We start from the raw sequence: 57,671 nt of genomic DNA on the forward strand, positions 1-57,671 counted from the left end.
AGAGATGGTTCTTTGCGTTCGTATGTGTGGCTGAGCAATCGGCGTGATGCCGGCAATATAACAGGCAGCCGATAAAGCTGCTTCTATTTTTTGTAAATCAACGACGTCCTGTTTTCCAGTAGGAACGTGATAGGCAATTCTAATCACTGCATTTTCAATCGCATGTTGCCTGATATTGTTGATGATCTGTTCCGTTTGACAGGATAGCGGATCAAGCTTCGTTTCAATATAAATAAAAGGCCGTGTTGGAACTTTGACAAATTCAAATGAACTGTGTTTATTGCGATCAATACTCACAATGCAAAAGCCCTTTTCTTCTTTTCGTTCGCCAAAATCTATTCGTTCAATTGATCCGGGATAGATGATCGGAACAGCTCCATTTTCATTCAGATTCTGGTGACGATGCAGATGTCCAAGTGCTACGTAGTCAAATGGTTTTAGTGCAAGTTGTGATGGCATAAAAATCGGATCGGTACCATAAATCGCTTTTTTTTCAGAGCCTGAAAAGATCCCTGAGCTGACGGTCAGATGTGCAGCCAATACTGCGGGTATAGCTTGGTTCAGCTCTGATGCCATCTTCTGAATAATTATACTTACTGCTTCTGAAATGTACTGTGTGATATCCGTTGCCATTTTCAGATTGTGTTTGTGGTGCAGAGCAACCGTATTTCGTGTTGGCCAGGGAATGCCTACAATCTGAATGGGGCCGTGTTTTGTATTGAGTAGCAGGCTGGTTGGCTTTTCAATGACATGAAAACCGTCCAGCGGAAGCTGTGAAAACAGGTTGAGCGCATGTGCTTTTCCAAAACTCAATGGATGATCATGGTTTCCAACAATGATGACGACGGGAATGTTATTCGCGTAAAGTCGCAAAAGGCAATCAAACAGAAGCTTCTGTTGCGTTTGACTGGGATTGTGGGTTTTGTACGCATCTCCGCAAAACAGAAAGAAATCTACTTTCTGCTCTATTGCATGATCGATACAAAAGTGAAGCGCATGAGCAAAATCAAGTAGACGTGAATGAATGCCTGTTGCTGGATCTATTTTTCCGTAGTTTTCCATTCCAAAATGGATATCTGCCGTGTGCACAAACCTGATCATACTGAGGTCTGTTCTTTTACGATCTTATATGTTTCGTATTCACTTTTTAATACAGTTTCTTCCTGGCTGTTTTCTGTTGTCTGTTTTTTTAAGAACTGCTGTTCGCTTTCACGTTTTTTTTGTAGTTTTTTTTCTAATGTCTGTTTTAAAATCGGTACATACCCAACTTTGTTCAGTTGTCGTGTGCGGGCAATCGCAAGAGTATATTGCGGAACATCTTGGGTAATCGTCGATCCTGCACCAACGTACGCATGTTGTTGGATATGCACTGGTGCGACTAACGTACAGTTTGCACCGATGTTAACATGTGCATCAATGAGCGTTTCATTTTTAAAAAGACTGTTGTGGTTTGCGGTAATCGTTCCGCCGCCGATATTACTGTAATCTCCAATTACCGTATCGCCCAGATAACTCTGATGTTTGGCTTTTGCGTGTTTTCCAAGCGTCGTTTTTTTCATCTCAACAAAGGTGCCAACTGTTGCGCCATGGTCGATAATAGTTTCGTCACGTAAATACGCAAATGGCCCCACCTTCGCATACTGTTTTACGTGGCACTGTTCAATGACCGAATGTGCTTTAATTGTCACATCATGTTCAATAGTGCTTTCGTGTATTGTTGCAAATGGTCCCACGGTGCAGTTTGTTTCAATCGATGTCATGCCGGTCAACTGTACACCAGTTGCAATTGTGCAGCCTTGACCAATAATGACATTCGCATCAACATGTGTGGTCTGCGGCATCAAAAATCGTACTCCGTTATTCATGTGCATTCTAATGAGCTCTGATCGTTTGATCTGTTCGACCGCCCACAGCTGTTCGAGTGTGTTGACACCACGTATTGAATCAAAGGGAGCATCAATGGTAATCACTTTGTGCTGCAGCTCAGTTGCACTGTTAACAAGTTCTGTGATGTAATATTCCCCACTGATCTGATTTTGTGGCAGTGTGCTGATCACATTTTGTAAGAATGCCTTTTCAAAAAGATAGATGCCGGCATTTACGCAGCAAAACTCTTGCGGGTCCAGGTGTGTGTCCTTTGTTTCAATAATTCTGACGCCGTGGTCTTTTTTTATAACGCGTCCATAGCCTTCTGCCTGAAATGCATCATGTGCGGTGACAATGCTTACGGTAGCGTTATTTTCAATATGTTTTTTATACAGATTTTCAATGATGGTTGGCGTTATCAGTGGCATGTCGCCATTGCACACAAGAATATGATCTTTTTTCCACAGTTTTTCTGTGCACGCAAGCGCATGACCGGTGCCTTTCTGTTCAGCCTGCACAACAAACTGCGCATGTCTGACTTTTGCCTGGATGATGGCTTTTTCAACCGCCTCTTTCTGATAACCAACAACAAAGGTCGTTTCAATGTTCATATTTGCAAAAAGTGACGCCTGATACGTGATCAACGGTCGGCCACACAGTGGCTCAAGTAGTTTTGAAAGTTCCCGTTTAAACCGTTGTGATTTTCCAGCAGCAAGGATTATTGCCTGCATTGAGTGGTGCATACCATTCCTCTGTAAATGCCAAAAAGCATTCTAAAAAAAATAAGAAATACCTGCTCAAAAAGAGTATCACGAGATAGATTATTAGTCTAGATTTAAAAAAGGCCTTATTTTTTACAGATCTGTGCCATGGTATCAATTACTTTTTTCTGTAGAAGAAATACTGCCGACAGCATCCCAGCCGAAATTAGTGACATAGCTTGGCAGATCCCAACCTGTACCTTTAATATAACAATGATACGTAGCATACACGAATATGAAACTATAAAGCCGGAGATCCTGGTCATCCTGCAGATAGGCATTGTGTGTTTGCGTTTGATCGCGATATGCTGGCATAAAATGTCTATTGAGGTTCCATGTCATACAGCTAGCTAATAAAATAGGACCTAGATTATTCCCAAATACTGTCAGTAGCGGTTCTGTAACTTCTGGTACTGATATTATTTTAGAAAGAGGGATATGTCTAAAAATATGATGTAATGCTAAAGTCACAATGAAAATATAGAATGTATTAGTTCTCAATAGACCGATACGTGCATGTCGCTTTTCATTGTATTGAGTTGGGTAGGTGAAATATTCTGCTGCAAACATTCTGGTTTTAAGTTTTGTTATTGTAGCATCGCTAAAGCCTAGTCTATCTTTTATGTTCTCTATAAGTTTTTTGGGTTCACTAAATCCAACATACTGTATTTCTTTTTTTGCCAATTCCATTGTGCGGTTTAGTATTAGCTCATCTTGGTCTTCTTCTGATAAATAGTACCCATATGTGGATACATCCTTATGAAATCTCTGGAAAAAAAGGATCACCCTATCATACACACTTAAATTTTGAACATCCAGTGGTTTTTCGCCAAACGTCTTCAATTCCTGCGCTGCCTTAGGTTTCAATTCCACAATTTTTTCTTCGAAAACTTTTTGTTGTGCTTCCCCTAAAAGGGTTAATAGTATATTTGCGATTACAGCATGCTTGACTAAAAACTGTGCATATTCCAAATTTCTTTCTTGTGCTTGTTGCCCTATTTCATCAACCTTGGCTTGCCAGATATCGTTGGCCTTAACTTGTTTGTTTAGTTCTTCATGTATGCTTACGTGCTGTGCAAAGTTTATTGCTACGGTTAATTTAGATATGTCTTTAATGTTATTCTTTTCCAGGAGATTAAGCATTTCAGATTGTTGCTGCGTGACTATCTGCTGCTTTTGAGTGACGGCTAACGCATGAAGTTTTGCATACTCTTGATTTCTGGATTCATTTTCCATCCCCCACGAATTTTCACTACCGATCAACAAAAAAACAAAGATCAAAAAAACAGACATACAAAATCCGGATGAAACTATGAAACTTATTTTCTAACTGTTTAATACTATGCCAATTAATGATTGTTTGTCAATAGCAAATCCTTTTATTCTTATCTGCAAACCTATTTTTTTTTCGATTGCTGTACGAATGAAAAGATTGTTTTGCGTCTATTGGTTTGCCACGATGCTCAACTTTTCACGCTCAATAACATTCCTGTATTCGGTTTTAAACGCCTCTGAATAAGATTTAAACTCAGCATCGCCGAATGCCACCAGAATGAATGTTTTTGGTTCTTTGCTGCCATTCAAGGCACTGACGACAACTTGTGCTGCTATGCGTGCAGATTTTGCAAGATCGCATCTGAATGTTCCTGTTGCAAGTGATGGGCATGCAACAACGGGTAGCTCTTTATGTATCATTGCACTAATAATAGTTTGATAGGTTTTGTCTAAATATGCTTCAAAGTTGTTTCGTTCGTGTGCAGAGCCGTTTTCGTTGCAGTTTGGTGCAATCGCATGAATGATTTTAGTGATACCAAGTTCTTTCAGATCGCCGCTTCCGGTAGTCACTGCGGTGCTGACTGGAAAGCTTTTTTCATAGGTTCTAAAAAAAGGTATCTCCTGGATCTTCTTTTTGACCTGAACTTGGACTCCTTGCTTTTCGCGTAGATTATCACATTCTTTTTGAACGGTGCCGCTTCTGTCTAGCTCTTTTATTTTTCCAGCGACTCCGGTTCCCAGATATAACACGGTGTTTGCTGCGTTGACGATGGCGTAATTTTCCTGGTTGCATTCTTTTTTTATAAACTGTTTTAATGCGAACATATCATTTTGTAGGACAATAATTCTTGAGTTGTTCGGCAGATCTATAAAAATGCCACGATCAGTGCCTTGTTTTTCCGGCTCTTTATTCCATGGCAGTGTTATCGGTAGTTTTATTGAGATGACTGTTTGAAAAGCAAATACAAAAAGTAGTAGATATAATGCTATTTTTTTCATCGAACTCTTCCTTTTTACAAATACATAATTTTATATTAACAGATATAAAAGGGATAAAACAATAAAAGATGCTTTTTTTCTGTGGTTTTGTGGTTGGTCTGAACAGTTATTTTGTAATCTGTATTAAAACTGGTATGCTACAGTTCAATGGTATGACGTACGTTCTTTTTATGAAAATAGGCACCTGAACGCTTTTTAAGGAAACGGTATGACTGAAAAACATCTTGACCTGCTTGTTGTTCAGCATGTATTGACTGATGATCAGAGGAATCAGATAAAGGCTGCGCTGTCAAAAGATATTCAGCTTGATATGTATGATTTTATCATCAAGCAGGGCTTTGCAACGGCTGAAACGATTGCCCAAGCGTATGCGGCCTATGCGGGTCTTTCGGTTGTACAGTCGATTAATGATGAGATGGCAGATTTAACATTGCTTGCCAAAGTTCCTTTGAAGTTTTTGCGTGATAATGTCATTATGCCGATCAAAAAAGATGGGGCAGTGCTTGTGATCACTGCTGATCCGATGAACTTTCAGCCGCTTGATGAGTTGAATATGTTGATGGGTGGATCGATTGAGTATGCGGTTGCCACTCCTGCTCTGATCATCGGTAGCATAAATAAATATTATCCGTTGGAAGGCACCAAAGAGGTTATTGAGGAGCTTGAAGAAGAAGCAGATGCGACTGAAACGGTAGCGCTTGAAGATCTTGGTGAAAAAGACATTTTGACCATGGCAACCGAAGCTCCGATCATCAAGCTGGTTAACCATATTCTTTTTCAGGCGGTCAAACAGGGTGCGTCGGATATTCATATTGAGCCGTTTGAAAAGGAGATGCGTGTTCGTTATCGCATTGATGGTGTGATGTATGATTCGATGACTCCACCAAAACGAATTCAGGGCGCGCTCGTTTCTCGTATCAAAATTATGTCGAATTTAAACATTGCCGAAAAACGGATACCACAGGATGGTCGTATTGCCATCAAAGTTGCAGACAAAGCGATTGATCTGCGCGTTTCGATCTTGCCGGTGGTATATGGTGAACGGATTGTGATGCGTCTGTTGGATAAAAGTAAAACGTTTGGACAGCTTGAAGATCTGAATATGAGTGACCGTGATCTGAAGATCATGCTCAAAAATGTGGAGCGGCCGAACGGTATTATTTATGTGACCGGTCCGACCGGTTCGGGTAAAACATCTACCTTATATTCGATTTTGGGAAAACTTAATCAACCAGACGTTAACATTATCACCGTTGAAGATCCGGTTGAATATCAGATGTCCGGAATAGGACAGGTACAGGTCAAAGAAAAGGTTGGCATGACCTTTGCTGCAGCATTGCGCTCCATTTTGCGTCAAGATCCTGATATTGTCATGATCGGTGAAACGCGTGACCAGGAAACCGCTCAGATTGCAATTCAGGCAGCATTGACCGGTCACTTGGTGTTAAGTACGTTGCATACAAATAGTGCACCTGCATCGATTACTCGGCTGATCGACATGGGTATTGAGCCGTTTTTGATAGCATCTTCGGTTGTCGTGGTGCTTGCACAGCGACTTATTCGCACCTTGTGCAACGATTGCAAAAAACAGTATGTCCCGTCAGCTGATCTGTGTGAAAGAGTTGGTTTAACCAAAGATGAAGCTTCAAAAATAACATTTTATGAACCGGTTGGTTGTGAACAGTGTTCTCAGCTTGGATATCGTGGTCGCCGTGCAATTTTTGAGGTAATGGAGATGACACCGGGGGTTGCTGCGCTGACCATGCAGCGTGCAGATACTGCAGTCCTTCGACAAAAAGCGTTGCAAGATGGTATGACTATGCTGGTGGCAGATGGATTGCGTGCCATAAAATTTGGCTTGACAACGATTGAAGAGGTATTGTCAGTTGCAACCATTGAGATGGAAGCAGAGCCTGAGGAAAACACTGTTCCAGTAGCTGAAGAAAATACAAAGTAGATGAAAAGCAGAAACGGTTTCTTGCTTGCTGAATTAATGGTCGTGCTCGCGTTGTTTATGTTTGTAACCGGTTTAACGTTTTCTTTGACCAAGGTATTTGGCCGAATGATCATGCGCCAAGAGATCGATTTTTTCATTCAATTTATACGTGCAGAGCAGATGCAAGCAATTGCAAAGCAAAAAGATCGAACGATACTTTTTGATGTCCAAAATAGAGCCTATGTGTGCGATGGTCAGAAAATTGAACTTTCTCCACATATCGCTTTTTGTGCGCCAAAGGATGCACTTGGCCCGCCAAGTAGTCCTAAAAATCAGATACAGAACTATGTTACGTTTCAAAATGCTGTGTTGATACTGTTTGCTACTGGTGCAATTTCAAGTGGAATTGTATATTTGGGTTCATCTGATTATAATAGTTATTATGCAATAAGCATTGGTATTACAGCATTAGGTTTTGTACGTGTCTATCGATATGAAAATGGTAAATGGAATAAGATTTAATTTTGTGTTCTTTTGTATCTTTTTGAATATGCAGAGTATTTGTATGAATCTGCAAAATCCAGAAATACAAGCAGTCTCTGCGTCGGTGATCAAACAGGAGAACGTGGGGCAGTCGATGAAAGAAAAGCTATGTTTGGCGCCTGTGAGTGGCATGAAAGATCTGTTGCCACGCATCATCTATTATACATTGAAGAAAGATGGAATTGTTGGATGTGCATATGAAGTCATTGTTTCTTTTCTTAGTAAATCTAAATTTTTTTGTGATAAAAACCTTAAGTACGAAGGTACAGTTGGTTACAGTTCTGATCAAAGTCTATTTTGTGCTGCCGTAACTATGTTAAGTGATAAAAGTTTGCAGATGGAGTTTTTGACAAAATTTCATTTAAGTAGTAGGGATTTTGTTAATTTTGGTCATGATTTTTTGCAGGCATGGCCTTGTAAAGAGCGCTTGCAGAAGCAAGATTTTTTAATACCTTTATTAGAAATGTTGCTCGATAATAAAAGACTATCAATTAAAGATCGTATAGATTCTTATGAGTTGGAATTAGAAAATGCTTTTAATATAGTTAAGCAAAATGCAAGCCAGCAAAATGAATATGACTATACGTCTGCTTTGAATATAGTGCGAACTCTATCGCATTATCTTTTTTGGTTATATCGAAAAAAGCTTTGTTCAGTCAATTATTTTGAAGACTACTTTCAAAAAAAGTATATCGAGTTTAATGTAAAAAAAGCGATCGATTTTGGTGCATTATATGCTCGAAAAAAAGATGAGATATACGAGTACGTTTTAAATCAGTTTGCTGAATGTAAGATGGAACTTAAGGATGTGTTAGAATACCAATCAGTTGACGGATGTGATGGAACAGTTCGCTATGTATTTGCATCTGAACGAGGTAAGGCTTTAAAAAAATCACGAAGAGAAGGCTTTTTTAAGATTTTTGGTTTAGAGCAAACGGTTTGTGAGTATGCCCCTGTTTTTAATGTTCTCCAACAGCTTAATAAAAAAAAAGATCGTTGGGAGGAATATCGAAGGCGTGGGTGTTTGGAAAAAAACGATCTCCTTAAAGCTAATTTTGGTGTGTGTTGGTGGAAAGTTAATGATTTCCCGGAAAACCAAACAGTGCTTAATTTGAAATCAGATGACGATAGAATTGATAGTAAATTACTGAAGCTTTTTAATTCTCTTATTAAAGCTTTAGAAGAAGGCGTGGCACAGCGGCTTGATTCCTTAGCTTTGAGGTCAATAAAGTATTCCATTAAATGCAAGCCTCGTGGTTGTCATGGTTCCTTGTGTTTTAGAGATTGTCTTTGTAATTTTAATAATTGTGCGTATTGTCCAGTCCAAAAGCTGTTTGCTCAGCTTGAAGATACTGTACAAAAATATATGCGATATAAAGAAGTTGAATGGGTATCAAAATGGAAATTTTTACAACCTCTTGGCCCATTTTTAAGTAAATGGGGGATTCTTATTTGTTTTGCCAATTTAGCCTTAGTTTGTCTAAGTAATATTTATAGTGATTGCACGAAAGTCATCATTTTTTTTGGTGGCCTTTTTTATCTTTCTCAGCGTGAAAAAATTGAACAACGACTAGATAAATTTAATGAAGCCTGTATTGAATTTGAAAAATATAAAGATGATGAAGCTATAAAAGACTTGCTTCAGGCCGAAGAAAGATTTTTGAAAAAAGGTAGAGCATTGCTTAAGCCACGCAGTGGGACGATGTATAATTAATAGCTTGTTGCATTTTTGACTAGGTTGCTTTCAATAAAATCCATGATGTGGCCGTCCAGTACAATTTCTGGCTGCATCGATTCATGATCAGTTCGGTGGTCCTTGACCATCTTATAAGGATGCAAAACATATGATCTGATCTGCGATCCCCACTCTATTTTTTTCTTTTCAATGTTGCCTAAAGTTTTTTCTTCGTGCTCCTGTTGATACTTTTGTGCTAGTTTTGATTGTAGCATACGCATCGCTGTTTCCTTGTTTTGTGTTTGTGAACGCTCTACCTGACATTGCACGACAATATTGGTTGGAATATGGGTAATGCGAATTGCTGATTCAGTTTTATTGACGTGTTGTCCACCTGCACCGCTCGCACGGTAGGTATCAATACGTAGATCTTTTGGATCGATCTGGAAACTGACTTCTGCAATTTCTGGTGTGACCATTACGCCAGCAAATGAGGTGTGGCGCCGTTTATTTGAGTCGAAAGGTGAAATTCTGACTAGTCTGTGAATTCCATGTTCGTTTTTTAAAAATCCGTAAGCATTTTTACCTTTTACAAACAAAGTTGCACTTTTAATTCCGGCTTCTTCTCCGTCTTGATAATCGATCATGCTTGTTTGAAAGCTTTCCTGTTCGCAAAACCTTAAATACATTCGCAAAAGTACAGATGCCCAGTCTTGTGCTTCTGTGCCGCCTGCGCCTGCATTGATATTAAGATAACAGTTATGAGAATCGTTCGGATGGTGGAGCAAGAGGCTCATTTTGAATTTTTTCACTTTTGATTTTAATGCGCGTGCTTCTTGTGAAATAACGTTCAATTCTGTTTCATTTTGACTGAAAAGCCCTATGAGTTCTTTGAGATCCTTTGCCATAGTATTGATGTGAAGTAACTCTTCATATTTATTTTTTACTTGTGAAAATTCTTTTAATAAGGTGATCTGGTTTGGATTTTGCCAGATAGATTCGTCTAAGGTAAGTTTTTCGAGTGTTTTAAAATTTTGTTCAAGATTCATGTTATGGCAATAGGCGTTGATGATCGTAATATCAGTTTCTATTGATTTTAGTTGTTCGCAAATCTGTTCTAAAAGCATTGTGGCGTCCTCTAAATATACCTATTCTCTTATTATATGTGTTTTTAGCAATATTTTTATATATTGAATTTAAAAATGTTACATATTTTTAATTGGATATCAAAAAAGATGGTTTTTACTTATTTTTTTAAACTTTAAATATGCGATCTAATGCTTTGTTTCGACTTTTAATGATCTTTTTTGAAGAGGTGTCAATATTTTTTTTAAAAAAACTTAAAAAAAATATTGACACCTCTTCTTAGGCATGTATAATATAGAGTGTTCTTTGAATAAAATGTTAAAGAAAACGACGTAAAAAACAAAAACATTTAAAAAATTTTAATTCTTTGAAATATACAAAAACTTTGGCATGTCTGCATGTTTTGCAGTAAAAATGACCTTTTTAAAATTCTGTGATGAAGAGTTTGATCCTGGCTCAGAATGAACGCTGGCGGCGTGCCTAACACATGCAAGTCGAGCGGGGATAGTCCTTCGGGATGTGTACCAGCGGCGGACGGGTGAGTAACGCGTGAGAACATGCCTTCTAGTGAGGAATACCTCAGGGAAGCCTGAGTTAATACTGCATAATCCCCTCTGGGGGAAAGGTGGCTTTATGCTGCCGCTAGAAGATTGGCTTGCGTACTATTAGCTAGTTGGTGAGGTAAAGGCTCACCAAGGCTTTGATGGTTAACCGGCCTGAGAGGGTGTACGGTCACATTGGAACTGAGATACGGTCCAGACTCCTACGGGAGGCAGCAGTGGGGAATATTGCGCAATGGGCGAAAGCCTGACGCAGCAACGCCGCGTGGAGGATGAAGGTCTTCGGATTGTAAACTTCTGTCTAGTGAGGCGAAAGAGTTGCTAATAAAACGGGCAATTGATGACAGTATCACTAAAGAAAGCACTGGCTAATCTCGTGCCAGCAGCCGCGGTAATACGAGAGGTGCAAGCGTTATTCGGAATCATTGGGCGTAAAGGGTGCGTAGGCGGCACTATAAGTCTGTTGTTAAAGACCCTGGCTTAACCAGGGGGGTGCAATGGAAACTATAATGCTAGAGGGTGAGAGAGAGAAGTGGAATTCCAGGAGTTAGCGGTCAAATGCATAGATCTCTGGAGGAACACCGATGGCGAAGGCAGCTTCTTGGCTCATTCCTGACGTTGATGCACGAAAGCGTGGGGAGCAAACAGGATTAGATACCCTGGTAGTCCACGCTGTAAACGATGACCACTAGATGTTGGTTCGGCTTGCCGGATCAGTGTCGTAGCTAACGCGTTAAGTGGTTCGCCTGGGAAGTACGGTCGCAAGGCTAAAACTTAAAGGAATTGACGGGGGTCCGCACAAGCGGTGGAACATGTGGTTTAATTCGACAATACGCGAGGAACCTTACCTGGACTTGACATACTTGTGACAGTTGTAGAAATACAATCTTTTGGGTTTCGGCTCAGACACAAGAACAGGTGCTGCATGGCTGTCGTCAGCTCGTGTCGTGAGATGTTGGGTTAAGTCCTTTAACGAGCGCAACCCTTACCATTAGTTGCTACTTACGCAAGTAAGGCACTTTAATGGGACTGCCTGGGAAACCAGGAGGAAGGTGGGGATGACGTCAAGTCAGCATGGTCCTTATGTCCAGGGCTACACACGTGTTACAATGGTCGGTACAACGGGGCGCAATACTGTAAAGTGGAGCAAAACCTTATAAGCCGATCTAAGTTCGGATTGAGGTCTGCAATTCGACCTCATGAAGTTGAAATCGCTAGTAATCGCGTATCAGAACGACGCGGTGAATGCGTTCTCGGGCCTTGTACACACCGCCCGTCACGCCATGAGAGTTGCTTGTACCCAAAGTTGTTTTAGCTAACCCTTTCGGGAGGCGAACACCTAAGGTGCGGGTGATGATCGGGGTGAAGTCGTAACAAGGTAGCCGTAGGAGAACCTGCGGCTGGATCACCTCCTTTCGAGGGAGATATTTAAGAGATTTATTTCTCTAGGTGTGGTGTCATTTTTATGCAACATGCAGCTGCCTTTTACATAAAGTTGTTGAAAATACTGGGCCTATAGCTCAGTGGTTAGAGCACCCCGCTGATAACGGGGAGGCCAGTCGTTCGATTCGACTTAGGCCCACCATATAGGTTGGTTAAGTTTAATTGATCTGTGTTTTCAATGGGTTATGTTCTCTTTGAAGAATGTTAGGGGGCGTAGCTCAGTTGGTAGAGCGTCCGTTTTGCACGCGGAAGGCCAGCGGTTCGAATCCGCTCGCCTCCACCAGACATTTTATTGAAAAGTTTTTGTTTAAAAAATTTGTGATCTTTGAAATATTTGTAGAAATAACGCATGGTAGCCGAATAATTTTCAAAAATTGTGATTAATTGAAAAGGGCGTTTGGTGGATGCCTTGGTATTAAGAGGCGATGAAGGAAGTGGAAGGCTGCTAAAAGCTTCGGGGAGCTGCCAATCAAGTTTTGATCCGAAGATCTCCGAATGGGGAAACCTACTAAAGAAAAACTTTAGTATCTAGCTTTGAATATATAAAAGTTAGAAGCGAACGACGTGAACTGAAACATCTAAGTAACGTCAGGAAAAGAAAACAAAGTTGATTCCCTAAGTAGTGGTGAGCGAAACGGGAAAAGCCTAAACTTGCGTCATGTGATAATCTGCATGTGTTGTGGCGTGAGGGTAGTGAGACGTATGTCTTTAAAAATGCAGTTTTTAAGGTCGGTTGAGTATTTTCATCAGAATAGCTCTGGAAAGGGCAACGATACAAGGTGACAGTCCTGTATGTTTAAAAAATATCTCTCTGATAATATGTTCTCGAGTACCATGGAGCACGTGAAATTCTGTGGGAATCTGCCCGGACCATCGGGTAAGGCTAAATACTACTTAATGACCGATAGTGAACAAGTACCGTGAGGGAAAGGTGAAAAGAACCCCGGGAGGGGAGTGAAATAGAAACTGAAACCAAATGTCTACATAACGGTAGAAGCACAGTATATGTACGTGCGACTACGTACCTTTTGCATAATGAGCCGACGAGTTATCTTGCGTTGCAAGGTTAAGCTTTGAAAGAGTGGAGCCGTAGCGAAAGCGAGTCTGAATAGGGCGACTAGTAACGCTGGATAGACCCGAAGCCCAGTGAGCTATCCATGTCCAGGATGAAGTCTCGGTTACACGAGATGAAGGTCCGAACCGGTGTGGGTTGAAAACTGCTCGGATGAGGTGTGGATAGGAGTGAAAGGCTAATCAAACTGGGAAATAGCTGGTTCTCCTCGAAATATATTTAGGTATAGCCTCGTTGGATGTGTTGTGGTGGTAAAGCACAGTTGAAGTTTTGGGGGCGCAAGCTTACCGGACTTTTACTAACTCTGAATGCCATAACATTTAGAAAACGGGAGTCAGACTGTGGGGGATAAGCTTCATGGTCGAAAGGGAAACAGCCCAGATCATCAGCTAAGGTCCCAAAGTATCCGTTAAGTGGGAAAAGAAGTGAAAAAGCAAAGACAGCCAGGAGGTTGGCTTAGAAGCAGCCATCCTTTAAAGAAAGCGTAACAGCTCACTGGTCAAGTCTTTTTGCGCTGAAGTATAAACGGGGCTCAAACGGATCACCGAAGCTATGGTTTGCAGTGTTTTACACTGCAGAGGTAGAGGAGCGTTCTTCAATAGATACGAGCTTGACTGAAAAGACAGGTGATGTTGATTGGAGAAGTGAGCATGTCGGTATAAGTAACGAAAAAATAGGTGAAATTCCTGTTCGCCGAAAGTCTAAGGGTTCCTTGGGAAAGGTTTATCCACTCAGGGTTAGTCGAGACTCTAAGCCGAGGCCAATTGGAGTAGGCGATGAGAAACAGGTTAAATATTCCTGTACCACTTTGCAGCGCTTGAGTGATGGAGTGACGCAGAGGGGTAGGTCAAGTTAACGTATGGATGTTAATTTAAGCATGTAGAAAGATTGTGTAGGAAAATCCGCATAATCATATTTTGAAGTGTGATGAGTATATCAATTGTAATAAAGAGATATATTTGACTGATCCCGCACTGACTAGAAAAACTTCTAGCAATGTTGTTAAAGTGATCGTACCGTAAACCGACACAGGTAGATAAGATGAAAATTCTAAGGCGTTGAGATAACTATCATTAAGGAACTCGGCAAAATTGCCCCGTAACTTCGGGATAAGGGGTGCCTATAATGTTTCAGATTCTGTCTGGATGCATTGTTAGGTGGCACTAAAGAGGCCCAATCGACTGTTTAACAAAAACACAGATCTCTGCAAACTCGTAAGAGGAAGTATAGAGGTTGACGCCTGCCCAGTGCCGGAAGGTTAATGGGAGAAGTTAGTTCGTAAGGACAAAGCTTTGAACTGAAGCCCCGGTAAACGGCGGCCGTAACTATAACGGTCCTAAGGTAGCGAAGTACCTTGTCGGGTAAATTCCGACCCGCATGAATGGCGTAACGAGTTGGGCGCTGTCTTGATGATAGACTCAGTGAATTTGTAGTGCCGGTGAAAATGCCGGCTACCCGCGGAAGGACGGAAAGACCCCGTGCACCTTTACTATAACTTGACATTGGTTTTTGAATTCACTTGTGCAGGATAGGCGGGAGACGTTGATGTTGTGGCGTTAGCTACAGCGGAGTCGACCTTGAGATACCGCCCTTGTGGATTTAAGAATCTAACTTTGTACCGTGATCCGGGCAAAAGACAGTGTCTGGTGGGTAGTTTGACTGGGGTGGTCGCCTCCCAAACAGTAACGGAGGCGTTCAAAGGTTCCCTCATGACGAATAAACGTCGTCTGTTGAGCGTAAAGGCACAAGGGAGCTTGACTGCGAGACATACAGGTCGAGCAGGTGCGAAAGCAGGACTTAGTGATCCAGTGGTTCTGAATGGAAAGGCCATTGCTAAACGGATAAAAGGTACGCCGGGGATAACAGGCTGATCTCCTCTGAGAGTCCACATCGACGAGGAGGTTTGGCACCTCGATGTCGGCTCATCACATCCTGGGGCTGAAGAAGGTCCCAAGGGTTTGGCTGTTCGCCAATTAAAGTGGTACGCGAGCTGGGTTCAGACCGTCGTAAGACAGGTCGGTCCTTATCCGCCGTGGGCGTAGGGTATTTGAGAAGGGCTGTCCCTAGTACGAGAGGACCGGGATGGGCAAACCGCTAGTGTTCCAGTTGTTCTCCAAGAGCAACGCTGGGTAGCTAAGTTTGTAAGAGATAACCGCTGAAAGCATCTAAGTGGGAAACTCGCTTCAAGATGAGATACCCCCATTAACTTGATAAGATTCCTCGAAGACTACGAGGTTGATAGGCTGGGTGTGTAAGCATGGTAACGTGTTCAGCTAACCAGTACTAATAAATCGAATGTTTTAATCGCTTTAAAACAAAAAGTTTTAGAACGGCTACTAAATGTTTTCTACAAATATTTCAAAACACAAAAAATTGAAATCTTTAAAAAATTATTGGCATAATCTGAACTATTAAGTAGTAGTTCAAGGTGTGTTAAAAAATTTCCTGGTGGGTATAGTTGAAAGGTCACACCCGTTCTCATTCCGAATACGGAAGTTAAGCTTTCAACGCCGAAAATACTTTACTGGAGACGGTACGGAAAGATAGGTACTGCCAGGTTTAAATATTAGAGGAGATCTTTTTTAAAAGGTCTCCTTTTTTTTAGCTCTTTTCTTATTCTCAATGGATTTTATTGGCCACGAACACGCTATACATACTTCTAAGTATGATTGTTATGTTTTTGAAATAAGCATGTGGTCGTAATGTATATATTCTCTCCAATATGATGGAGTATTAAAGTATTTAGTCAAGGGCAAAAAACATAATAGGGATAGTTAAAATAGTAAATGATGGTTGGTACATGAGATTATTCATTTTCTAACAATGCTATTATTAATGGAAGCTAATTTGTTATCAATTTTCTTTTTTAAATATAACGAATCTTTGTAATACATTTCATGTTTTTTTAAACTATTAATATATAAAAGTTCCCATAGCTTTGCCCCAAAGACTGAAGCCAATAATAATAGATATATAAAACTGAACTGCTTCTTTCTTATTACATCTTTTTGTTGGTAAAGATTGCGAGCTTGTTCTAATAGTGGTTGCAAGGTGTAACTACTGACCGGTTTTGAAAAAGATAGATCTAAATATGTTTCTACAAAGCGACGGTCTCCCATATCCCAGCGTTTGGTTTGTTCTGTGACTGTTATTCCGAGTAATGTTAATGCTTTCATTATATCCGTGTATTTATTCTGTAATGAATTATATAATGGTTGGAAATGCTTATATATTAAAATGCTTATGATGATTCCTCCGCCTGCTATGCATAGAGCGCCAAATAGATATTTTTTGCGCGCTGCTTCTTTTTCTTTCCTTAAAAGAAGTAATTTTTTTTTAAAAACTTTTTGTATTTTTTGTGAGAAGCATTGCATATTTATATTGTTTTCTTTTGCAACGCGTTTGATTGCAAGGGTAATATTGCGTATTTTAGATTCTGAAAGATACTTAGATCGTTTGATAACTTTTAAAATCTTTTTTATAGTATGAAGGTTATTTTTAGAAACTTTTTCGAGCGTGATTTTTTCAGAATGTCTTTGGATTGTATTATCTGGTTTTAGAGCAGTCAGATGTTCTATACAAAAAGTATGTATGCTTAGGAATAAAAAAATGGATGACGATGTGCGCATGAGAATCCTTAAACGTATCATTTTACCGTATCTCTTCTGATTAAAATACAAGCATTTTTAGTAATGAACAATTTTTATAAAAGCAACATAATAGTTTTTGAGTTGTTTTCAGGCACTATTTTTCCAGTTTTGACATCAATACAGTATTTTTTCAGCGTGTGTGCATAGCTAAAAAGTGCTGCAGTTTTTTGTGCGGTCAAGCTTGCATAAAACTCTTTCCAGATAGGTACTACTGTTTTGATGGGATAGACATTTGTGCCCATTGGTTGGTTATTATCACAGCCAATATAAATGGCGGTTGTCAGTTCGGGGGTGGAGCCGACAAACCAGCAGGTTCGACAATCATTTGTGGTACCCGTTTTGCCAATACCGTCTTTCCAGTCGTTTAGTTTGTATATGTATTTAAATGCATGTGAAAGGACTGCGTTCACTTTACTTGTAATGGCAAATGGAAGAATGTTTTTTTTAGGTATTGTTGATTGATAGATTTTTTCACCTCGACTATTTTTAATCCATTCAATAAAGTATGGTTCGACCATGGTTCCCTGATTTGCGAAAATATTGAACATTCGTGCAACATCTTTCAGCGATGAATCAATACATCCAAGAGCAATTGACGGTTGTATTGATTCGAAATGGCCTAGTTCAAGAGCGTTTATGATATTTAGTAAGGTTTTTTTATTTGTTGATAGCATAGTTTTTATTGCAATAATGTTATTTGAACGTGCTAAGGCGTATGCTCGTGTCATGAGGCCGTCATGTTTCTTATTGTAGTTCTGGGGGGCCCAGATTTTATTGTTAATGGTTAGTTCAATCGGTTCATCGATTTCAGTGTCTTCAAATTTTTTGCCATCAATCAGTGCTGCTGCAAAAATAAATGGTTTCAGTGTTGAACCTATCTGCCTTTTTGTATTCCATGCACGATTAAACTGTGATATATGAAAGTCGTAACCACCGATTAATGCCTGTATTTGTCCAGTATCAGGTTTAAGAGAAAGGAGTCCCCCATCAATAGGTAGTTTGAGTTGATCGCGTAAGCTGTAACAGTGTTTTTTGAAAATCGTATAGGCGTTTTTTTGAGTTTCTGATTTGATAGTTGTGCGAATCTGATAACCACTATGATAAAGGTCCTTAAATCCTTGCTTTTTACAAAATGCTCTCACCATCTCTTTAATGTATAAATAGCTATCTTCACGATGTTTAGGTTTTACGTTAAGCTCCTGTACGATACTTGTTTTGTATTCTGTATCCGTAATATAGCCGCATTCAAGCATTGCTTTTAAAACAATGTTGCGTCTTGTCAGAGTGTTTTCTGGATTAATTAATGGACAGTAATATCGTGGATGGCGTACAATTGCTGCTAAACTTGCTGCCTGTGCAATTGAAAATTGTTCTGTGGAAATTCCCCAAAATTCTTGTGCTGCGCTTTCAATACCGTAAATTCCAGCACCAAAATATACATTATTCAGATAGGCTTCAAGGATCTGCTCTTTGGAAAAATGATTTTCTAAAATGAACGTATAGATTACTTCTGTTATTTTTCGTTTAAATGTTTTGTGCACATCTAAAAAAAGGAGCCTTGCAAGCTGTTGGGTAATGGTACTTGCACCTTGTGTTTTTTTTCGTGATTTCAAATTAATAAAAATTGATCTTATAATACCTTTATACGATATTCCATTATGTGTAAAAAATGTTCGGTCCTCTACTGCTAAAAATGCTTGCCAAACATGTTTTGGGATTTGACTAAAATATATTTGCCTTATCTGTCCAGTAGAAAATGTTGCAATGACTGTTCCATTGCAATCGTAGAGTACCGAAGGATCATCGGTGGTGCGTTTGAGTATTCCTGTTTTAAAGTCTGCTGCGATGTTGTTTATTATGTGTGATATCACAATGATAATTACTGTTAAAAAAAAGGCGGCGAATGTGCCAAAAATGCCTATTTTTTTATTCTTCATCTTTGCATGAGCAGTATTGTTTTAGAAACCATTGTTCACATTGCCTGATAGTTCAATTAATTCACGTGTGATTTTTGCTTGTCTTAGTTTGTTATATTGTAGCTGTGTTGATTCTAAAATATTTTTTGCATTTCTTGTTGCACTGTCCATCGACAAAAAACGGGCAGCATGTTCTGCAATGACTGTTTCAAATATTTTACAGTTAAGTAATGCAGTTAAATATTGGCGTAAAAGTTTATCAAATAAAATGGTTGGTTCCTGGTCATAAAGAAAGCTTATATTGCTATGCTCTATTTGCAATTTTTTGTTTTGCACAGGAATTAAATCAAACTGTTGTGGAATTTGACTGAAAAAACTTTTTGCAAAAGCGTTGACAACAATTACTTTTTGGTATTGGCTATTTGAATTCCAGATGAAATCTATAATTTTGCTTGCCAGTTGATTGGTATTATTGTTTTTGAAGGCATGAAAGTAAAGGAGAGGACTTACGCCAAATCTATTTGTTACAAAATCATAAGTTCGTTTTCCTAAAGTAATAAAATCATGATTTTTATACTGATTCATAATCTGCTTTGTCAGGTGCATAATTGATGTATTGAAATTTCCACATAATCCCTTTTGTGAACCGATGACAATCAAAAGTACGGAAGAATGCGTGTTTACTTTCAAAAAAGGATGTGTATTTTTTCTGATTTTGCTGCTAACTATATTCAATAATGCTTCTACTTCAGTGTAGTAATTTTTGACTATTTTCTCTTTAATTCGTAATCTTGTATGCGTTGAGATTGCAATTAAACGCATGGCATGGGTTATTTTTTGAATAGTTTTAATTGTTTTTATTCGTTGGCGCATGGCGATAAGTTGCGACATTTAAAAACTCACGGTTGAAGATGAATATCTAATACATAACTTATTAAATCTAAATGGTAAACGGTTTTTTTGCAATATTCATTTTGATGGAGATATTAAGCACAGGTGTCTGATGAAACTTTTAATAGATGGATATAATCTTCTTAAAACTATCGACAAAAATAAAACGCTTTCGTATGATTCTGTGAACGTTTATTGCAATAAACTTGCAACGTATCTCTTACACAAACAGCTTGAAGGTATTATCGTATTTGATGGTGGCATGTCTTTTTTGCAGGAGCGATCATGGCAAAAAGAGCTTGAGATACTTTATGTTGGTCGAGATCGTGTTGCTGATACATTTATTAAAGAATACCTTGATGTCTATTGGCGGCAGGATCTACTGCTTGTCTCTTCTGATCGAGAATTGAATGAATATGCGCAGCATTATGGCGTATGCTCAGTTGATGTGCAGGTGTTTTGGGAGTTTGTGCTTGCTGCCACCAGGTCAAAAAAAAAGGGTAAAGTTCAGAATACACAGATTATCAAAATGACCGATACAGAAAATGATGAGTTAGACCAGCTGATGGCTCAGGTAACCGCAAGAGACATTGCCTATAAAAATGATATGCTTGAAATATATGAATCAAAAACAGATGTAAAACATGCTTCAAAAACAGATAAAAAATTATTACAAAAAATGAAGAAATTATAGTGTATGAAAAAAACGATTCACTTCACCTATCAACAGTTGCCAACTATTGTTGCAGCATATCAAAAAGAGCTTAAAAAGTATGACGTCATAACTGTAACTGGCGGTCTTGGTGCAGGAAAGACAACTTTTATCAGGCAGCTCATGACGTTGTGGGGTGTTGACCCGATGACTGTTACTAGCCCAACGTTTACTTATCTGAACACGTACGATGCACATGATGGACTTGTCATTTACCATTTTGATCTGTATCGCATTGGGAGTCTGTCTGAATTCAAAATGTTAGGTTTTGATGAGTATCTTTATCAAACAGACAGCAAGGCCATTTTGGAGTGGCCAGAGCCAGTTATGTCTCTGTTGACACATTCAGTTATACATCTTTCCCTTGAATATGGCAATCAGCAGGATGAGCGAACGTTGATTTTGTAGTGATGAAAACATACTTGCCCCGTTATAAATAAACGAAGAGCGGACGTTATAAAAACGTCCGCTCTTCGTTTAACATATTCATCATCAAATGAAGTTTATCTTGAAGTACCGGCAGCAGCCATTTTGCGCGCATGCATCTCACGTAAATCATCTTTATCAAACAGACCATGTTTTTCTAAAAGATCTTTTGCAATATTAATGTCTGTAATACCTTCTTTAAATTTAAAGGTTCTGTTGATATGACCATCCGCATCACGAACAACTTCAACATAGAACGTTCTGAATCCAGGCAGATTGCGCAGCTCAAGTAGTTTTGGATAGTGCGTTACGGTAAAGCAGACCGACCCTGCATGTTTGCTCATTTTGTTTGTGAACTGATAGGCGCAGTTTTGACCCTCTTCAGGGCTTGTCGAACGCATAATTTCGTCGCAGATAGTAAACGCATATTCACCCTCTTTGAGTGATGCTACCTGTTTGTTAAGCTGTGTTGAAAATTTCACTTCAGCTTCAAACAGTGACATGCCACCGGTTATGTCGTCCTGAATGTCAAAGAAGCAGTTGAACTGTGCAAATGGGCTGAACTTCAGATAGGAACATGGTGCAATACCAAATCGTTGTGCTGTTATCAATCCATCGATCAATGCTAATATAGCTGAGGTTTTACCACCAGTATTCGGACCATGCACGATAATGTCTTTTTGGTCAGGTGTAATCAAAATGCTGTTTGAAACAGCTTTATTTTGACCAATCATCATATTCCAGCAATCACGTGCGTCAATAAATGGGCCTTCGTTTGAAAACTCAACAAAACAGAATCTATTTTCTTTTCCTTCTGAACTTGCAAAAAGATCAGCGAGCCCTTGATACATCTGCAATTTGCCCATCGCATACAAAATCGGTTCAAATTCGGTACGTACATTCATGAACAGTTTATAGGCACATTTCACACGACCGAGATATGATAACATGGAAGCTTGGCCTTTGAACGTACCTGTTTTTAATAAATCGATTAACTGATTAAAGTCTGCAGAATGGTTTGTTTTATTGTCAAGGTTTGCAAGCTCTTTCAGCTCTGGGAATGCAAGGTTGAATCTGAGGTTATGTTTTTTAAAATGTTTTACAACGGTACGTACCTGATCAAGGTATGTTGCAAGTCCGATGAACTGTGCTTGTACGTCTTTCCAATGCTTTTCTATGTTGTAGGTACTCATAGTTGATGTGTAAAAAATATATCCATAAATCAAATTAAGAATGATAGGGTCAACTATACTTGGTTTTAGGTCCGGGTTTTCTATGATTGTTTTTATTTGTGCTTCTGTATATTGTCCATTCAATCGAAGGCCTTCTTCTGTTCGCTTACGAAGATGGTTCGTATCAGTGAAATTTTTGTACATTTCCTTGTTAAGAAATACCAGTTTATCGGCCGAAAATATTGGTAAAATGAAGCGTGGAGTGGCTTTTGCTATATTTTTTATTGAAGCGGTGATATCTTTATCTACCTCCATACTTGGATTGTTGAGAAACCAAGAATTATAACCAAGTCTTATCCATGCATGTTTTCTATCATTAACTAAGTATTTGCCTCCGAATTTTGCCAAATGAACAAGAAAAAATCCAATACCAATTGGCATTTTCGCTTCTAATAAACATGGAAACCTATTTAACGGTGTAAAAAACGATTGTGCATTGATGTAGGAAAGCCAGGTGTTATTTCCTCCCCAATATTCCCTTTCTGTAATGAATTTTGGAACCAGATTCTGCGTTGCATCAAAAAGTGGCAAAATTGTTTCTTCCTGTGCGATGTTCTTTTTGAGCGTTTTTTGCAATCTTGGTTCTGCAATCAGATGTTTTATAATAGTCTGGCTTTCAGTAATCTCTTCCTGTCGTGTGGTTGGGATGCTCAGTTGAAATGCGGTTACGCTTTTTGCAAGCCATGAACCATGTATGCATAGCTGATCAACCAGGCCTTTGTCGTATACAATTGCCCCGGTGTCATTTGTGGTTTTTGTGCTTGCGATTTTTAATTTGTCATACGCAGCCGGCGTCAAGCCTGTCTATTCAAGTTTGCTACTTTGATTTGAGATGATCTGATGGGCAACTAGATCAATGTTTGATTCAATTTTTGTGATCTGAAGCGGCTTATATTTAATGTTTTTTGCCAGTGCTTCAACGGCCTGTTCCTCTTGCTTCTGTTGTTCAACTGTTTTGACAGCGGTGGGTAGTCTTTTTGCTAACAGTGTACTGATCTGATCGGCAAAGATGGTACTTTGTGAGGCTTTTGGCTGCACAGTTGCTTGGTCGGCCTGTGCACAGATGACTAAAGCTAATGAGAGAGCTAAGCTAGTGTGTCGAGTGATAGGTATTTTAAGTGTCATACGAACTTCCTTAATTTAATTAATTGAAAAAAATAGAAACTAATTTTTATTATATCTATATTTTATAGTGTATTAATAAATCTGTTTTTTGCAAATTTAAGTGCTTTGGATGTGCTGTGTTTGTAAAATAGTTTCATTGAAGTTTCAAATAAAAATTAATCAATTTTGTATAGTTTGTTACTTTCGAATATTAAGAAGGGGGCACAATGTATCGCGCCCCCTTCTTGTTTACCCTTACCTTTACAAGAACTGAAATTACCTTTTTATGCAGCTGCTGCCGTTTGGCTCATAGTGTGCATCTCATGTAAATCGTCTTTATCAAACAGTCCGTGTTTTTGTAAGATGTCTTTTGCAATATTAAGATCGGTAATACCCTCTTTAAATTTGAATGTTCTGCGAATCTGGCCACGTGCATCACGAACAACTTCAACATAGAATGTTCTAAATCCAGGCAGATTGCATAGCTCAAGTAGCTTTGGATAGTGAGTCACAGTAAAGCATACCGACCCTGCATGTTTGCCCATTTTATTTGTGAACTGATACGCGCATTTTTGACCCTCTTCAGGACTTGTTGAACGCATAATTTCATCGCATATAGTGAACGCGTATTCGCCTTCTTTAAGTGAAACGATTCGTTCATAAAGCTCCGTTGCAAATTTCACTTCAGATTCAAAGAGCGATGTACCAGCTGCCACATCATCTTGAATATCAAAGAAGCAGTTGAACTGTGCAAAGAGGCTGAACTTCAGATAGGAGCATGGTGCAATACCAAATGCCTGAGCTATAATCAATGCATACATAAATGACAACAAGGTTGTCGTTTTACCACCCGTATTTGGACCATGGATGATAATGTCCTTTTGATCAGGGGTGATCAAGATGCTATTTGATACTGCTTTGTCTTGACCAACCATCATATTCCAGCAGTCACGCGCGTCAACAAATGGGCCTTCGTGTGAAAATTCAGCAAAACAGAATCTATTTTCTTGTTCATCCGAACTTGAAACAAGGTCAGCAAGGCCTTGATACATCTGCAGCTTACCCATTGCATACAAAATCGGCTCAAATTCAGCACGTACATTCATGAACAGTTTATAGGCACATTTAACACGACCAAGGTATGAAACTATCGATGCATTTCCTTTGAATGTACCGGTTTTTAAAAGATCGATTAACTGATTAAAGTCCGCTGAATGCTTTGTTTTGTTATCAAGATTTGCAAGTTCTTTCAGTTCAGGGAATGCAAGCTCAAATCTGAGGTTATGTTTTTTGAAATGTTTAACGACTGAACGTATCTGATCAAGGTAGTTTGCGAGCCCGATCAATTTTGTTTGTATGTCTGTCCAATGCTTTTCTATGTTGTAGGTCATACATGTTATTATGTAAAAGAAAAATGGGATTTCAAGCCCAAAGAAAACAGCAGTATTAGGATAAGCAGAAATCAAATTACCAAGCGCTTGTTTTGCTTTTTGATTGGTATGAAGTTTATAACCGGCAAACGACCCTACAAAAGGTACCGTGGTTAGATTCAGTGCCAAAGGTGTTACAAGCGAGACTTGCGAAGTTTTTTTTAATCGTGCTAATAATGTCAGACTTGAAAAGTCAGTGTTATTTTCTGTATCAAAAATGGTAGGTTTTAAACATGCTATTATGTTTCCTAGTGTCGCACATAAAAAACTTACTGGACCGAAGGGATTTTTCGTTTCAAGCATGAGTGGATGCTTATCTAAAAAATTTTGTACAGGTTTTAAAAGTCCAAAAGATATTGAATTTAGTAAAATTCCGAGCTGAGAATTACTGTAATATGTTGTTGATTCAATAAAACTGTCCAATAGAGGTTGTTTTACATCAAAGAGAGCCAAAATTGTCTTTTCAAACTGCTGATTTTTGTTTAAACGTGCTTTAAGTTCGTTTTTTTGAAGCTCTTTAACAAGCTTTTGACGCTCTTTTATGGTTTCAATATCAGTTGCAGGATTGCCTAGCTCAAACAGTGTTACATTTTTTGCAAGTAATGAATGGGTTGACTTGCATACTATGTCAACCAAGCCTTCTCTTATTTCAGATTTTTCCGCATTTGTGGTTTTTTTGCATCCTGCAATATTAAGTTTTTTAAAAGCAGCAAATGGCAAGATCGTTTTGTCAGATGTTTTAATATTTTGTTTGATAACTTCATGAGCAACTTTTTCATAGTTAGTTTCAGGCAGGTCGATCTTTATGGGTTTCAACGTGATATTTGTTTGCAAAGCTAATTTTTCTTGTGTTTTTTTAGTGACTTCCTCTGCCGATATAACTTTTTCTGGAAATCTTTGTAAGTATAAAGTGCTTATTTCATCAATAAGATCTGTTTCTGGCATTGGTTGGTCGGCATACACTGTGAAGGCAAAGGCCAACAGAAAGGGAAGCGGTATCCGTTTGGCAAATAAGGGGTTGTAAAACATGAGCAATCCTTTGATTGTTTGTTTGTAAAAAATTGACGTAAAAATTTTAAAATAAGAACATATTTTATTTTATCTTTATACAGCTTTATTGCAACTTTTTATTGCAATCTTCTTTAAAGTATACAAATAATTAATTAGTATTAATTTCAAGGTTAACTTATATTCAATTTAGTATTTTTATCAATCTAAAATAAGTACAAAACAAAAATGTTGAAATTGATAGAGAAAACGATATTATTAGGAACATGGTTTTGTTGGTGAGGTTCCCGAGTGGCCAAAGGGGACGGACTGTAAATCCGTTAGCTCAGCTTTCGTAGGTTCGAATCCTACTCTCACCACCATCTGCGGGAATAGCTCAATTGGCTAGAGCGACAGCCTTCCAAGCTGTAGGTTGCGGGTTCGAGTCCCGTTTCCCGCTCCAGATTTTTGTTGCTGGCGTAGCTCAGTTGGTAGAGCAGCTGATTTGTAATCAGCAGGTCGCTGGTTCAAGTCCAGTCGCCAGCTCCATACTGTTTGGGGAAGTATGGAGTGTCCTATCATTTTGTGTCAGTTTGAGTACTTTGCGAGCATGTTTAAAAAAATGAAAAATAAAAGTTGTTTTTTTGCTTCTTTTTAGGTACCATATGATAAATTGTGATAAATAAACACAAAGCCCACGTAGCTCAGTCGGTAGAGCACTTCCTTGGTAAGGGAGAGGTCACCGGTTCAATCCCGGTCGCGGGCTCCAGAAGGTTTAGATAGTAACATTAAAGAATTTTTGGAAGTACAATGGCGAAAAACAAGGTTATTACTCGTCTGGTGTGTGGAACATGTAAAGAGCGTAATTATACGCAGCGTGTTTCAAAAAAAAGAACTGTCGGTTCGCTTAAGCTTAGTAAGTTTTGTCCAAGGTGTCGTGCGCACAGTGAACATAAAGAAAGCAAGTAATATGTGTAGGCCAGTAGCTCAATTGGTAGAGTTGCAGACTCCAAATCTGCCGGTTGGGGGTTCGAGTCCCTCCTGGCCTGCCAGCTTTTGCGTCTTGATTTAAAACTAAGGAAGGTTGAAAATGCTTGTAAATACGGTAACAAAATTTTTACAGGAAGTGCATTCTGAGATGAGTAAAGTAACGTGGCCAACAAAAGAAGATTTTGTTGGATCACTTTTTGTTACCCTTATCCTTGTTGTTGCTTTCGCGATCTATTTGGCTCTTTTAGATATCGCATTTTCAATGTTGGCACGCTTTATGTTTCAGTGGTATGGCGGATAATTAGATTTTAGGTGTAATGATCATGAAACGTTGGTATGTTTTGCAGGTTTATCCTGGTTATGAAGAGCGCGTGAAAAAAGAGATCCAATCGTTGATTGCAAAAGAGGCTCTGGATGATGACTTTGGGCAAATTCTTGTGCCTTCTGCCAAGTTGAAGCCGCTTTTTGATGGTGCTATGGATAAGGGGTTTCAAGAGCAGCAGCTGTTTCCTGGATACGTGTTAGTAGAGATGGAAATGAGTGTTCGTACGATGAGTGCCTCTCTTGCAAGTCCGCGTGCCGTCAGGTTTTTGGGCGGAGATCAACCGGTGCCAATGTCAAATCAAGAAGTAAGCCGTGTAGTATCGCAAATGAAGGGTGAGATTGCTATTGTTCAGGAAAAAGAAGAGTTTGTCGTTGGACAGGAAGTAGAGATAAAAGACGGGCCGTTTGCGGGTTTTGTTGGAGTTATTGACAAAACAGATAAGCATAATGAGCGATTAATTGTTATGGTGAGTATTTTTGGTAGAATGACTCCTGTTGAACTTGCATTTGATCAGGTCAAGTAGGGGGTTAAAGGTAGGTTGTTATGGCTAAAAAAATTAAAGTTCAGATAAGATTGCTTTTGCCTGGCGGTGCTGCAACTCCTGCAACAAAAGCAGGCCCCGCACTTGGTCAGCATAAAGTCAATATAATGGAGTTTTGTAAGCAGTTTAACGCAAGGACCGCGGATCGTAAAGGTCAAGTTGTGCCTGTTAATATTGTGGTGTATGAGGATCTGAGTTTTGAATTTGAAGCAAAGACTCCTCCTGCGTCTGAGCTTATTAAAAAGAAGGCGAATGTGACTAAGGGTGCTTCTAAGCCTCACGAGCAAAAGGTAGGCAAGATTAGTTGGAAGGATGCGGAAGAGATTGCGCGTATAAAAATGGCCGATCTTAATGCACATTCAATTGAAGCTGCTCGTACCATGATTGCCGGAAGTGCAAGGAGCATGGGAATAGATGTAGTTGATTAATTAATGTTGGGGAAACGTTATGGCAAGAGGTGGAAAAAACCATCGTAAGATTGCGAATATAGTGCCGGCAGGAACTATATTAAGTGTAAAAGGGGCCCTTGAGAAGGTAAAGTCCCTTGCGTATGCAAAGTTTGATGAATCGGTTGATTTAGATGTTGTTTTGGGTATAGATGCATCAAAAGGTGATCAGGCGATACGTTCTGCTGTTCAGTTGCCGCATGGGAATGGTAAAAAGATGCGTGTTGTTGTTTTTGCAAAAGGTGATTATGCAGAAGCTGCAAAACAGGCAGGCGCAGATTTTGTTGGGTCTCAGGACCTGGTAGATAAAGTCCTTACAGGTTGGGTTGATTTTGAAGTTGCGATTGCTACTCCTGATATGATGGGTCTTGTAGGTCAGTTAGGTAAGATCCTTGGTTCTCGTGGGCTTTTGCCAAATAAAAAGGATGACACTGTCACATTTGATGTTGCTGCTGCGGTTAAAAGTTTTAAAGCTGGAAGAGCACGCTTTAAAAATGATAAACAGGGCAATGTGCATTTTTCGATCGGCAAGGTTTCGTTTACTGCTGATCGTTTATATGATAATTTTGTTTCCTTTGTGCGAGCGCTTGTACAAGCTAAGCCCGTTGCTGCAAAGGGAAAGTTTTTAAAGAAAGTGACTGTGACTTCAACCATGGGTGTTGGCCTATCTGTAAACCTTGAAGAAGTGAGCGCACTACTATAGGAAAGGATTGACATGAAAAAACATGAAAAAATTCAAGTAGTCAATCTGCTTCGTGGAGAATTTGATGCTACTGAAGCCGCTTTTCTTGTTAACTTTAAAGGATTAACGGTTAAACAGATGCAAGCCTTAAGAAAAGAGTTGCGTCATGATGGTGGTTCTTTGAGGGTTTCTAAGGCGCGTTTGATAAAACGTGCAGTAGGTGATCTGGAAGGTGGTCAGCAGTTTGTTCCTTATTTAAAAGAGCAGGTTGCGGTTGTTTTTGCTCAGAAAGATTTTCCAGCAGTTGCAAAAGTTTTGCATGGCTTTTCAAAAAAACATGAAGCATTGCAGTTAGTTGCCGGTCTTTTGGAGGCTAAAGTTGTAGATAAAAAAGCGATTGTTCGCATTGCTGATTTGCCAACAAAAGAGGTGCTTATTGCACAACTTTGTGGTCTATTGAATGCACCTGCAGGCAGAATGGCTTCTTTGTTACACAAGCTTATTGCGAGATTGTTATATGTGCTCAAAACTATTTCCGAGCAAAATGCTGGGTGATTTCGAGCAAAGTGATTTTATAAAGTGTTGTTAAGTTGTTTGTTGTTTTTTAACTGAAAGTGTGGAGGCCTCAATGGCAGCAAAGCATGAAAAATTAGTAGAAGAAATAAAAGGTCTTACTTTATTAGAAGTAAGTGATTTGGTGAAGGCTTTGGAAGAAGCTTTTGGTGTTTCGGCGGCTATGCCAACTGCGGCTGTAGCAGCAGTTACAGCTTCAGCGCCGGCAGCAGCGGCAGAGGCTGAAAAAGCAAATTACAAAGTAACGTTACAAGCAGCTGGTGCCGAACCAATCAAAGTTATTAAGGCTGTTAAGGCTTTGATGCCTAGCCTTAATTTGGTTGAAGCAAAAGCGAAAGTAGAAGGCGCGCCTACAGTTCTTGCTGATTCAGTAGCAAAAGATGATGCTATGAAGATGAAAAAAGAGCTTGAAGCTGCGGGTGCTAAAGTAGAACTAGCGTAATTTGTGCAGTAAAACGGGGTCAGTGTTATTTTGCGCACTGGCCTTTTGCGCATAGTAAATGGTTAGTGGCTTGTTTGCGTAGTGCAAAAATCTGGTTGTAAGGAGCTTGTGAATGTCTATTGTCAGCGTTGGTACTGTTCGTAAGGTATTTGGGAAAATAAAAGATGTGGTACCTATACCAAATTTGGTTGAGATACAGTCATCATCTTTCAATGATTTTGTTCAATTGGATATGCTTCCTGAGGAGCGTGCAAATATAGGACTTGAAAAGGTTTTGCGTGATATTTTTCCTATAGATTATGAGGACAAGCTTTCTTTGCAATATGTGAGCTATGAACTTGGTACGTGGGCATGTGCATGCGGTAAACTATCTGGACTAGTTGCGCGTTATCAATGGCAATGTCAGCAGTGTGATGCGACAGGGGTGTCACGTTTAAAATCTCGAACGTGTCCTCAGTGTCAAAAAAAAGGTGCTTTTTACAAGCATTGTGTTGATTGTTTGACAAGGGTTGTGGTTAAATTGCCTATGACTGTTGATGAGTGCAGAATCAGTGGGCAGACCTTCAGTATGCCGCTTAAAGTAAAAATGCAGTTAATTTCTTGGGATATACAGCCAGATAGTTCGAAAAAGATTCATGATATTAAAGAACAGGATATATTTTTTGTAGATCTTCCTGTAATGGTTGACTTGTATCAAGAAGATGGCGTCTTTAAGCTAGGTAATTTTGGTACATTTCTTATTAATGGTATTGACAGAGTTGTGGTAAGTCAGCTCCATCGTTCACCTGGAGTAGTTTTTTCTCAAAGTAAAAAGATCAAAGATTATCGTGGTAAGCCCTATTATTTAGCACGGCTTATTCCTATGCGTGGTTCTTGGATGGATTTTGAGTTTGATAGCAATGATCTGTTGTACGTTAGAATAGATAAAAAAAAGAAAATGTTAGTTACAACATTTTTACAAGCTTTGGGTTTGAGTAGGCAGGATATTGTAAAGCAGTTTTATAAGTTTGATACCCTTTCTGTTAAAAAAGGTGAATATCAGCGGATTATTGATGACACTGTTATTGGCCAACGCATAGAAAAAGGTATGTTGCCTGCTGTGCATGAAAAAGATTTTATTGGACAACGTATCTCACTGCAGATGCTTGCAAAGCTTAAAAAATTGGATATTTCGCACTTTGTAATTCGTGAAAATAGTTTATTAAATCGTGTTGTAGCTCAGGATTTTATTAACACTACTACCGGAGAAATTATTTTTGAACAGGGCGAGGTTATTACTGAGTCTCATCTGGAGAAAATGAGGGTTATCGGTGATGGTAAATTGGTCCTTATTCAGTCTTCTGGGTATGTATTCCAACCAGTGATTGCGCTTACCCTGACCCAAGATAAGTGTATGAACTATGAGGATGCGTTGAAAGAGGTGCATGCAAAACTATGGCCTGGCGATAGTGCTTCTGTTAGAGAAATAAAAGAACGACTTGATAATCTGTTTTTTAATAGTCGCTTTTATGATCTTACTAAAGTTGGTCGTATGCGTATTAATCGTAAATTTGGTCTTACGACTTCTGCTGACCAGCTCGCCCTTACCAAAGAGGATATTTTTGCAACTATTGCTTATTTAGTTAATTTACGAGAAAAAGGTGAAGGTGTTTTGGATGATATAGACCACCTTGGCAATCGTCGTGTTCGCCTGGTTGGTGAGCTACTATTTAACCAGATGTATTTAGGATTTATGCGTGTTGAACGAATAGTGCGTGAACGATTTCGCATACAAGAGGCACATAATGCGTTAATGCCACAGGATCTTCTGAACGTTAAACCGATAAGTGCGGTTCATAGAGAATTTTTTGGTTCTGGCCAGCTATCACAGTTTAATGATCAGACAAATCCTTTATCTGATATTGCACATAAAACTAGACTTTCAGCGCTCGGGCCCGGCGGCGTGATGAAGGATCGTGCAACCTTTGAAGTTCGCGATGTTCATACATCACATTATGGCCGTATCTGTCCAATTAAAACTCCTGAAGGACAGACAGTAGGGTTGATTTCATCTTTTTCAATTTATGCAACGGTCAATGAGTATGGTTTTATAGAGACTCCATACAGAGCTGTAAAAAATAAGAAGGTTCAGGATGAAGTTGTGTATTTTGATGCGTTTGAGGAATCTGAAAAGTATATTGCCCAGGCTGATGCGATTGACTCTGTAACTGGTGGTTTTATGGGAGACAAAGTCCCTGCTCGTTATGAGGGAGATTTTGTAGCAGTTGAAGCAGATAAGATTTCTTATGTTGATTTGTCACCTAAGCAGTTAGTTTCTGTTTCTGCAGCGCTCATACCGTTTTTAGAACATGACGATGCGGTACGTGCTTTAATGGGTTCGAACATGCAGCAGCAGGCTGTGCCCTTGATTAAACCTGAAGCACCCATTGTTGGTACTGGAGTTGAAGTTGAAATAGTTAAGGCTTCGGGTGCTGTCTTGACGGCAAAAAGAGCTGGTGTTGTTGATTATGTTTCATCCAGTAAAATTGTTATCAGAGCAACGCTTGATCAGTTTGATAGCTCAGAGGATTGGATTGCTTCTGCGATAGATACCTATCATTTGAAAAAATTTCAACGCTCAAGTTATAGTACCTGGATTCATCATGAACCGATTGTCAAGGTTGGCGATCATGTTGAAGTTGGTGATATTTTAACAAATGGCTCTGCCGTTAAAAATGGTGAGTTAGCATTAGGCAAAAACTTACTTGTAGCATTTATGCCTTGGAATGGATTTAACTTTGAAGATGCTATTGTGGTAAGTAGAAGACTTGTTTCTGATGATGTGTTTACTTCTGTCCATATCGATGAGTATCTTGTAGATTCGCGAGACACAAAGCTTGGTCCCGAAGAGATTACCAGAGATATACCGAATGTGAGTGAAAATTTACTTACTGGTTTAGATGAAGATGGCATTGTAAGAATTGGAACTCGCGTAAAAGCAGGGGATATCCTTGTAGGTAAGGTAACGCTTAAGGGAGATATACAGTATTCTCCTGAGGAAAAGCTTTTGCGTGCTATTTTTGGGGAAAAGTCTCGTGAGGTGCGTGATACTTCTTTGCGTGTTCCGCCTGGGGTTGAGGGCACTGTGGTTGACGTTAAGATTTTTGCGCGAGGCGGTGTTCGAAGAAGTAAGCGTTATAAGCAAGAGGTTGAGCAGCAGATTGTTGAGTTTGATAGTGATTATAGACATCATGTTAAGTTTTTAACTTTAGCGGTCAAAGATAAAATTGTTGATTTATTACAGGGGCAAACGGGAACCATAGGTGCTCAGAAAGAACTGGTAGTATTTGGCCAAGAAATGCTTGCTCAGATGTCTTTAGATGATCTATCTCGTTTAAAAGTTAAAAGTAAAACTTTAAATGAACAAGTAAAACGATTAAAGGTTGCATATGATACGCAGCTACGTGTCTTGCAAGGATTAAAAGAAGAACGTATCAATAAAATGAAACGTGGAGATACTTTGCCGTCCGGTGTCATTAAAATGGTTAAAGTATACATTGCAATGAAGCGTCATATTGCAGTTGGAGATAAAATCGCTGGTCGTCATGGTAACAAAGGTGTTGTTTCTGTATTAGTACCAAGAGAAGATATGCCGTATACGGAAGATGGGACACCGATCGATGTTGTCTTGAATCCATTGGGTATTCCTTCACGTATGAACGTTGGACAGATCTTAGAAACACTACTTGGATTAGCGGGTAGGAATTATGCCTTGGATATTGAGCAGGCGATGCAGGCTGGATATGAGGATATTAAAAAATCTTTATCAGATATCTATGGTGCCGAGTTAATTGAAAATTATGAACGCAAATATAGCCAAGAAGGGATTAAGGAGCTTGCAACTCGTACTGCAAAAGAGGGCGTGTTATTTAAAACACCTGTTTTTGATAGTGCTGATTATCAGACAGATGTTGCTCCGTTATTAAAAGGTCTGAAGTTGCCTGCTGCTGGATCGTTCAAATTAAGAGATGGACGTACAGGAGAATACTTTGATCAGCCGGTCACGGTTGGTGTGTTATATATGATTAAACTTAATCATATGGTTGATGACAAGTTGCATGCCCGCTCTGTTGGGCCATATTCCCTTGTAACACAGCAGCCGCTCGGAGGTAAAGCCAAACAGGGTGGACAAAGGTTTGGTGAGATGGAAGTGTGGGCACTTGAGGCGTATGGTGCAGCTTATACATTAAGAGAAATGTTAACATACAAATCCGATGATGTAACGGGAAGGCATAAGGTATATCAAGCTATAGTGAATAAAGAAAATATTCCAGCACCAGGGGTTCCGGAATCCTTTAATGTTTTAATTAAAGAGTTGCAAAGCTTGGGGCTTCAGGTTGATCTTCTTAAAGTTGGCAAGGAGGACGTTGTTGAATAATCAGATAGAACGGTTCAAAGAGTATTTAAGTATTAGTCGTTTTAATGCAATTAAAATCAGTGTTGCTTCGCCTGAAAAAATAAAATCACTCTCCTATGGTGAAGTTAAAAAAATTGAAACAATTAACTATCGAACACTCAAGCCTGAACGAGATGGTTTGTTTTGTGCCAGAATTTTTGGTCCTGTGAAGGATTGGGAATGTAATTGTGGTAAATATAAAAGAATGAAGCATCGTGGGGTTACGTGCGAAAAATGTGGTGTAGAGGTTATTCAGGCTCGGGTTCGTAGAGAACGAATGGGACATGTCGAACTTGTTGCTCCGGTAGTACATATCTGGTACTTGAAAGGTATTCCGAGTTATTTGAGTCTTATTTTAGACATGGCTGTTAAAGACCTTGAAAGAGTAGTCTATTTTGATGCATACATGGTTATTAGACAGGGGCTTTCTCCTTATTCTCCTCGAACGTTATTAACGACGACAGAGTTTTTAGATTATATAGAATCAAAACCGGAAGATCTTGATTTTTATGCAGAAACTGGTGCCGAAGCGGTATTGCAGATTTTGCATAATTTTGATCTGACGCTTGAAATTTCACATATTAAAAAGCAGTATTCTGCAACTACGTCTGCTGCTGTGCGTCATCGTTTTATTCGGCGAATGAAGGTTTTAAATAACCTTATGCAAAGTAATATTCGGCCTGATTGGATGGTAATGAAGGTGTTGCCGGTATTACCTCCAGATTTAAGGCCTCTTGTGCCATTAGAAGGTGGAAGGTTCGCAAGTTCAGATCTGAATGAGTTGTATCGACGTGTTTTGAATAGAAATATTCGGTTGCAACGTTTAATTGAAATCGAAGCCCCTTCAGTTATTATTAAAAATGAAAAACGAATGTTGCAGGAGTCTGTTGATGCTCTTATTGATAATGGTCGACGTGGTCAATATGTCCGGGGATCGAATAAGCGTCCATTGAAATCTTTGAGTGAAATGTTGAGGGGTAAACAGGGTCGATTTCGACAAAATCTTTTAGGTCGACGTGTAGACTATTCGGGACGTTCAGTTATTGTTGTTGATCCTGAATTGAAGCTTGATCAATGTGGATTGCCAAAAATGATGGCTCTTGAGCTGTTTAAACCTTATGTTTATGCAGGTTTAATGGAACATGAAACAGTACCGAATATGCGTGTTGCGCGTAGGTTGGTGGATGAGCTCGATCCGTTAGTTTGGGATGTGCTCGAAGAAGTGGTTCATGATCGTCCCATTATTTTAAACCGTGCTCCTACTTTGCATCGTTTGGGGATACAGGCTTTTTATCCTCTATTGGTTGACGGCAAAGCGATCAAAATTCATCCACTGGTGTGTCAGGCGTTTAATGCTGACTTTGATGGTGACCAGATGGCTGTTCATATTCCTTTGAGTAAAAATGCTCAGGCAGAATGTAAAAATCTTATTTTGTCTTCGCGTAATATTTTATCTCCTGCGAATGGTAAACCGCTTACGTGTCCGTCACAAGACATGGTTTTAGGCCTTTATTACATTACTAAAGTTCGCATGGGTGCAAAGGGTCAGGACGCTGTTTTTCCATCAGTTGACAACGTGATTTCCGCATATCAATGTGGTGCAGTTGACCTGCATGCAAGTGTTAAGGTTCGACTTATGTCTGGCGAAATTGTTTCCACGACAGTTGGGCGGGTTATTCTGTATGATGCGTTGCCTGTAGGATCAGATTTTGCTTGGATCAATAAGGTTATGAATAAGAGCGATTTGGCCAAAATGGTTGAGAGAGTTTATTATCGTTTTGAACATAAAGAAGCAGTTGAGACGTTAGATAAAATCAAAAAGCTTGGTTTTTCTTATGCTACGCGTGCAGGGATTTCTATTTCGATTGAAAATTTAATTATACCTGAAGAAAAAGATCGTATTATTCAGCATGCCTTTGCCGAAGTTGAACGTGTTGAAAAATTGTATATGGATGGTGTTATTACAAATGGTGAGCGGCGTAGTAAGGTAATTAGTATCTGGTTTCATGCGACAGCTGAAGTTGCAACGGCAATGTATAAAAAATTTGAAGAGGAAGATAAGCAGGCTTTTAACAATGGAGATCGTGCCTTTAAACCATTTAATCCGATCTTTATGATGTTGGATTCTGGGGCTCGGGGTACCAAAGATCAGGTGAAACAGCTTGTTGGTATGCGTGGTGCGATGGCTAAACCGAATGGTGAAGTTATTGAAACACCTGTCTGCTCTAATTTTAAAGAAGGACTTAAAGTTTTTGAATATTTTACTTCTACTCATGGTGCTCGTAAAGGTCAGTCTGACGTTGCGTTAAAAACTGCTAACTCCGGTTATTTGACCCGTCGTCTGGTTGATGTAGCACATGATGTAGTGATTACTGCTGAAGATTGTCAAACACTTGGTTATGTTGAAATGGAAGATTTGAAAGATGCTGGTGATATTATTTGTCCATTAGCAGAACGGGTGTTTGGACGCGTTGTTGCTGCAGATGTGAAGGATGTCATTACTGGTGATATAGTTTTAACACAAGGATCAGTGATTACCAGAGATGACCTGCCGAGAATTTTTGCTTCTGCTGTATCAAAGATTCCTGTTCGTTCTGTGTTGACGTGTCAAGCTAAGCGTGGTATTTGTGCGCGGTGTTATGGTTATGATCTTTCAAAGAGTGCTTTGGTTGAGATTGGTACGCCGGTCGGAGTTATTGCTGCTCAATCAATTGGTGAACCTGGAACTCAGTTGACTATGAGAACCTTCCATATTGGTGGTACTGCAAGTGGCTTGGGAGAACAGTCGTTTTTTGTTGCGAAAAATGATGGCGTTGTATTATGGAAAGGTATCCGGGTTATTAAGGATCTTGAAGGTAACAGTAAGGTAGTAAGTCGGCGTGCACGAATTGCCATTATTTCAAAAGATGGACGTGAGTTACAACAGAATAGTGTTGAGTATGGCTCGGTAATTTACGTACAAAATGGTCAAGAAATTACTGCTGGAACAAAGTTGGTTGAATGGGATCCGAATAATACAGTATTGCTTACCGAGACAGCTGGTTATGTAAGTTTTATTGATCTTCATGAAAACATTACCTTTCAAGAGCGGTTTGATGAAGCCACTAAAAAATCGGATTTTGTGCTTTTGGAAACACGTGGAGAAAAGTATCAACCCGCATGTGCAATTATGAATGAACAACAGGAGGAGATCGGTAGAGTATTTTTACCTGCCGGGTCACGTCTAAGCATTGTAAATGGTCAGTATGTTAATGTGGGTGATATCCTTGTAAAGATGCCACGTGAGGCAGCAAAAACGAAAGATATTACCGGTGGGTTGCCACGTATTTCTGAGTTGTTTGAAGCTCGTGCTCCAAAGGATCCTGCAGTGATTGCTGATATTGATGGACAGATTGTTATTGGCGGTATTCATAGGGGGTATCGAAAAGTAAGTATTGTCTCTGGCGCAGAAACACGTGAATATTTAATTCCACGAGGTAAGCAGTTGAGTGTTGTGGATGGTGAAACAGTTGCTGTTGGTGACTTTTTGACATCCGGTTTACCTGTTTTACAGGATATTTTGCAGATTTTAGGACCGGATGTGGCGCAAAAATATCTGGTTGATCAGATTGAACAGATATATCGACTGCAGGGTGTGAGTATTAATGCAAAGCATTACGAATTGATTGTCCGTCAAATGACTCGTAAAGTTCGTATCGTTGAGCGTGGAGACAGTGATTTTATGATCGGTGATCGTATTGATCGTGTTCATTTCCAGATGGTTAATAGTGCATTGCGAGCAGAAGGTAAAAAGGTTGCTGTTGCAAGACCTGTGGTGCAGGGATTAATTCATGCTTCTCTTGGAACAGAAAGTTTTATATCAGCGGCGTCTTTCCAAGAAACTACTGGTATTTTGACCGCGGGAGCAATTGCAGGACAAATTGATTATTTATATGGTTTAAAAGAGAACGTTATTGTTGGTAAGGTAATACCTGCCGGAACCGGTGTGGGTTCTTTTAAGCAAAAGTATCTTGGATCCAATGATGATAGTAATTAAGAGTATTTTTGGTATAATTAGTACATAGAATATAATTAAAATTTTTAAGGCGCGTAGCTCAGAGGAAGAGCATTGCTTTGACGTAGCAAGGGCCAGCGGTTCGAATCCGCTCGCGCCTACCAAAAATTAGAATTTATAAAATATTTTTAATCAAGGTAGTTTCAATATGCTAAAGAATGAAAAACAAGGATTGATTGCGGAATATGCTAAACATGCTCAAGATAGTGGTTCTAGTGCTGTGCAGATTGCAATTATTACAAAAAGAATTGTTGAGTTAACTGAGCATTGTAAAAAGCATAAAAAGGATTTCAGCACAAAGCGTGGCTTACAAAAACTGGTTGCGCAGCGTAGAAGTTTATTAACATACGTTGCACGAAAAAATAGTGTTGAATATAAAACTTTGTTGCAAAAACTTGGTATCAGAAGATAGAAAATAGATAGTAGAAAGGCAGTGGGTTTGCTAAATGGTCAAAGTATTTAAATGTGAAGAATATGGGTTTGAAGTAGAGATAGGCAAAGTTGCATTACAAGCTAATGGTGCAGTCTGGTTCAAGCAGGGTGGCACTATCTTATTAGCAACCGCTACAAGCGCTGCTTCTGAAGATTTTCCTGGTTTTTTTCCGTTGACGGTAGATTACAAAGAGTATCAGTCAGCGGCAGGTAAAATTCCTGGAGGATTTTTTAAGCGTGAAGGAAAGTCAACTGATCGTGAAGTTTTGACAAGCAGATTGATTGATCGTGCGCTTAGACCATTGTTTCCATCAACTTATTTTGAGCAGGTGCAGGTTTTGGCAACGGTGTATTCTGTTGATCGAGACCATATGCCTAACACTGTCTCTTTGCTTGCCTGTTCTTTAGCGTTAACCATTTCTGATATTCCATTTTTAGAACCGGTAGGTGTTGTTGAACTTGGTAGAGTGAATGGTGAGTGGATTATTAATCCAACATACAAAGATTTTCTACTTTCTGATGTGCGTTTAGTGGTTGCAGGCACAAAGGAAGGTATCTGTATGGTTGAGGGCTCACTGAATGAGGTATCTGAAAAAGATTTCTTGGATATGTTGTTTAAGGCTCATGAAGTCATTAAAAAACTTGTTGTATGGCAGGAAGATATTGCAAGAGCATTAGGCAAAGAAAAAAGAGCGATTGAAGATCGATATCAGTGGTCAAAATGGACTGCTCTCATAGAAGCATTTTTGACCGAAGATAAGGTCCAAAATGCTTATAAAGAAGACAAATTAGAACGTCAAAAATATTTTGATCTGCTTCGATCAGAATTTACTGCATTGCATGAGACAGCAATGGAAGAACAAGGCGTTCCTACTTCTGTTATAGATTATATATTTGACACAGTGTTTAAAGATCAGTTGACTGAGCTTGTTTTTGTCAATGGTAAACGTATTGATGGAAGAAAGTTTGATGCAATTAGACCAATTTCTGTAGAAGTTGGTTTGTTACCGTTTACACATGGGTCTGCACTGTTTACTCGTGGAAGAACACAGGCATTGGTTAGTGTTACCTTGGGTACTGGTGATGACGAGCAGAGGATAGAAAGCTTAATGCAACAGGGACTGGATGAAGATGGTTCGTTTATATTGCATTATAATTTCTTACCATTTTCGACCGGTGAAGTAAAAAGTTTGCGTGGACCTGGAAGGCGAGAAGTTGGACATGGTCATTTGGCGGCGTCTGCGATTAAATATCAAAAGCCTAGCAAAGAAGCGTTTCCTTATGTTATTCGTGTTGTCTCAGATATTTTAGAGTCTGATGGATCTTCCTCAATGGCAACGGCTTGTGGTGCAATTATGGCACTTATGAATGCTGGTGTTCCTGTTAAAAAAATGATTTCAGGCATCGCAATGGGCCTTTTGAAACGTAAGAATGGTGAGTTCTGTGTATTGTCTGATATTTCTGGTATTGAAGATGCGTTTGGATTGATGGATTTTAAAGTTGTTGGTACTAATGATGGTGTTACGGCGATTCAGATGGATATCAAATATAAAGGCGGTCTAACGCGTGAGATATTTGAACAAGCATTGAAGCAGGCTCGGGATGGTCGCATACATATCATGAATGAAATGAAAAAAGTGATAACTGAGCCAAGCAAAGAGCTGTCATATTTAGTTCCAAAAGTACATGTTGTAAAAATTAATACTGACAAAATTGGTGCCGTTATTGGTGGTGGCGGCAAAACAATCCGTGAAATTATTGATCAGACTGGTACTGCAATTGATATTGAAGATGATGGAACGGTTAAAATTTTTGGTGGACCGGACGCAAAGTTAGATGTTGCAATCAGATGGGTCAAAACGCTTGCGGGACAGATTACTCGTGGTGATACGTTTGAAGGAAAGATCAGGCGTTTTGCAGAGTTTGGGATGTTTGTTGAGCTTGTTCCAGGCCTCGATGGGTTAGTGCATCTGTCGAATATGCCAAAACCGGTTCAAAAAACGTTTGCAAAAGAATATCGCATTGAAGATCGTGTGAAAGTTGAAGTCTTAGAGCATGATGAAAGTAATGGTCGAGTAAGCTTGCGTTTATTGAGTGCTCCTGTGCAGATTGAAGCGGCATAAGACGTTGGAGGTTTTTCCGTGGTTTTGACAGCAAAAGAGAATCTGGCGATACGCCCTTTCTCATTGGAATATGATTTTATTACGACAGTGCCTGCGGCTGTTTTGATAAGGCTTGGTAAAACGAAAGTATTAGTTACTGTTTCCTTGCAAAAAGGTGTGCCACAGTTTTTGAAAAACAGTGGACAGGGGTGGTTGACAGCTGAGTATTCGATGTTGCCACATGCGACAACTGTGCGATCAGCTCGTGAAACCGCGAATGGTCAAAAAAATGGTCGTTCAGTTGAAATTTCTCGTTTAATTGGCAGAGTACTTCGCGCAGTAGTTGATACGGATTTTGGTGAACAAACATTATATATAGACTGCGAGGTCTTGGAAGCTGATGGAGGGACCAGGGCGGCGGCAATTATTGCTGCGTCAGTGGCCCTTGAGCGTGCACAATCGGTTTTGCTTGACATGCGTAAAATTAAAAAACCATTTTTAAAAGAGCGGGTTGTTGCTATTTCAGTTGGAATAGTGAATAATACGATTGTCATTGATCCTACGTTTGAAGACGACCAAAGATTGCACGCTGATTTTAATATTATTTTGACAGAGTCAGGTAATTTACTTGAACTGCATGGTGGAGCAGAAAAGGGATCTGTGTCATGGTCAGTAATCGAACAAGCAAAAGAGATTGCCTTGCAGAATGCAAGCATGATTTTTGCAAAAATAAGATCTGATAGCATGGGACATGACGCGGGCGGCGCAGGGCAAGCGAATGATCAAAAAAAGAGTGCGCCTTCAGTTATGAGTAAAGAATTGAGTTCTGTAAAATATTCAGCAGAACAGAGTGAACGTTTTGGTTTGTTTTCTTTAAAAAATAGGTTGGACGTTGCAAGTAAGGTAACAAAGTAGGAAGTATTATGTTACGTTCTACGGTTACTACCCAGTTGCCACAATGGTTTTTAAAATTACAGCAAGACTTTTCAATTGATTTTGGAAAGTCTTGCTGTTTTATTGGATCTGCACATACCAGTTCATTGTATCTCAGTCATTTTTTAAAAACGCAGCGATCTGTCCAAACAGTTAATCTTGAACAGTCTGGAACAATTCCATTACCGTGCATGCTTCAGGATCTTTTGCTGACAAGTTTTTTGGGGCAGTCGTGTATTTATGTTATTAAAACGCATTTTGATCTGTTGAGTGATAAAGAGGCAGAAAAAATAGTTTCTTTTTTAACATCCTACAGAGGTCCACATTCTGTTATCTATTTTATTTCACCAGAAAAGTTAAAAACGGTAACAAAAAAAACCGTAGAAGGGGCGGTTGTCATTCCAGATGAGCTGTCTGTTGCACAACTCTGTGATATGTTATTGCATTCTACCGTTTCACCTGCGTTAGTGACAAGTTTTTCAAAAGAGCTTGCCAGAAACGAGACCGTATCAATACAGATTTTTTTTAGTTTACAGATGTATAGTTCTGTTTTAAGTAAAACGGTAGTCGGCGATTTTGTATCCGTCTATTTTCCGTTATTTATTTCTCAGCCCCATTCTTTGTTTGAATTAAGTAGAAAACTTTTTTCTAAAGATAAAACATTTTTCAAAGATTGGATGCTACTGTGGCCAAAATTTCAACCTGTTTTCTGGACATCGTTCTGGACTGATCTGTTTAACCGAGCAGCATTGTACTGTTTATACAGAAAAGAGCTTCAGTCGCATGATATGCAGGTAGTTGCAAAAGGGCTGCCATTCTCATTTCTCAAAAAAGAATGGAGTTTGTATGAACCAGTCCGTTTGGCCTCATATGCAAAAGCGTTCTATGAATATGATATTGCATTAAAAAGTGAAGCGGTGCAAAAGCCATTGGACGTTTTATTCATCGATTTTTTTGAAAATAGAATAAAATAGGGAAAGGCAAGTTAAAAACTGCCTTTCCCTATTTTACTCTATTTTGTGGTAGTGTGTTGATTATTAGAACAGTTATTTGAATTGGTTTATTTTGAAGCTTCTCGCATTAGAAGTGTTTCTAATCGTTCTTTGACATTCGAAGGAAGACGATTTATAAATCTCTTTCGTCTGAGCCTTTCTAATTTTTCTGATTTGTTTTTACTTGTAGTAGCTTCGAGCCATTCTTTTTTTTCTGGTTCGTATCTTTTATATTCATGACTTTTTTCAGTTTCTTTGGATAATTCATTGATTTTATTTTTAAAGGTATTGTTAATTCCAAAAAGCTTTTCAAAAGCTGATTCGCATATTATTTTAAAAATGTCTATCAGCAATTTAGCCTCTGTTGTATCAGTTTTGTCTCCCACGTCTTCTTCGGATTTATCTACTAATTGCAATACTTTATTTGTATCGCCTAATAACTTCTTCATACTAGCTACAGTTGGTATTTTGTTGCCGCTTAAACATTCTTGGAGTAGAATTTGCTTTCTTTCAGAGATAGAGCTTTTGCTAGTGATGTCTAAATCATCAACTAAAAACTTAGTGACCTCCTCGCACTGTGTCTTTCTAGCTTCTTGAGCAAAGAAGCTATTTTGTGTTGAAAGTATTAAAGTTGAAAGCAATAGCATATGTTTTTTCATAAAAATCCTTTTAAAAATAGAGAGAATAGATATTTAGTATCTATTTAAGTATGATTAATTTTCAAAAATAGTCAAATTTTTTAATTAAAATCATGAATTTCTTTTATTTGGATTTTTTTGATTGCCGGATAGTTTTTTCTGTGCTGCTTATTTTTCAGTAGTTTCAAGCAGCTTCTGCAAAAATACGTTTCCACATGTTCATTTTATTCTGACTTAGCAGGTTATTTAAAAAGCCTATGGAATTGGTTCGTTCTGATGAGCCATATAATGAATTGTCATAATCGGAGAGGCCTTTTTCGCCCAATACATCTTTTACAATAGAACGCATTAGAGTCTTATTTTCAAGTATTGCGTTTACTTTTTCGATGCTGACTTGACCGTCAAGTTGTGCACAGTGATCAAATAACTGGTTATAGTCGCTTTTTGGATGTACAGGTAGAGGGACAAGTCCATTGCTTGCAGTTTTAAGATTAATGTCGTTCCTGATTAATGCTGTAATAACTTTAATACAGAAAGTTGTGTTTTTCAATTTGTTGTTTGTTTTTTCGCTTTCCATAGCATAATTGTAAAAATCTTTTATTTTTCCTGCTTTTAGAGACTCATAAAATTCCTGTGCGTCATCATCTGTATGTTTGAAACTAGACAAACAACTTTGACTTGAAACAATGAGTAATAAAAATAATACCTGTTTTTTCATGGCTTCCTTTTGATACTGAATGTATTACATTATTTTTAATATATTGATTATCAAAAAATAGTCAAAAATACGTACAGAGAAATTTTTTCATGTTTTGCTTGTATTTGGCGGGTATTTTTAAAATGTAGGAGGTGGAGCAAAGATTGGCCACCTCCTGGTCTGATTGTTTATTCTACTGATAAGATAAGTAGTTCCAAAAATGCCTTTCTGACTGGCAGTGACAGTGCATAAAAAAATGCTTTTCGTCTGAGTGAAGGGTTTGGGAGCAGTGCATTGGTAGACTTTTTCCAGTTTTCAAGTAATATTTTTTGATCTTGTGTCAAGCCTGGTTTGTTAAAAAATGAAAAAAATGATGGCGCATAAAGTTTTCTGAGGACATAATTGACCAGTTTTTCTACTTTTACTGGATCGTCTAAAATGGCAAGTACTTCATAGGTTGATTTTACATTGGGCAATTCAAAACATTTTTTGCGTAATAGCTTTGTTTCTTCATACGAGATGCTGAGATGCGTGTACAGTAGTTGTAGTAATTTTTCACATCTTGTTTTACGTTCTGACTCCCCTCGCTGAGTCATTGGAAATAAGCCTAAAAATGCACATAAGAATAGTATATATGTTTTCATAAAAGCCCCTTTTTTGATATATGATGTATACCAACGATTGTATATGATCTTGGGTGTATATCACCAGAACTTTATGTATTTCATTTATATTGCGGTATTGGCTATTACATTTTTCAACACACTGTTTGATGTTTTTAGGATAATACTTACGCGTGGAATAGTTCTTTTTCTTTTTTCATCTGAGATTCAGGTTGAATAATGCCACCTGAAATAATCATAGCCATTGCTTCTTGGCTTGATAGATTCGTGGGAATAAGCTCTTTTTCAGGGGCTACGATACAGAATCCGCTTGTTGGATTTGGGGTTGTCGGTATGAAGATCGTGTAGTACGGTTCCAGATGTGAGGGTGCAATTTCAGGACTTAACTGACTAGTCAAAAATCCTATGCTATAGATTCCATGTCGTGGAAAGTGTATAAGGACGACTCGCTGAAATGCCATCTTTTCTTGTGAGCCGAATGTTTTGACAAGCTGTTTTGAGCCAGCATAGACAAGGCGAACAAGTGGAATTTTTTTTACTAACAGTTCAATCGCATGCAAAAGTCGATCGAATAGAAAGTGATTATATAAAGTTCCAATGATAAATACCCCAAAAATTGCAAGGATGATTTCAGCATGTGGAATCATTTGTAAAATAGATGGTTTGATAAATTGTCGTAACGGGGTAAGCCATCCGATCAATAATCTTACGGAAGAACCTAATAAACTAACGGTGATGGTGATTGGTAAAATGGCAATAAGTCCGCTGCTGAAAAGTTTTGATGCAAAATCAGATAATTTTTTTAAAAATGAATGATGATTCATATCTAATCCTTAATACTATACTTTAGATTGTTTGCGTATAGCATTACAGTGTAGCACGTTAATTCCTGGAGGTACAATAAGCGACGAAAAAGGGATTGGGATATACTCGCCAGATGTATTTATTATATCTTTTGAAATAAAGGCACCACACTGTTTCCAGTCAGAAATCAATACAGTATCAGGACGACTTTTGATGGTGATGGTGGTGTGCGTGTAAAGATCCTGTTTCTCCTCTTGGTTGTCGCATAGGTAGACAGGAATCGAGATAGTTTTTTCTATGGTGATGTGCTCAGCTGTTATAAACCAGAGTGTGATTGCTGCTATGGTACATGTGAGTTTAGAAAGGAGAGAGCTCGCGAGTTTCTGTGGTTGGTACAACATAATTCATATCCTTTTGCAAATGAAACGTAGTAAGGTGTTTTTTTAACATGATTTCCATGTGATTGCTATTGACCTGTTCCAGTGTTTTGTCTTTGTTAATGTAAGTCCAATGGTGTTGTGCGTTGTAAAGTAATGCGACCGTGTCGGTTTTGCCGCATAATGTTTGAAGGTCTGTCAAATCTATTTTCTGTTGACTATTTTTTTTCAGTACGGTACTCAATCCTTTCAGTTTTGCCGAATATGAAAGCCAGATTGCAGTATTTTCTTTGTATAACGAGCTTGTGCATAGTGTGCTCAAGCTATTTTTTTGTAATGCCAGGCCTAATGGTAGCTCAGTATCCAAAAGTTGTTCAATCTGCTGTAATCCTTCAATAATAAAAATAGCGTTGATTTTGTTACGTGTTGTTTGAACGCCGGTTTGTACAATCTCATGTGCAAAAGTCTCTGGAGGAAGATTATGTTTGACTGATTCTGACACGGGGCATACGAGATTTTTTTGCAGCTGTTGCTCGTGTACAATCACAAAGAGCGTGGCAATGGTCGGCATAGTCCACCAGAGTAGTGTTGCCAAAACGGGTAGTTCAAAAAAATATGCTCCAAAGTGGCATAAAAGATAACCGATCGCATAACCAAGTAGATTGTGCTGTTTATCTTTTGACAGCCATATACTAATACCGTAGCAGCATATGCTCAGACAGATGATTTCAAAGACTGTTTTTATGAATGTGACTGTGGCTATAGTATGCATTACGCTCCTTTTTATTTTTCTATTGTACCGGTGTGTTGCCAAAAAATGTAGCTTTTCAAGTATCTGGCGTAGTTATGCTTTTTTTCCTATACTATCTGCATGTAGTAAGCTTTACTACTTTAAAAGTATGAAAACAAAGAAAGGACAACATGCGTCGACGTACAGTTTTGACGGGAGATCGACCGACTGGTCCGTTACATGTGGGTCATTATGTGGGCTCTTTGAAAAATAGGTTATTATTGCAGCAGGACAGTGATCAGTTTATTATGCTTGCTGATCTGCAGGCTTTGACTGATCATGTCGATAATCCAGAAAAAGTGCGTGAAAATGTCATTGAAGTATTGCTTGATTATCTTTCGATCGGTATCGACCCTACACAATCGACTATTTTCATTCAATCACTCATTCCACAGATTGCCGAACTTACCGTGATCTATCTTAATCTGGTTACCGTTAATCGCTTAAAACGGAATCCAACGATCAAAACTGAAATTGATCAAAAAGGGATGGGCACCAACGTGACGGCAGGATTTTTAATGTATCCTGTGCACCAGGCGGCAGATATCACCGTGGTAAAAGCAAACTGTGTTCCTGTTGGCGCAGATCAACTGCCAATTATTGAACAGACGAACGAGATTTTACATTCATTTAACAGAATTTATAAAGTCGATCTTTTTGAAAAAGTTGAAGCTTTGATTCCAAAAATTGGGTATCGTTTGCCCGGTATTGATGGAAAACAGAAGATGAGTAAATCGTTGAATAATGCGATTTTTCTTTCTGACTCTGCCGATAGTGTGTTAAAAAAAGTGATGAGCATGTATACCGATCCGACACATCTTCGGGTGCAAGATCCTGGAAAAGTTGAAGGCAATGCAGTATTTACCTATCTTGATGTCTTTGATCCTGATGAGCATGCGGTGCGTGATTTAAAACTGCAGTATCAAAATGGTGGCTTGGGTGATGTGACCTTAAAAAAACGGCTTGCCGATATTTTGAACAGTTTTCTTGATCCAATCCGAGCGCGCCGAGCACTGTTTGAAAAAGACAAAGAGGCAGTTTTTAAGATTGCGCTTGCTGGGTCTGAAAAAGTAAAAGAGGTGGCAGCTGGAACCATGAGAGAGGTGAAAGAGGCGTTAAAATTGGTATATTAAAACAATAAGAAGCATCGCTTTTCAACGATGCTTCTTATTGTTTTAATATTATTTGCAGATGTTAGTTGTTAAATCGTTCGACCGTTATTATCGTTTATATCTGTTTTATAATTTGTTTGATGACTACTAGATAAGTCATTAGCATCTTTGGAGACTGATGATGATTGCGAATAGTTTGTATTGAAAAAGTTAGTCACCATGTTTACAATGTTATATTTCCTTTCCAAAAATATACTTATTCCGGCAATGATACCAACCTTGGTTCCTCTCCAGGTATAATTTCGTATGCGCGCAATCCCTTTTGGATTAAGTTTGTTTTGTAGTGAAAAAATCTGTGTGTCTTGTTTTGATAAGACCTCTTGCGTAGTTGCAATGTGTTTATCTTTCAAATGTAAAAGAGCTTGCAAATTATTATTCTTTGCTGTAAGTTCATCGTTTTTTTGAATGACGGTTTTTTGTATTCCTTCAAGCATAACTTTTATCATCGATATTTCGTTATTGTCAGTTGCAACCATAGTTAAAGTTAAGGTTGCACCAAATATTAAATACATCTTTGATAAGTATTTCCTGTTGTTCATAAGGTTGTCCTTCTATTTGTGTTAATAAGTGAATTTCAAGCTTATTATGACGATTTATTTTATTTTAGTCAAATGATTGATGGGCACATCTATTTAAAGCGCCATTATTATTTGTTTTATATTTCTCTTAAAAAATCTGCAAGAATCTTCTTTGCACCATAGATAAATCGGACAGTAACATACCAGTTGCTTTCTTTTTTTTCGATCATTTCAACAGTTCCAATACCGTATGCTTGATGTTTGACTTTCTGTTTGATTTTGAATGGTTGATGTTCGATTATATGTTTGACTTGATTAGCATTGTGATTACTATTCTGTTTTGGTTCAGATGAGGTTTTGTGTACCTCTTTTTTCACAAACCTTGTAGCTACAGTTTTTGTTTTATCAAGCGATATATTTTTATGGTGTTGATTCGCTGAGGTACCATTAATAGATCCGGCAAACCATTGTTTAAAGAGGGTAGTATATTTTTCCAGATACCAGGTACTTGTTTCAAAAAATAGCGAGATGGTGGAGCTGATCTCCTGCAAAAAACGTGACTGTTGTTGATATGAGGGTGTGCCAAAAATGGTGCGATGTTTTGTGTAACTCAAGCATAAAAATGAGCGTGCGCGGGTAATGCCAACATACAGCAGCCTGCGTTCCTCTTCAAGATCGTTTTTTTCGTACAATGAACGCGGTGTGGGAATAATCTGCTCTTCAACGCCTGCAATCCAGACAAAATCAAACTCAAGACCTTTTGCCGCATGCAACGTCATCAAGTTGACCACATTTTTTGATTCATCTTTGCGTGTTATTTTTTCATTCATTAATGAAACTTCTTCCAAAAATGATTGCACCGACCCGGAGCCCTCCTGTGCAAAATGTACTGCCGCTTCAATAAGTTCGTCAATGTTTGCCAGCCGTTCTTGGGCATTTTCAGGTTCGTAGGTGTTGTAAAGATATTCTTTGTAACCTGTACGTTCGATGATACTTTTTAACGCTTCGGATGCGTTCTGTTGTGCCGTAAGTTCATGAAAAATAGTCAAAAAATAGTGTAATGTTTTAATTTTGCCTGGCGTAAGTTTTTGCTGCATGACTTTGACTGTAATCTCATAAAAATTCAAAAATGGTTCATGCTGCCATGCCTGTCTGAATAACTCCTCTATTTTTTCACCAAGGCCTCGCAATGGCGTGTTTAAAACACGGAAAAATGAAAGCTGATCAAATGGATTAAGTATAAGTTTTAAATATGCTATCAGATCTTTTATTTCTGCGCGTTCATAAAACTGTGTGCCGCCTATAATTTTGTAAGGAATGCTGTATTTGATGCACATCTCTTCAATCGGTCGTGACTGGGTGTGTGTGCGATACAGCACGGCAGCCGTATCTGTTGGATATTTTTTCCAAAACTGTGCAAGTGCTGAACCGATCGCATCACTTTCCTGATATTCAGAACCGCATTCAAGCTCCATGACACTCTGTTTTCCTTCAATTGAGGACCACAGAGTTTTTGGTGTGCGCTGTGGATTGTTTTTGATTAACTGATTGGCGACCGTAAGAATTTCTTGCTTTGATCGATAGTTCTGTTCAATTTTCACCAGTTTTGTGTTTGAAAAATCTGAAACAAATGTTTGGATATTGGCAACCGTTGCTCCTCGCCACGAATAGATCGACTGATCTTCATCGCCAACAACACAGACTGACCGTGCCGATGTATCAACCGGTTTTGCTGGGCAGAGGAGTTTTAATAACAGGTGTTGCACAACGTTAGTATCCTGATACTCATCCACCAGAACATGATGTACCGTTGCATGGATTTTTAGTTTAAAAGGTTCATCGCTTTGCAGTATCTCTACCGTTTTTATTAAAAGATCATCAAAATCAAAATAGCGACAGAGCTGCTTTTCATGTGTGTACAGTTTGTAAATGTCATGCATCAGGTCACTTTGCCATGGAAAATCTTCAGGTTTGATTCCGTATGGATGCTGGTTGCGAAGCAATGATAAGTGACCCAGTACCGTTTTTGGCGTAAGCTCCTTTTTTTTGCCAAGCTTTTCGAGCAGATTTTTAATTAATTTTTCCTGATCTGAAGAGTCCAAAATAGTAAACGGATTATTATGATAATATTTTTTTAAAAGTGATAAACAGTATCCGTGAAAAGTTCCAACAAACGGGTGTATGACGCGGGGTGCAAGTGTGCTCACCCGCTCTTTCATCTCCTTGGCGGCTTTATTGGTAAAGGTTAATGCAACGATCGCCGATGATGGCACCTGAAGATCATGCAAAAGATACGCTATTCTGGCCGTGATGACCCTGGTTTTGCCAGATCCTGCACCAGCAATAACAAGCAGGTTGCCCTCTGTGTGCAATGCTGCTTCCTGTTGACTTTCATTCAGTTGATTACATATAAACTGTAAGATGGACGTTTGTTCGTTGATCATCGCATGCCTAAACTGGAAAAACTGTTTTTAGTGTATAAAACCTACCTAAATCTTCAAGCAGTTTTTGTTACATGCCATGTTTCAATATATTCCGAAAGTGTTTTTATTGAGTCCTTGTGTAACGTTGAAATAAGTACGTGTGGTTTGTAACTCTCAACTTCGGCCAATAGAGGGTCATTTTCATTGATTTTGTCGATTTTGTTAAACACAAAAAGCGTCGGTTTATCAACTCCCAGATCTTTTAAGGTTTTTTGTGTAACTTTGATATGATCTTTCCAGTTTGGATCAGAAAGGTCGATTACATGCAACAAAAGATGTGCATATTGAAGTTCATGTAGTGTTGACTTGAATGCTGCAATCAGTTGGTGGGGCAGATTTTGGATGAATCCGACAGTATCAGAAATGAGTCCAATTTTTTTATGATTGATAAACAGTTCACGTGTTGTGGTATCCAACGTGGCAAAAAGTTTATCTTCAGCCAAAACAGTACTGTTTGTTAATGCATTCAAGATTGATGATTTGCCAGCGTTGGTGTACCCAACCAGGCAGACATGCGGAACATTTTTTTCAAGCCTCTGTTTTCGCTGTGTTGCGCGAATCTGATTTAAATGATCAAGGTTTTTTTCAAGTTTTATCAACAGGCCTTCAATGTACTGCATCTCCCGTTCTTTTGCAGTTTCACCTGGTCCTGCATAAAAACCAAAGCCGCCACGCTGTTGACCAAGATGAACTCCTTTTCCTGCAAGTCGTGATTTTCGATATTTCAAAGCAGCCATTTCGACCTGAATTTTACCTTCTGCTGTGTGTGCTGCTTTTTCAAAAATCTGCAAAATGAGTTCAGTTCTGTCAATGATGGTGCAGTTTAACAGATCCTCTAAGTTTCGTTCCTGTTGTGGTGAAAGTGATTCAGAAAAAATAACGCGCTCAATTTTTTCCTTTTCACAGTAGTCCCTGATCTCTTCAAGTTTGCCCTTTGTCAGATAATATCCAGCATCAATACTGCGAAGTTTAACAAATATGTTGTGTGTGGTGTCAACCTGATTGGTGCGCGCAAGGCTCAAAAATTCCTGAAAATATGCATCCGGATACGAGGGTGTGTGTTGTGGTGACAAAATCCCCACCAATAATGTTGCTGGTTCCTGAACAGAAGGGGTGAGTTTGAACTGATTACCCATCGATTGATCCTTTTTAAATGGCAGATGCAAAACAGTAATATTATTACTGTACCATTTTTTTGAGCAAAAAAGTAGCTTGGCCAAAAAAGTGAAGCCTAAATCTTCTTGATCTTTATGTTTTCAAGTATCAGTTTAGTTTGTCGTTGTTTTAGGTCCGTACATGCTAAATAGGTACATCAAAAAAGTTATTACAGTAAAACTACCTGCTTTGCTAAGCCATTCCCTGGCATATTTAGAGTTTTTCATCTGATTGCAAAATGATTGCCAGTGCTGTTCATGAATTTCGTCGGAAGATTCTTCGGAAGTAAGAAGAGTTGTGATATTTTTGCTTGTCTTCTTTGTTCTTTGCATCAACTTTGTTCTTTAGAAGTTATATTGAAAAATGCTGGTACAATTGAAGCATTTTTAGAAGAATATCGTGCTCAAAGAAATAAAGATGCTTTGGTTGGCTTGTGCATTCTTGGTTTAGTTGTTACGGGAGTTGTAATGATATACAAATGGTATAAAGGTAAAAAAGCTTCGCCGTCGAATACAGATCTACAAACATCAAAATGAGTTTGAACTGATTCTCCATTGATTGACCCTTTTTAAATGGTAGATGCAAAACATAAGCTACTTTATTGTAACATTTTTTGAGCAAAAAAATAGATTATGTTAGAATGCTGAGAAACGTTGTTTGATCAAATATTTTTTGAAAATAAAACTTTAAAAATCAAAGATCATTTATTAAGGTTAAAATTGGGTGAGTAGATTCAAAAAATACTCCAAATCGAAGCTGTTGGGTTGCAACCTATCCAAGGGTCGAATGTGGCATGCCATCTGTTCGAGCGTATGTATGGAAAAGCTGCTCATGCATCTGAAGCAAATTATACTGTACAGGTGGACGCCCGCCTGTCGTTGCAGGCCTCTGTTATCATCTTATTGCGATTGAGCTTACCAGTTGTGCTGTTTTGGTTGGCCTGCTTTATTATTTTTGTCCGGCCATTGCAAGGGTTATGGCAGAAAGAAGCTTTGAGTTTTAAAAAAGTCTTTTTTGCCAGAAGATAATTTCACCTCTTTCCCAAAACATGCTAGAATAATGTTTTAAAAATAGAAGGAATAACGATGTTTGATTTTTTAGCAAAAAAATTTGGTGATCTGTTTGAACTATTTTCAAAAGAGACTACCTTTACCGATGAAAATACCGCAAAGATTCTTGATGAAATTAAGGCAGCATTGATTGATTCTGATGTTCCCTATGATGTGGTGGTTGATTTTACCAGGCAGGTCAAACAGGATCTTTTGGGTAAAAAAGTTTTGAAGAACGTTCGACCTGATGAACAGCTGTTAAAAATCGTGTATGAACGGCTTGTCAAATTTATGAGCCAGGGTGGACAGGACTGTTTCTCTTTTGAGATTCCATCGGTTGTGATGGTCATGGGACTACAAGGAGCAGGAAAAACGACGACAATTGCAAAACTTGTTCATTTTGTAAAAACGCAAGCTGAAAAGAAACGCAAAAATCGTTCGATTTTGGTTGCCTCGGTTGATTTTTACCGTCCTGCAGCGGTCGAACAGCTTGAAATTGTTGCACAACAGGCAGCAGCAGTCTTTTACAGGGCACAGGAACAAAATCCAGTTGCTGCAGCAATGGAAATTTATCAGAAGTTTAAAAAAGATCGATATGACCTCCTGTTTTTGGATACAGCCGGTCGTTTGCATTTTGATGAACAGATGATGCAAGAGTTGCAGCAGATCAATCAAAAGCTTTTACCTCGTTATAAGATTCTGGTACTTGATGCAATGACAGGACAGCAGTCATTGTCGATTGCACAAACGTTTGATCAGAAAGTTGGTTTTTATGCATCTATTTTGACCAAAATGGACAGTAATGCAAGTGCAGGTGCTGCGCTTGCCTTCCGTTATGTACTCAAAAAGCCTATCTGGTTCATTGGAACGGGAGAAAAGTTGCCAGATCTGCAAGAGTTTGTTCCAGATCGTATCGCCCAACGGATGTTGAATATGGGTGATATGCAAACGTTGATTGAAAAGATTGATGATAAAATACATGCGGCTGAACAAGAAAAGATGAATAAGGCACTTCTTTCTGATGCTATGAGTTTGGAAGATTTTGGCCTTCAAATTGATATGATGAACAAGGTTGGTTCCCTTTCGAGTCTCATGAAATATATTCCAGGCATTGCTAACAAGCTTTCAGCAGAGCAGATTGATGCGGGTGAGCGAGAGGTAAAAAGATTTCGAGCCATTATCAGCTCAATGACTCCAAAGGAGCGTAAAGATGTTACTGTATTGAATGATTCTCGCAAACAGAGAATTGCGGTAGGATCAGGGACAACTGTTCAAGATGTTCTGATTTTGCTTCAACGATTTGAACAAGTTAAACAATATGCTAAACTATTAAAAAAATCAGGTCCTTTTGGTGGTTTATTTCGTTAAAAATATTTTTTAAGGGTTTCTATGGCAGTTAAGATTCGTTTGTCCCGTGCGGGCAGAAAAGGTATTCCTATGTATCGCCTTGTTGCGGCTGATTCTCGTGTGAAACGTGATGGTAAGATTCTTGCCAACGTTGGTACCTATGATGCGCTAAATGGCAGAGTGGTACAGTTCCACGAAGATATTTATACAACTTGGGTTCAAAAAGGCGCACAGGTAACCGATTCGGCAAAAAAAATTCATAAATTATTTAAAAAAAATGGTATTTATGTGCCGCAGTCAGAGGTTAAATCAAGGGTTCGTAGTACAAAACAGAATATCACAGAAGATGTTGCTTCAGAATAGGAACCCTTCAAGATGGCAAAGATGGTAAAAGAGCTGGTTGAATATATGGTGAGGGCTATTGTAGAAAAACCAGGCTCTGTACGAGTTGAATATAAAGATGGCGATGAAAGTGATTTTGTTGAAATTAGTGTAGACCAGACAGATCGTGGAAAAGTCATTGGGCGTGATGGGCAAACTATTAAGGCCCTACGTGTTTTGGTAAATCAGTGCCTGGTTCGAGACAAAAAAATCTTTATTGATCTTGCGCAACCTGCTGAAAACGTATAGTCATGCATATTTCTATTGCTACCGTGTTTCCTGAGCTTTATGCGCCGTTTTTAAAGACGTCGTTGATTGGCAGGTCTGTTGAATCTGGAATTTTGGATATTTCGACCTATGGTTTTACCAGTTTTGTAAAACCGAAGGAACACATTGACGTGCCTACGTGTGGCCCAACCCCTGGCATGCTTATTAAGCCAGAAGTTGTTGATCGTGTAATCCAGCAGGCAGAAGCGAAAGCAGGAAAAGCTTTTAAAATCTTTTTTTCTCCGCACGGTGATATGCTTGATCAAAAAAAACTGCTTTTAATAAAGCGCAAGCTTGACGATAGGGCCCTGAGCCATGTTTTATTAATTGCAGGGCGGTATGAGGGCATGGATGCAAGAGTGGAGGAGTATTATGCGGATGAGGTCCTTTCTGTAGGTGACTTTGTTCTGTTGGGAGGCGATCTACCAGCAATGATGTTTATCGAAGGCTTTGTGAGGCATATTCCCAAGGTAGTGGGTAATCATGGGTCGGTTGAAAATGATTCGTTTACGGGTCCGTTGGTTGATTATCCAGAATATTGTCTGCCTGTGGTGTGGCATGATAAAAATGTGCCAGATATTATCAGGTCTGGAAACCATAAGGCTATAGCTGAGTGGCGTACGCAAAAGGCGGTCGAAAGGACCGCGCTTTTGAAGTTCCCTTGGGCACGATCATTTCATTTAGAAAATGTGCAAAAAAAACAGTTTTTGGTGTCGATTCCAGCCCATTATGTGGTATTAATGCATTCTGAAGTGTTGGTGGGAAAAGAAAGGGTTGTAGGAAATACTTCAGTAACTTCAATTGATGTCCATGATATAGCGCGTTCTGCATGTACCTACGGATTTAAGAGATTTTTTATTGTAACTGCATTAAAAGATCAGCAAGTGATTGTGGCCAAATTCCTTGAGTTTTGGCAAGAGGGTGATGGAATTACGTATAACCAGACACGGCATGAAGCATTAGCGCGTGTCCAGGTGGTGCCTGACCTGAGTTGCGTACGTGCTGCAATTGCTGAAATTGAAGGTAAAGCTCCGGTTGTTATTGCGACGTCGGCACGGTTTTCCGGCAAAGAGCAGGAGCGTTTAATAACGTATGACCAGCAGGCGGATGTGTGGAAAAAGAAACAACCTGTTTTGATGCTACTTGGCACGGGACAAGGGCTTGCGCAAGAGTGTATTGACAAGGCTGATTACTGCTTGGAGCCACTGCAAGGATTAACAGAATATAATCATCTGTCTGTCAGATCGGCTGCGGCGATTATTTTTGACCGGTGGTTGGGGCTTAATGTGCAGCAGAAAAATAAAAAGTAAAAAAATCTGATTGGCATGTTGTGCAATAAGTAGTATAATTAAAAATATGTAAAGAGTTTTAAACGCTTGACAGGCGTATTGTTGAGGAATAGATATGCAAGCTAAAAAAATGACAAAAGAAACGATTATGCATTTTGGTATTGACCAAAATAAGGCAGTAATACCTGAGTTTCATGTTGGCGATACTCTTGCGGTTTTGCAAAGAGTGAAAGAGCTCGTAAAAGAAAATGAGAAAAAGCCAGCAGTTCTGAAAGAACGGTTGCAAAAATTTGAAGGTGATGTGATTGCCATCAGAAATAATGGGGCTTCTTCAACGTTTACCATCCGTAAAATCGGAGCACATAATGTAGCGGTTGAGAGGATCTTCCCCTTTTACAGTCCGGTTATTGAAGAGATCTCGGTAGTGCGCAGAGGTGATGTGCGCCGTGCTAAACTTTATTATTTACGCAAGCGTGTTGGAAAAGCTGCGCGTGTCAAAGAAAAGGTGGTCAGTAGCCGAGCTACTGTAGATAATACATCGGCACAATAAGTGTGAAGGTTGAAGATGCAATCTGAGAAAAAGCAAGCAGGTTGTATACAGAAACTTTCTTTTCTATGGTTGATGCTATTGCTTGGTGGGTGCAAGAAAAAAACTGTCAAGCGAGCGAAAAATTCAGAATCGGTCGCTCAACTTTTTGAGCGACCGATTCTTTTCCAAGATATTCCAGTGCCTTTTGGTGCGTACCTATTTCATGCTCCGTTACATCCGTCTTTGCTTGATGATATGGCTGGAAATAGTCAAACAGGGGTCTCAGAGGTTGTGGCTATGAAAATGAGCGTACCATCGCAAGAACTTGCTGTATTTTGTAATTTTTACAAAGATGCGATGGAGCAGTTAGGGTGGATTTTGCTCAAATCAGTGATTACACAAACGTCACTGCTTTTTGAATTTCAGTCGGTGACTCGTGCGTGCATTATCATTGCCGATATTGAGCAAAATCTTTCGGGAGCTTCTATTGTTAACGTGGCGCAACTTTTTATGTTTCAGTTTTCCAAATAAGTTTGCTGATTATTGTTTATTATGGTAGCTCTTCTGGTTCCGTCTCATTTTCAGTATTTTCTGACTCAACCTCTTCTTCGGCAACTTCCGGTTTGAGTGCTGCTTTTTTATTTGTTTTTTGAGCTATTTTTGTTACAGATTTTTTTGTCTGTTTGGACCCTTTTGCTGATGTTTTGAGGCGTTCTATCTCATCTTCAAGCTTGCTAATTTTTGCTTCAAGGGTGTCGTTTGTTTTTTCAAGTTTTGTGATCTGTTTGCTCAGACTTTTGTTTTCTTGTACCAGATCCTTGTTTTCTCGACGCAAGGTCTTGACTTCTTCGTATCGATCATCGTAATCGTCTCTGTGCCTTCTGCGTCCACTTTCTCTTGCTGAACTGACCATTGCACCAGTGGCAAGCCCTGTGATGGCACCGATTCCAGCGCCGCGACCTCCACTGACAGCGCCACCGATTGCGGCTCCTGCAACAGTTGGAAGTAAAATGTCTGCTGCGTCGCCAGCAAAACAGGAAG

Annotated in this window: 48 protein-coding genes, 8 tRNA genes and 3 rRNA genes (2 of these 59 cut by a window edge); 38 read left to right on the forward strand and 21 right to left on the reverse strand. The window is 39.0% G+C overall.

Annotation, left to right across the window (positions count from 1 at the left end; all coding sequences use genetic code 11):
• From IPG37_00300 to IPG37_00315, 4 genes are all read right to left on the reverse strand, one after another.
• A protein-coding gene (locus IPG37_00300) for an exonuclease SbcCD subunit D (GenBank protein QQR53868.1) crosses the window boundary here: on the reverse strand, positions 1-1,101 show its 5' portion. 147 nt of this gene lie to the left of the window's left edge; only the first 1,101 of its 1,248 coding nucleotides appear in the window; it begins with the start codon at positions 1,099-1,101; the stop codon falls past the left edge of the window.
• On the reverse strand, positions 1,098-2,609 hold the full coding sequence (glmU, locus tag IPG37_00305) for a bifunctional UDP-N-acetylglucosamine diphosphorylase/glucosamine-1-phosphate N-acetyltransferase GlmU (GenBank protein QQR53869.1): 1,512 nt from the start codon (positions 2,607-2,609) through the stop codon (positions 1,098-1,100). The genes IPG37_00300 and glmU overlap by 4 nt, the downstream gene beginning before the upstream one ends.
• A gap of 132 nt (positions 2,610-2,741) precedes the next feature.
• A complete protein-coding gene (locus IPG37_00310) occupies positions 2,742-3,920 on the reverse strand; it encodes a hypothetical protein (protein ID QQR53870.1) in 1,179 nt (392 codons plus the stop codon).
• A gap of 150 nt (positions 3,921-4,070) precedes the next feature.
• Positions 4,071-4,901, reverse strand: coding sequence for a macro domain-containing protein (locus tag IPG37_00315; GenBank protein ID QQR53871.1), 831 nt, complete (start codon positions 4,899-4,901; stop codon positions 4,071-4,073).
• Positions 4,902-5,211: 310 nt separating this feature from the next.
• On the opposite strand from IPG37_00315, the gene gspE reads away from it, so the two are divergent.
• Genes gspE through IPG37_00330 form a run of 3 tightly spaced genes read left to right on the forward strand, consistent with a single transcriptional unit; the run spans position 5,212 to position 9,094 of the window.
• The gene (gene gspE / locus IPG37_00320; protein ID QQR54273.1) at positions 5,212-6,858 is read left to right on the forward strand and encodes a type II secretion system ATPase GspE; all 1,647 of its coding nucleotides are present in this window, start codon (positions 5,212-5,214) and stop codon (positions 6,856-6,858) included.
• Complete coding sequence (locus tag IPG37_00325; GenBank protein ID QQR53872.1) at positions 6,859-7,359, forward strand: hypothetical protein; 501 nt, start codon at positions 6,859-6,861, stop codon at positions 7,357-7,359. It begins immediately after the preceding gene.
• Between the two features lie 43 nt (positions 7,360-7,402).
• Positions 7,403-9,094: a hypothetical protein gene (locus tag IPG37_00330; GenBank protein ID QQR53873.1), complete on the forward strand. Its 1,692-nt coding sequence runs from the start codon at positions 7,403-7,405 to the stop codon at positions 9,092-9,094.
• Here IPG37_00330 and prfB read toward each other — a convergent pair.
• Positions 9,091-10,182 (reverse strand): peptide chain release factor 2, encoded by a 1,092-nt coding sequence (prfB, locus tag IPG37_00335; GenBank protein ID QQR53874.1) that lies wholly within the window; start codon positions 10,180-10,182, stop codon positions 9,091-9,093. The two genes, IPG37_00330 and prfB, sit on opposite strands and share 4 nt — an antisense overlap.
• Before the next feature lie 392 nt (positions 10,183-10,574).
• On the opposite strand from prfB, the gene IPG37_00340 reads away from it, so the two are divergent.
• From IPG37_00340 to rrf, 5 genes are all read left to right on the forward strand, one after another.
• A 16S ribosomal RNA gene (locus IPG37_00340) occupies positions 10,575-12,117 on the forward strand.
• Positions 12,118-12,210: 93 nt separating this feature from the next.
• Positions 12,211-12,286 (forward strand) — tRNA-Ile (locus IPG37_00345).
• A 65-nt stretch (positions 12,287-12,351) separates the two neighbouring features.
• A tRNA-Ala gene (locus tag IPG37_00350) sits at positions 12,352-12,427 on the forward strand.
• Between the two features lie 95 nt (positions 12,428-12,522).
• Positions 12,523-15,524: ribosomal RNA gene (locus IPG37_00355) — 23S ribosomal RNA — on the forward strand.
• 136 nt (positions 15,525-15,660) lie between these two features.
• Positions 15,661-15,775 (forward strand): 5S ribosomal RNA (gene rrf / locus IPG37_00360).
• Together the 16S, 23S and 5S rRNA genes with 2 tRNA genes alongside form the textbook arrangement of a ribosomal RNA operon.
• A gap of 251 nt (positions 15,776-16,026) precedes the next feature.
• Here rrf and IPG37_00365 read toward each other — a convergent pair.
• The 3 genes from IPG37_00365 to IPG37_00375 all read right to left on the reverse strand — a co-directional run bounded on the left by IPG37_00365 (position 16,027) and on the right by IPG37_00375 (position 19,673).
• A complete protein-coding gene (locus IPG37_00365) occupies positions 16,027-16,845 on the reverse strand; it encodes a hypothetical protein (protein QQR53875.1) in 819 nt (272 codons plus the stop codon).
• A gap of 74 nt (positions 16,846-16,919) precedes the next feature.
• Positions 16,920-18,803 carry a transglycosylase domain-containing protein gene (locus IPG37_00370; protein QQR53876.1) on the reverse strand — a complete coding sequence of 628 codons (1,884 nt, stop codon included), beginning with the start codon at positions 18,801-18,803 and terminating at the stop codon, positions 16,920-16,922.
• A 21-nt stretch (positions 18,804-18,824) separates the two neighbouring features.
• Positions 18,825-19,673 carry a F0F1 ATP synthase subunit gamma gene (locus tag IPG37_00375; GenBank protein ID QQR53877.1) on the reverse strand — a complete coding sequence of 283 codons (849 nt, stop codon included), beginning with the start codon at positions 19,671-19,673 and terminating at the stop codon, positions 18,825-18,827.
• A gap of 112 nt (positions 19,674-19,785) precedes the next feature.
• Here IPG37_00375 and IPG37_00380 point away from each other — a divergent pair, with 112 nt between their 5' ends.
• Both IPG37_00380 and tsaE read left to right on the forward strand, forming a co-directional pair.
• On the forward strand, positions 19,786-20,367 hold the full coding sequence (locus tag IPG37_00380) for an NYN domain-containing protein (protein QQR53878.1): 582 nt from the start codon (positions 19,786-19,788) through the stop codon (positions 20,365-20,367).
• A gap of 3 nt (positions 20,368-20,370) precedes the next feature.
• A complete protein-coding gene (gene tsaE, locus IPG37_00385) occupies positions 20,371-20,793 on the forward strand; it encodes a tRNA (adenosine(37)-N6)-threonylcarbamoyltransferase complex ATPase subunit type 1 TsaE (protein QQR53879.1) in 423 nt (140 codons plus the stop codon).
• A 95-nt stretch (positions 20,794-20,888) separates the two neighbouring features.
• Here the strand turns inward: tsaE and IPG37_00390 are convergent, their stop codons facing one another.
• The 3 genes from IPG37_00390 to IPG37_00400 all read right to left on the reverse strand — a co-directional run bounded on the left by IPG37_00390 (position 20,889) and on the right by IPG37_00400 (position 25,606).
• On the reverse strand, positions 20,889-22,841 hold the full coding sequence (locus tag IPG37_00390; protein ID QQR53880.1) for a hypothetical protein: 1,953 nt from the start codon (positions 22,839-22,841) through the stop codon (positions 20,889-20,891).
• A gap of 6 nt (positions 22,842-22,847) precedes the next feature.
• Positions 22,848-23,168, reverse strand: a complete 321-nt coding sequence (locus IPG37_00395; protein QQR53881.1) for a hypothetical protein — start codon at positions 23,166-23,168, stop codon at positions 22,848-22,850.
• 263 nt (positions 23,169-23,431) lie between these two features.
• Positions 23,432-25,606, reverse strand: coding sequence for a hypothetical protein (locus IPG37_00400; protein QQR53882.1), 2,175 nt, complete (start codon positions 25,604-25,606; stop codon positions 23,432-23,434).
• A gap of 256 nt (positions 25,607-25,862) precedes the next feature.
• Between IPG37_00400 and IPG37_00405 the strand changes: the two genes are divergently transcribed.
• From IPG37_00405 to IPG37_00495, 19 genes are all read left to right on the forward strand, one after another.
• Positions 25,863-25,947: transfer RNA gene (locus IPG37_00405), tRNA-Tyr, on the forward strand.
• Between the two features lie 3 nt (positions 25,948-25,950).
• Positions 25,951-26,027 (forward strand) — tRNA-Gly (locus IPG37_00410).
• 10 nt (positions 26,028-26,037) lie between these two features.
• A tRNA-Thr gene (locus IPG37_00415) sits at positions 26,038-26,113 on the forward strand.
• A gap of 144 nt (positions 26,114-26,257) precedes the next feature.
• A tRNA-Thr gene (locus IPG37_00420) sits at positions 26,258-26,333 on the forward strand.
• Positions 26,334-26,374: 41 nt separating this feature from the next.
• Entirely contained in the window at positions 26,375-26,533 is a 159-nt protein-coding gene (rpmG, locus tag IPG37_00425) for a 50S ribosomal protein L33 (protein ID QQR53883.1), read from the forward strand.
• 7 nt (positions 26,534-26,540) lie between these two features.
• A tRNA-Trp gene (locus IPG37_00430) sits at positions 26,541-26,616 on the forward strand.
• 38 nt (positions 26,617-26,654) lie between these two features.
• Positions 26,655-26,855 (forward strand): preprotein translocase subunit SecE, encoded by a 201-nt coding sequence (gene secE / locus IPG37_00435; GenBank protein QQR53884.1) that lies wholly within the window; start codon positions 26,655-26,657, stop codon positions 26,853-26,855.
• A gap of 22 nt (positions 26,856-26,877) precedes the next feature.
• On the forward strand, positions 26,878-27,402 hold the full coding sequence (nusG, locus tag IPG37_00440) for a transcription termination/antitermination factor NusG (protein ID QQR53885.1): 525 nt from the start codon (positions 26,878-26,880) through the stop codon (positions 27,400-27,402).
• A gap of 20 nt (positions 27,403-27,422) precedes the next feature.
• Positions 27,423-27,848, forward strand: a complete 426-nt coding sequence (gene rplK, locus IPG37_00445) for a 50S ribosomal protein L11 (protein QQR53886.1) — start codon at positions 27,423-27,425, stop codon at positions 27,846-27,848.
• Between the two features lie 19 nt (positions 27,849-27,867).
• Positions 27,868-28,569, forward strand: coding sequence for a 50S ribosomal protein L1 (locus tag IPG37_00450; protein ID QQR53887.1), 702 nt, complete (start codon positions 27,868-27,870; stop codon positions 28,567-28,569).
• A gap of 12 nt (positions 28,570-28,581) precedes the next feature.
• Positions 28,582-29,103: a 50S ribosomal protein L10 gene (locus IPG37_00455; GenBank protein ID QQR53888.1), complete on the forward strand. Its 522-nt coding sequence runs from the start codon at positions 28,582-28,584 to the stop codon at positions 29,101-29,103.
• 73 nt (positions 29,104-29,176) lie between these two features.
• On the forward strand, positions 29,177-29,563 hold the full coding sequence (gene rplL, locus IPG37_00460; GenBank protein ID QQR53889.1) for a 50S ribosomal protein L7/L12: 387 nt from the start codon (positions 29,177-29,179) through the stop codon (positions 29,561-29,563).
• Between the two features lie 112 nt (positions 29,564-29,675).
• Entirely contained in the window at positions 29,676-33,980 is a 4,305-nt protein-coding gene (gene rpoB, locus IPG37_00465; GenBank protein QQR53890.1) for a DNA-directed RNA polymerase subunit beta, read from the forward strand.
• Entirely contained in the window at positions 33,973-38,034 is a 4,062-nt protein-coding gene (rpoC, locus tag IPG37_00470; GenBank protein ID QQR53891.1) for a DNA-directed RNA polymerase subunit beta', read from the forward strand. The genes rpoB and rpoC overlap by 8 nt, the downstream gene beginning before the upstream one ends.
• 47 nt (positions 38,035-38,081) lie before the next feature.
• Positions 38,082-38,156 (forward strand) — tRNA-Val (locus IPG37_00475).
• Between the two features lie 44 nt (positions 38,157-38,200).
• Positions 38,201-38,464: a 30S ribosomal protein S15 gene (gene rpsO, locus IPG37_00480; protein ID QQR53892.1), complete on the forward strand. Its 264-nt coding sequence runs from the start codon at positions 38,201-38,203 to the stop codon at positions 38,462-38,464.
• Positions 38,465-38,498: 34 nt separating this feature from the next.
• Positions 38,499-40,607 carry a polyribonucleotide nucleotidyltransferase gene (pnp, locus tag IPG37_00485; protein ID QQR53893.1) on the forward strand — a complete coding sequence of 703 codons (2,109 nt, stop codon included), beginning with the start codon at positions 38,499-38,501 and terminating at the stop codon, positions 40,605-40,607.
• An 18-nt stretch (positions 40,608-40,625) separates the two neighbouring features.
• Entirely contained in the window at positions 40,626-41,501 is an 876-nt protein-coding gene (gene rph / locus IPG37_00490) for a ribonuclease PH (GenBank protein QQR53894.1), read from the forward strand.
• An 8-nt stretch (positions 41,502-41,509) separates the two neighbouring features.
• Positions 41,510-42,493 (forward strand): hypothetical protein, encoded by a 984-nt coding sequence (locus IPG37_00495; GenBank protein ID QQR53895.1) that lies wholly within the window; start codon positions 41,510-41,512, stop codon positions 42,491-42,493.
• Positions 42,494-42,579: 86 nt separating this feature from the next.
• On the opposite strand, the gene IPG37_00500 is transcribed toward IPG37_00495, so the two are convergent.
• The 6 genes from IPG37_00500 to IPG37_00525 form a co-directional block, all read right to left on the reverse strand.
• Positions 42,580-43,170, reverse strand: a complete 591-nt coding sequence (locus IPG37_00500; GenBank protein QQR53896.1) for a hypothetical protein — start codon at positions 43,168-43,170, stop codon at positions 42,580-42,582.
• Between the two features lie 163 nt (positions 43,171-43,333).
• Complete coding sequence (locus IPG37_00505) at positions 43,334-43,867, reverse strand: hypothetical protein (GenBank protein QQR53897.1); 534 nt, start codon at positions 43,865-43,867, stop codon at positions 43,334-43,336.
• Between the two features lie 167 nt (positions 43,868-44,034).
• Positions 44,035-44,490: a hypothetical protein gene (locus IPG37_00510; GenBank protein ID QQR53898.1), complete on the reverse strand. Its 456-nt coding sequence runs from the start codon at positions 44,488-44,490 to the stop codon at positions 44,035-44,037.
• A gap of 146 nt (positions 44,491-44,636) precedes the next feature.
• Positions 44,637-45,293: a DUF502 domain-containing protein gene (locus IPG37_00515; GenBank protein ID QQR53899.1), complete on the reverse strand. Its 657-nt coding sequence runs from the start codon at positions 45,291-45,293 to the stop codon at positions 44,637-44,639.
• 15 nt (positions 45,294-45,308) lie between these two features.
• Complete coding sequence (locus IPG37_00520) at positions 45,309-45,674, reverse strand: hypothetical protein (GenBank protein QQR53900.1); 366 nt, start codon at positions 45,672-45,674, stop codon at positions 45,309-45,311.
• Positions 45,631-46,422, reverse strand: coding sequence for a hypothetical protein (locus IPG37_00525; GenBank protein QQR53901.1), 792 nt, complete (start codon positions 46,420-46,422; stop codon positions 45,631-45,633). The genes IPG37_00520 and IPG37_00525 overlap by 44 nt, the downstream gene beginning before the upstream one ends.
• A gap of 149 nt (positions 46,423-46,571) precedes the next feature.
• Between IPG37_00525 and trpS the strand changes: the two genes are divergently transcribed.
• Positions 46,572-47,573 (forward strand): tryptophan--tRNA ligase, encoded by a 1,002-nt coding sequence (trpS, locus tag IPG37_00530; protein ID QQR53902.1) that lies wholly within the window; start codon positions 46,572-46,574, stop codon positions 47,571-47,573.
• A 68-nt stretch (positions 47,574-47,641) separates the two neighbouring features.
• On the opposite strand, the gene IPG37_00535 is transcribed toward trpS, so the two are convergent.
• From IPG37_00535 to hflX, 3 genes are all read right to left on the reverse strand, one after another.
• On the reverse strand, positions 47,642-48,151 hold the full coding sequence (locus IPG37_00535; GenBank protein ID QQR53903.1) for a hypothetical protein: 510 nt from the start codon (positions 48,149-48,151) through the stop codon (positions 47,642-47,644).
• Between the two features lie 116 nt (positions 48,152-48,267).
• A complete protein-coding gene (locus tag IPG37_00540) occupies positions 48,268-50,574 on the reverse strand; it encodes a UvrD-helicase domain-containing protein (GenBank protein ID QQR53904.1) in 2,307 nt (768 codons plus the stop codon).
• A 53-nt stretch (positions 50,575-50,627) separates the two neighbouring features.
• Positions 50,628-51,749, reverse strand: coding sequence for a GTPase HflX (gene hflX, locus IPG37_00545; GenBank protein ID QQR53905.1), 1,122 nt, complete (start codon positions 51,747-51,749; stop codon positions 50,628-50,630).
• A 375-nt stretch (positions 51,750-52,124) separates the two neighbouring features.
• On the opposite strand from hflX, the gene IPG37_00550 reads away from it, so the two are divergent.
• The 8 genes from IPG37_00550 (at position 52,125) to IPG37_00585 (ending at position 57,161) form a co-directional block, all read left to right on the forward strand.
• Positions 52,125-52,304 carry a hypothetical protein gene (locus tag IPG37_00550; protein QQR53906.1) on the forward strand — a complete coding sequence of 60 codons (180 nt, stop codon included), beginning with the start codon at positions 52,125-52,127 and terminating at the stop codon, positions 52,302-52,304.
• Positions 52,305-52,556: 252 nt separating this feature from the next.
• Positions 52,557-52,796 carry a hypothetical protein gene (locus IPG37_00555; protein QQR53907.1) on the forward strand — a complete coding sequence of 80 codons (240 nt, stop codon included), beginning with the start codon at positions 52,557-52,559 and terminating at the stop codon, positions 52,794-52,796.
• Positions 52,797-52,853: 57 nt separating this feature from the next.
• Positions 52,854-54,185, forward strand: a complete 1,332-nt coding sequence (gene ffh / locus IPG37_00560) for a signal recognition particle protein (protein QQR53908.1) — start codon at positions 52,854-52,856, stop codon at positions 54,183-54,185.
• A 21-nt stretch (positions 54,186-54,206) separates the two neighbouring features.
• Positions 54,207-54,527 (forward strand): 30S ribosomal protein S16, encoded by a 321-nt coding sequence (gene rpsP / locus IPG37_00565; protein ID QQR53909.1) that lies wholly within the window; start codon positions 54,207-54,209, stop codon positions 54,525-54,527.
• Positions 54,528-54,548: 21 nt separating this feature from the next.
• The gene (locus IPG37_00570) at positions 54,549-54,794 is read left to right on the forward strand and encodes a KH domain-containing protein (protein ID QQR54274.1); all 246 of its coding nucleotides are present in this window, start codon (positions 54,549-54,551) and stop codon (positions 54,792-54,794) included.
• Between the two features lie 2 nt (positions 54,795-54,796).
• Positions 54,797-56,122, forward strand: coding sequence for a hypothetical protein (locus IPG37_00575; protein QQR53910.1), 1,326 nt, complete (start codon positions 54,797-54,799; stop codon positions 56,120-56,122).
• A gap of 127 nt (positions 56,123-56,249) precedes the next feature.
• A complete protein-coding gene (gene rplS, locus IPG37_00580) occupies positions 56,250-56,651 on the forward strand; it encodes a 50S ribosomal protein L19 (protein QQR54275.1) in 402 nt (133 codons plus the stop codon).
• A gap of 15 nt (positions 56,652-56,666) precedes the next feature.
• Positions 56,667-57,161: a hypothetical protein gene (locus IPG37_00585; protein QQR53911.1), complete on the forward strand. Its 495-nt coding sequence runs from the start codon at positions 56,667-56,669 to the stop codon at positions 57,159-57,161.
• Positions 57,162-57,180: 19 nt separating this feature from the next.
• Here the strand turns inward: IPG37_00585 and IPG37_00590 are convergent, their stop codons facing one another.
• Positions 57,181-57,671 carry the 3' portion of a hypothetical protein gene (locus IPG37_00590; protein ID QQR53912.1) on the reverse strand. It continues 58 nt past the right edge of the window, so the window shows 491 of its 549 coding nt (coding positions 59-549); the start codon falls outside the window, past its right edge; its stop codon occupies positions 57,181-57,183.

The organism is bacterium, from assembly GCA_016699125.1.
In the GTDB taxonomy this organism is placed as follows: domain Bacteria; phylum Babelota; class Babeliae; order Babelales; family Vermiphilaceae; genus AWTP1-30.

Excerpts from the sequence above, each read along its gene's own strand:
- IPG37_00370 (QQR53876.1), bottom strand. The coding sequence starts at position 18,803 with ATGAAGAATAAAAAAATAGGCATTTTTGGCACATTCGCCGCCTTTTTT.
- IPG37_00575 (QQR53910.1), top strand. The coding sequence starts at position 54,797 with ATGCATATTTCTATTGCTACCGTGTTTCCTGAGCTTTATGCGCCGTTT.
- rpoB (QQR53890.1), top strand. The coding sequence starts at position 29,676 with ATGTCTATTGTCAGCGTTGGTACTGTTCGTAAGGTATTTGGGAAAATA.
- IPG37_00520 (QQR53900.1), bottom strand. The coding sequence starts at position 45,674 with ATGTTGTACCAACCACAGAAACTCGCGAGCTCTCTCCTTTCTAAACTC.
- IPG37_00450 (QQR53887.1), top strand. The coding sequence starts at position 27,868 with ATGGCAAGAGGTGGAAAAAACCATCGTAAGATTGCGAATATAGTGCCG.
- IPG37_00325 (QQR53872.1), top strand. The coding sequence starts at position 6,859 with ATGAAAAGCAGAAACGGTTTCTTGCTTGCTGAATTAATGGTCGTGCTC.
- IPG37_00510 (QQR53898.1), bottom strand. The coding sequence starts at position 44,490 with ATGAAAACATATATACTATTCTTATGTGCATTTTTAGGCTTATTTCCA.
- pnp (QQR53893.1), top strand. The coding sequence starts at position 38,499 with ATGGTCAAAGTATTTAAATGTGAAGAATATGGGTTTGAAGTAGAGATA.
- tsaE (QQR53879.1), top strand. The coding sequence starts at position 20,371 with ATGAAAAAAACGATTCACTTCACCTATCAACAGTTGCCAACTATTGTT.
- ffh (QQR53908.1), top strand. The coding sequence starts at position 52,854 with ATGTTTGATTTTTTAGCAAAAAAATTTGGTGATCTGTTTGAACTATTT.
- rplS (QQR54275.1), top strand. The coding sequence starts at position 56,250 with ATGCATTTTGGTATTGACCAAAATAAGGCAGTAATACCTGAGTTTCAT.
- IPG37_00495 (QQR53895.1), top strand. The coding sequence starts at position 41,510 with ATGTTACGTTCTACGGTTACTACCCAGTTGCCACAATGGTTTTTAAAA.
- rplL (QQR53889.1), top strand. The coding sequence starts at position 29,177 with ATGGCAGCAAAGCATGAAAAATTAGTAGAAGAAATAAAAGGTCTTACT.
- IPG37_00540 (QQR53904.1), bottom strand. The coding sequence starts at position 50,574 with ATGATCAACGAACAAACGTCCATCTTACAGTTTATATGTAATCAACTG.
- IPG37_00455 (QQR53888.1), top strand. The coding sequence starts at position 28,582 with ATGAAAAAACATGAAAAAATTCAAGTAGTCAATCTGCTTCGTGGAGAA.
- IPG37_00505 (QQR53897.1), bottom strand. The coding sequence starts at position 43,867 with ATGAAAAAACAGGTATTATTTTTATTACTCATTGTTTCAAGTCAAAGT.
- nusG (QQR53885.1), top strand. The coding sequence starts at position 26,878 with ATGAAACGTTGGTATGTTTTGCAGGTTTATCCTGGTTATGAAGAGCGC.
- IPG37_00310 (QQR53870.1), bottom strand. The coding sequence starts at position 3,920 with ATGTCTGTTTTTTTGATCTTTGTTTTTTTGTTGATCGGTAGTGAAAAT.
- IPG37_00330 (QQR53873.1), top strand. The coding sequence starts at position 7,403 with ATGAATCTGCAAAATCCAGAAATACAAGCAGTCTCTGCGTCGGTGATC.
- IPG37_00315 (QQR53871.1), bottom strand. The coding sequence starts at position 4,901 with ATGAAAAAAATAGCATTATATCTACTACTTTTTGTATTTGCTTTTCAA.
- rpmG (QQR53883.1), top strand. The coding sequence starts at position 26,375 with ATGGCGAAAAACAAGGTTATTACTCGTCTGGTGTGTGGAACATGTAAA.
- IPG37_00380 (QQR53878.1), top strand. The coding sequence starts at position 19,786 with ATGAAACTTTTAATAGATGGATATAATCTTCTTAAAACTATCGACAAA.
- rpsO (QQR53892.1), top strand. The coding sequence starts at position 38,201 with ATGCTAAAGAATGAAAAACAAGGATTGATTGCGGAATATGCTAAACAT.
- gspE (QQR54273.1), top strand. The coding sequence starts at position 5,212 with ATGTATGATTTTATCATCAAGCAGGGCTTTGCAACGGCTGAAACGATT.
- hflX (QQR53905.1), bottom strand. The coding sequence starts at position 51,749 with ATGGGTAATCAGTTCAAACTCACCCCTTCTGTTCAGGAACCAGCAACA.
- trpS (QQR53902.1), top strand. The coding sequence starts at position 46,572 with ATGCGTCGACGTACAGTTTTGACGGGAGATCGACCGACTGGTCCGTTA.
- rpsP (QQR53909.1), top strand. The coding sequence starts at position 54,207 with ATGGCAGTTAAGATTCGTTTGTCCCGTGCGGGCAGAAAAGGTATTCCT.
- IPG37_00365 (QQR53875.1), bottom strand. The coding sequence starts at position 16,845 with ATGCGCACATCGTCATCCATTTTTTTATTCCTAAGCATACATACTTTT.
- prfB (QQR53874.1), bottom strand. The coding sequence starts at position 10,182 with ATGCTTTTAGAACAGATTTGCGAACAACTAAAATCAATAGAAACTGAT.
- IPG37_00375 (QQR53877.1), bottom strand. The coding sequence starts at position 19,673 with ATGTCGCAACTTATCGCCATGCGCCAACGAATAAAAACAATTAAAACT.
- rplK (QQR53886.1), top strand. The coding sequence starts at position 27,423 with ATGGCTAAAAAAATTAAAGTTCAGATAAGATTGCTTTTGCCTGGCGGT.
- IPG37_00525 (QQR53901.1), bottom strand. The coding sequence starts at position 46,422 with ATGCATACTATAGCCACAGTCACATTCATAAAAACAGTCTTTGAAATC.
- IPG37_00515 (QQR53899.1), bottom strand. The coding sequence starts at position 45,293 with ATGAATCATCATTCATTTTTAAAAAAATTATCTGATTTTGCATCAAAA.
- IPG37_00400 (QQR53882.1), bottom strand. The coding sequence starts at position 25,606 with ATGTTTTACAACCCCTTATTTGCCAAACGGATACCGCTTCCCTTTCTG.
- IPG37_00535 (QQR53903.1), bottom strand. The coding sequence starts at position 48,151 with ATGAACAACAGGAAATACTTATCAAAGATGTATTTAATATTTGGTGCA.
- secE (QQR53884.1), top strand. The coding sequence starts at position 26,655 with ATGCTTGTAAATACGGTAACAAAATTTTTACAGGAAGTGCATTCTGAG.
- IPG37_00585 (QQR53911.1), top strand. The coding sequence starts at position 56,667 with ATGCAATCTGAGAAAAAGCAAGCAGGTTGTATACAGAAACTTTCTTTT.
- IPG37_00395 (QQR53881.1), bottom strand. The coding sequence starts at position 23,168 with ATGACACTTAAAATACCTATCACTCGACACACTAGCTTAGCTCTCTCA.
- glmU (QQR53869.1), bottom strand. The coding sequence starts at position 2,609 with ATGCACCACTCAATGCAGGCAATAATCCTTGCTGCTGGAAAATCACAA.
- IPG37_00500 (QQR53896.1), bottom strand. The coding sequence starts at position 43,170 with ATGAAAAAACATATGCTATTGCTTTCAACTTTAATACTTTCAACACAA.
- IPG37_00570 (QQR54274.1), top strand. The coding sequence starts at position 54,549 with ATGGTAAAAGAGCTGGTTGAATATATGGTGAGGGCTATTGTAGAAAAA.